At 52.3% G+C, this 57,671-nt stretch carries 51 protein-coding genes (1 of these 51 running past the window's edge); 29 read left to right on the top strand and 22 right to left on the bottom strand.

Features of this window, described 5'->3' with window-relative positions:
• Together J1781_RS09500 and murJ are read left to right on the top strand one after the other, a co-directional pair.
• A protein-coding gene (locus J1781_RS09500) for a Gfo/Idh/MocA family protein (RefSeq protein ID WP_217220453.1) crosses the window boundary here: on the top strand, positions 1-208 show its end. The gene continues 704 nt to the left of window position 1, outside the view; 208 of the gene's 912 nt are visible here — the last part of the coding sequence; the start codon falls outside the window, past its left edge; the stop codon is at positions 206-208.
• 204 nt (positions 209-412) lie between these two features.
• The gene (murJ, locus tag J1781_RS09495) at positions 413-1,948 is read left to right on the top strand and encodes a murein biosynthesis integral membrane protein MurJ (protein WP_129952639.1); all 1,536 of its coding nucleotides are present in this window, start codon (positions 413-415) and stop codon (positions 1,946-1,948) included.
• Between the two features lie 66 nt (positions 1,949-2,014).
• Here the strand turns inward: murJ and argS are convergent, their stop codons facing one another.
• Positions 2,015-3,748: an arginine--tRNA ligase gene (gene argS, locus J1781_RS09490; RefSeq protein ID WP_129952640.1), complete on the bottom strand. Its 1,734-nt coding sequence runs from the start codon at positions 3,746-3,748 to the stop codon at positions 2,015-2,017.
• Positions 3,749-3,964: 216 nt separating this feature from the next.
• Here argS and J1781_RS09485 point away from each other — a divergent pair, with 216 nt between their 5' ends.
• Positions 3,965-4,534, top strand: coding sequence for a VOC family protein (locus J1781_RS09485; RefSeq protein ID WP_217233476.1), 570 nt, complete (start codon positions 3,965-3,967; stop codon positions 4,532-4,534).
• On the opposite strand, the gene J1781_RS09480 is transcribed toward J1781_RS09485, so the two are convergent.
• The gene (locus J1781_RS09480; RefSeq protein ID WP_217233475.1) at positions 4,531-5,679 is read right to left on the bottom strand and encodes a MalY/PatB family protein; all 1,149 of its coding nucleotides are present in this window, start codon (positions 5,677-5,679) and stop codon (positions 4,531-4,533) included. The genes J1781_RS09485 and J1781_RS09480 overlap by 4 nt on opposite strands.
• A gap of 113 nt (positions 5,680-5,792) precedes the next feature.
• Between J1781_RS09480 and cutC the strand changes: the two genes are divergently transcribed.
• Complete coding sequence (cutC, locus tag J1781_RS09475) at positions 5,793-6,551, top strand: copper homeostasis protein CutC (protein ID WP_129952642.1); 759 nt, start codon at positions 5,793-5,795, stop codon at positions 6,549-6,551.
• A gap of 388 nt (positions 6,552-6,939) precedes the next feature.
• Here the strand turns inward: cutC and J1781_RS09470 are convergent, their stop codons facing one another.
• From J1781_RS09470 to J1781_RS09445, 6 genes are all read right to left on the bottom strand, one after another.
• A complete protein-coding gene (locus J1781_RS09470) occupies positions 6,940-7,143 on the bottom strand; it encodes a hypothetical protein (RefSeq protein ID WP_129952643.1) in 204 nt (67 codons plus the stop codon).
• Positions 7,144-7,313: 170 nt separating this feature from the next.
• Positions 7,314-8,285, bottom strand: a complete 972-nt coding sequence (gene cmoB / locus J1781_RS09465) for a tRNA 5-methoxyuridine(34)/uridine 5-oxyacetic acid(34) synthase CmoB (RefSeq protein ID WP_217137719.1) — start codon at positions 8,283-8,285, stop codon at positions 7,314-7,316.
• A complete protein-coding gene (gene cmoA, locus J1781_RS09460) occupies positions 8,282-9,025 on the bottom strand; it encodes a carboxy-S-adenosyl-L-methionine synthase CmoA (RefSeq protein ID WP_129952645.1) in 744 nt (247 codons plus the stop codon). Before cmoA ends, cmoB begins: the two co-directional genes overlap by 4 nt.
• A gap of 136 nt (positions 9,026-9,161) precedes the next feature.
• Positions 9,162-9,557, bottom strand: a complete 396-nt coding sequence (locus tag J1781_RS09455; RefSeq protein WP_095922388.1) for an MAPEG family protein — start codon at positions 9,555-9,557, stop codon at positions 9,162-9,164.
• A gap of 111 nt (positions 9,558-9,668) precedes the next feature.
• Entirely contained in the window at positions 9,669-10,487 is an 819-nt protein-coding gene (locus J1781_RS09450; protein WP_217137722.1) for a DUF72 domain-containing protein, read from the bottom strand.
• A gap of 84 nt (positions 10,488-10,571) precedes the next feature.
• The gene (locus tag J1781_RS09445; protein WP_217137723.1) at positions 10,572-11,147 is read right to left on the bottom strand and encodes a hydrolase; all 576 of its coding nucleotides are present in this window, start codon (positions 11,145-11,147) and stop codon (positions 10,572-10,574) included.
• A 335-nt stretch (positions 11,148-11,482) separates the two neighbouring features.
• Between J1781_RS09445 and aspS the strand changes: the two genes are divergently transcribed.
• The 6 genes from aspS to ruvB all read left to right on the top strand — a co-directional run bounded on the left by aspS (position 11,483) and on the right by ruvB (position 16,842).
• The gene (aspS, locus tag J1781_RS09440) at positions 11,483-13,279 is read left to right on the top strand and encodes an aspartate--tRNA ligase (RefSeq protein WP_129991889.1); all 1,797 of its coding nucleotides are present in this window, start codon (positions 11,483-11,485) and stop codon (positions 13,277-13,279) included.
• Positions 13,279-13,725 carry a dihydroneopterin triphosphate diphosphatase gene (nudB, locus tag J1781_RS09435; protein WP_129952649.1) on the top strand — a complete coding sequence of 149 codons (447 nt, stop codon included), beginning with the start codon at positions 13,279-13,281 and terminating at the stop codon, positions 13,723-13,725. The genes aspS and nudB overlap by 1 nt, the downstream gene beginning before the upstream one ends.
• Positions 13,726-13,750: 25 nt before the next feature.
• Positions 13,751-14,494 (top strand): YebC/PmpR family DNA-binding transcriptional regulator, encoded by a 744-nt coding sequence (locus J1781_RS09430; RefSeq protein WP_013575035.1) that lies wholly within the window; start codon positions 13,751-13,753, stop codon positions 14,492-14,494.
• Positions 14,495-14,602: 108 nt separating this feature from the next.
• Positions 14,603-15,124: a crossover junction endodeoxyribonuclease RuvC gene (ruvC, locus tag J1781_RS09425; RefSeq protein WP_120133488.1), complete on the top strand. Its 522-nt coding sequence runs from the start codon at positions 14,603-14,605 to the stop codon at positions 15,122-15,124.
• A gap of 87 nt (positions 15,125-15,211) precedes the next feature.
• On the top strand, positions 15,212-15,826 hold the full coding sequence (gene ruvA, locus J1781_RS09420; protein ID WP_129952650.1) for a Holliday junction branch migration protein RuvA: 615 nt from the start codon (positions 15,212-15,214) through the stop codon (positions 15,824-15,826).
• Positions 15,827-15,834: 8 nt separating this feature from the next.
• Positions 15,835-16,842, top strand: a complete 1,008-nt coding sequence (ruvB, locus tag J1781_RS09415; RefSeq protein ID WP_217220446.1) for a Holliday junction branch migration DNA helicase RuvB — start codon at positions 15,835-15,837, stop codon at positions 16,840-16,842.
• Between the two features lie 64 nt (positions 16,843-16,906).
• Here ruvB and J1781_RS09410 read toward each other — a convergent pair whose 3' ends face one another.
• From J1781_RS09410 to J1781_RS09400, 3 genes are all read right to left on the bottom strand, one after another.
• Positions 16,907-19,285 carry a glycoside hydrolase family 3 N-terminal domain-containing protein gene (locus J1781_RS09410; protein ID WP_217233474.1) on the bottom strand — a complete coding sequence of 793 codons (2,379 nt, stop codon included), beginning with the start codon at positions 19,283-19,285 and terminating at the stop codon, positions 16,907-16,909.
• Complete coding sequence (locus J1781_RS09405; RefSeq protein WP_129991886.1) at positions 19,282-20,694, bottom strand: MFS transporter; 1,413 nt, start codon at positions 20,692-20,694, stop codon at positions 19,282-19,284. Before J1781_RS09405 ends, J1781_RS09410 begins: the two co-directional genes overlap by 4 nt.
• Positions 20,695-21,001: 307 nt before the next feature.
• Complete coding sequence (locus J1781_RS09400; RefSeq protein WP_129952654.1) at positions 21,002-21,904, bottom strand: LysR family transcriptional regulator; 903 nt, start codon at positions 21,902-21,904, stop codon at positions 21,002-21,004.
• 118 nt (positions 21,905-22,022) lie between these two features.
• Between J1781_RS09400 and J1781_RS09395 the strand changes: the two genes are divergently transcribed.
• From J1781_RS09395 to J1781_RS09360, 8 genes are all read left to right on the top strand, one after another.
• Positions 22,023-22,796: an SDR family NAD(P)-dependent oxidoreductase gene (locus J1781_RS09395; protein WP_129991884.1), complete on the top strand. Its 774-nt coding sequence runs from the start codon at positions 22,023-22,025 to the stop codon at positions 22,794-22,796.
• Positions 22,797-23,101: 305 nt separating this feature from the next.
• Positions 23,102-24,976: a PTS beta-glucoside transporter subunit IIABC gene (bglF, locus tag J1781_RS09390; RefSeq protein ID WP_129952656.1), complete on the top strand. Its 1,875-nt coding sequence runs from the start codon at positions 23,102-23,104 to the stop codon at positions 24,974-24,976.
• A gap of 22 nt (positions 24,977-24,998) precedes the next feature.
• On the top strand, positions 24,999-26,396 hold the full coding sequence (locus tag J1781_RS09385; RefSeq protein ID WP_129991883.1) for a glycoside hydrolase family 1 protein: 1,398 nt from the start codon (positions 24,999-25,001) through the stop codon (positions 26,394-26,396).
• A gap of 293 nt (positions 26,397-26,689) precedes the next feature.
• A complete protein-coding gene (locus tag J1781_RS09380) occupies positions 26,690-27,925 on the top strand; it encodes a carbohydrate porin (protein WP_238483503.1) in 1,236 nt (411 codons plus the stop codon).
• A gap of 124 nt (positions 27,926-28,049) precedes the next feature.
• Complete coding sequence (gene bglG / locus J1781_RS09375; RefSeq protein ID WP_129952658.1) at positions 28,050-28,889, top strand: transcriptional antiterminator BglG; 840 nt, start codon at positions 28,050-28,052, stop codon at positions 28,887-28,889.
• A gap of 239 nt (positions 28,890-29,128) precedes the next feature.
• The gene (gene ansP, locus J1781_RS09370) at positions 29,129-30,610 is read left to right on the top strand and encodes an L-asparagine permease (RefSeq protein WP_129952659.1); all 1,482 of its coding nucleotides are present in this window, start codon (positions 29,129-29,131) and stop codon (positions 30,608-30,610) included.
• Positions 30,611-30,747: 137 nt separating this feature from the next.
• The gene (locus J1781_RS09365) at positions 30,748-30,945 is read left to right on the top strand and encodes a hypothetical protein (protein WP_217233472.1); all 198 of its coding nucleotides are present in this window, start codon (positions 30,748-30,750) and stop codon (positions 30,943-30,945) included.
• A complete protein-coding gene (locus J1781_RS09360; protein ID WP_129952661.1) occupies positions 30,945-31,751 on the top strand; it encodes a hypothetical protein in 807 nt (268 codons plus the stop codon). Before J1781_RS09365 ends, J1781_RS09360 begins: the two co-directional genes overlap by 1 nt.
• 20 nt (positions 31,752-31,771) lie before the next feature.
• Here the strand turns inward: J1781_RS09360 and J1781_RS09355 are convergent, their stop codons facing one another.
• A complete protein-coding gene (locus J1781_RS09355; RefSeq protein ID WP_129952662.1) occupies positions 31,772-32,461 on the bottom strand; it encodes a fumarylacetoacetate hydrolase family protein in 690 nt (229 codons plus the stop codon).
• A gap of 92 nt (positions 32,462-32,553) precedes the next feature.
• The gene (locus tag J1781_RS09350) at positions 32,554-33,348 is read right to left on the bottom strand and encodes an SDR family NAD(P)-dependent oxidoreductase (RefSeq protein WP_129991882.1); all 795 of its coding nucleotides are present in this window, start codon (positions 33,346-33,348) and stop codon (positions 32,554-32,556) included.
• A gap of 112 nt (positions 33,349-33,460) precedes the next feature.
• Between J1781_RS09350 and J1781_RS09345 the strand changes: the two genes are divergently transcribed.
• Positions 33,461-33,907: a winged helix-turn-helix transcriptional regulator gene (locus tag J1781_RS09345; RefSeq protein WP_217233471.1), complete on the top strand. Its 447-nt coding sequence runs from the start codon at positions 33,461-33,463 to the stop codon at positions 33,905-33,907.
• 102 nt (positions 33,908-34,009) lie between these two features.
• On the opposite strand, the gene J1781_RS09340 is transcribed toward J1781_RS09345, so the two are convergent.
• From J1781_RS09340 to J1781_RS09320, 5 genes are read right to left on the bottom strand one after another with little or no spacing between them, the layout of a single operon-like run.
• The gene (locus J1781_RS09340; RefSeq protein WP_217233470.1) at positions 34,010-36,037 is read right to left on the bottom strand and encodes a CocE/NonD family hydrolase; all 2,028 of its coding nucleotides are present in this window, start codon (positions 36,035-36,037) and stop codon (positions 34,010-34,012) included.
• Positions 36,034-37,677, bottom strand: a complete 1,644-nt coding sequence (locus J1781_RS09335; RefSeq protein WP_129952666.1) for an ABC transporter ATP-binding protein — start codon at positions 37,675-37,677, stop codon at positions 36,034-36,036. Before J1781_RS09335 ends, J1781_RS09340 begins: the two co-directional genes overlap by 4 nt.
• Positions 37,674-38,501, bottom strand: coding sequence for an ABC transporter permease (locus J1781_RS09330; protein ID WP_129952667.1), 828 nt, complete (start codon positions 38,499-38,501; stop codon positions 37,674-37,676). Before J1781_RS09330 ends, J1781_RS09335 begins: the two co-directional genes overlap by 4 nt.
• An 11-nt stretch (positions 38,502-38,512) precedes the next feature.
• Positions 38,513-39,460 carry an ABC transporter permease gene (locus J1781_RS09325; RefSeq protein WP_129952794.1) on the bottom strand — a complete coding sequence of 316 codons (948 nt, stop codon included), beginning with the start codon at positions 39,458-39,460 and terminating at the stop codon, positions 38,513-38,515.
• On the bottom strand, positions 39,460-41,043 hold the full coding sequence (locus J1781_RS09320; protein ID WP_129952668.1) for an ABC transporter substrate-binding protein: 1,584 nt from the start codon (positions 41,041-41,043) through the stop codon (positions 39,460-39,462). The genes J1781_RS09325 and J1781_RS09320 overlap by 1 nt, the downstream gene beginning before the upstream one ends.
• 217 nt (positions 41,044-41,260) lie before the next feature.
• Between J1781_RS09320 and J1781_RS09315 the strand changes: the two genes are divergently transcribed.
• Entirely contained in the window at positions 41,261-41,536 is a 276-nt protein-coding gene (locus tag J1781_RS09315) for a CBU_0592 family membrane protein (protein WP_015696885.1), read from the top strand.
• 60 nt (positions 41,537-41,596) lie between these two features.
• Here J1781_RS09315 and J1781_RS09310 read toward each other — a convergent pair whose 3' ends face one another.
• Complete coding sequence (locus J1781_RS09310; RefSeq protein WP_129952669.1) at positions 41,597-42,487, bottom strand: LysR substrate-binding domain-containing protein; 891 nt, start codon at positions 42,485-42,487, stop codon at positions 41,597-41,599.
• Positions 42,488-42,511: 24 nt separating this feature from the next.
• Complete coding sequence (locus J1781_RS09305) at positions 42,512-43,930, bottom strand: aminotransferase-like domain-containing protein (RefSeq protein WP_217233469.1); 1,419 nt, start codon at positions 43,928-43,930, stop codon at positions 42,512-42,514.
• Positions 43,931-44,098: 168 nt separating this feature from the next.
• Here J1781_RS09305 and J1781_RS09300 point away from each other — a divergent pair, with 168 nt between their 5' ends.
• A complete protein-coding gene (locus J1781_RS09300) occupies positions 44,099-44,371 on the top strand; it encodes a DUF1127 domain-containing protein (protein ID WP_129952671.1) in 273 nt (90 codons plus the stop codon).
• Between the two features lie 42 nt (positions 44,372-44,413).
• On the opposite strand, the gene metG is transcribed toward J1781_RS09300, so the two are convergent.
• On the bottom strand, positions 44,414-46,486 hold the full coding sequence (metG, locus tag J1781_RS09295; RefSeq protein WP_255466766.1) for a methionine--tRNA ligase: 2,073 nt from the start codon (positions 46,484-46,486) through the stop codon (positions 44,414-44,416).
• Positions 46,487-46,595: 109 nt separating this feature from the next.
• Here metG and apbC point away from each other — a divergent pair, with 109 nt between their 5' ends.
• From apbC to asmA, 4 genes are all read left to right on the top strand, one after another.
• The gene (gene apbC / locus J1781_RS09290) at positions 46,596-47,708 is read left to right on the top strand and encodes an iron-sulfur cluster carrier protein ApbC (RefSeq protein ID WP_129952673.1); all 1,113 of its coding nucleotides are present in this window, start codon (positions 46,596-46,598) and stop codon (positions 47,706-47,708) included.
• A gap of 146 nt (positions 47,709-47,854) precedes the next feature.
• Positions 47,855-48,496: a uridine kinase gene (udk, locus tag J1781_RS09285; RefSeq protein ID WP_013575064.1), complete on the top strand. Its 642-nt coding sequence runs from the start codon at positions 47,855-47,857 to the stop codon at positions 48,494-48,496.
• 37 nt (positions 48,497-48,533) lie between these two features.
• Entirely contained in the window at positions 48,534-49,115 is a 582-nt protein-coding gene (gene dcd / locus J1781_RS09280; protein WP_120133513.1) for a dCTP deaminase, read from the top strand.
• Positions 49,116-49,158: 43 nt separating this feature from the next.
• The gene (gene asmA, locus J1781_RS09275; RefSeq protein ID WP_129952674.1) at positions 49,159-51,009 is read left to right on the top strand and encodes an outer membrane assembly protein AsmA; all 1,851 of its coding nucleotides are present in this window, start codon (positions 49,159-49,161) and stop codon (positions 51,007-51,009) included.
• Positions 51,010-51,088: 79 nt separating this feature from the next.
• On the opposite strand, the gene J1781_RS09270 is transcribed toward asmA, so the two are convergent.
• On the bottom strand, positions 51,089-52,678 hold the full coding sequence (locus J1781_RS09270) for a TerC family protein (RefSeq protein ID WP_217233468.1): 1,590 nt from the start codon (positions 52,676-52,678) through the stop codon (positions 51,089-51,091).
• 462 nt (positions 52,679-53,140) lie between these two features.
• Between J1781_RS09270 and galU the strand changes: the two genes are divergently transcribed.
• The 4 genes from galU to J1781_RS09250 all read left to right on the top strand — a co-directional run.
• Positions 53,141-54,028, top strand: coding sequence for a UTP--glucose-1-phosphate uridylyltransferase GalU (gene galU, locus J1781_RS09265; protein ID WP_129952676.1), 888 nt, complete (start codon positions 53,141-53,143; stop codon positions 54,026-54,028).
• Between the two features lie 473 nt (positions 54,029-54,501).
• Positions 54,502-55,569 (top strand): dTDP-glucose 4,6-dehydratase, encoded by a 1,068-nt coding sequence (gene rfbB, locus J1781_RS09260; protein WP_217233486.1) that lies wholly within the window; start codon positions 54,502-54,504, stop codon positions 55,567-55,569.
• 20 nt (positions 55,570-55,589) lie between these two features.
• On the top strand, positions 55,590-56,459 hold the full coding sequence (gene rfbA / locus J1781_RS09255) for a glucose-1-phosphate thymidylyltransferase RfbA (protein WP_129952677.1): 870 nt from the start codon (positions 55,590-55,592) through the stop codon (positions 56,457-56,459).
• A 405-nt stretch (positions 56,460-56,864) separates the two neighbouring features.
• On the top strand, positions 56,865-57,671 hold an 807-nt coding region (locus tag J1781_RS09250), incomplete at its 3' end, for an NAD-dependent epimerase/dehydratase family protein (protein ID WP_217233467.1).

Here is a 57,671-nt window from a genome sequence, read left to right as displayed (position 1 = left end):
GGATAATATGCAAATCTGGCGGGAAGAACAGCAGGATACTCTCACACAACTGCCGGTACCGGGCTGGCAAAGTACGCTGGCGCAGCGCGGATTTGTCGGTGCCATTGAACACTTCGTGTCCTGCGTGAGTAACCAGACGGCGCCGGAAACCAGCGGCGAGCAGGCAATTTATGCGCAGGCAATGATCGGCAAAATTCTGGATTCTTAACCTGAATTCTTAACAGGAAAACCGCGCGGGATGGCACGGTTAACACTCTATAACAACATAAAACAACTGCCGGTGGCTATTGTATGGCGGATGCGTAGACTAAGCGCATCTTTGAGCCATGCGGGTTCCTCTTTCACGTTGCTGATGCAGCCGTGATGGTTTAACTATTTGATATACATGTAAACCGGTAAACAAGAAAGCGACATGAATCTACTTAAATCTTTGGCAGCCGTCAGTTCTATGACGATGTTTTCACGTGTATTAGGTTTTGCCCGCGATGCCATTGTGGCTCGTGTATTTGGCGCCGGAATGGTCACCGACGCCTTTTTTGTGGCGTTTAAACTCCCGAATTTATTGCGCCGTATTTTTGCAGAAGGTGCATTCTCACAGGCCTTTGTGCCGATTCTGGCTGAGTACAAAACTCAGCAGGGCGAAGAGGCCACCCGCACCTTTATTGCCTATGTCTCGGGATTACTGACGCTGGTTCTGGCGATTGTCACCGTGTTGGGCATGATCGCAGCCCCTTGGGTAATTTATATTACTGCCCCGGGCTTTGTGGATTCTCCTGACAAATTTGCCCTCACCAGTTCGCTGCTGCGGATCACCTTCCCGTATATCCTGCTGATTTCCCTGGCATCCCTGGTCGGGGCGATACTGAACACCTGGAACCGATTTTCGATCCCGGCTTTTGCGCCGACCTTCCTGAACGTCAGCATGATTGGTTTTGCATTGTTTGCTGCGCCGTATTTCCACCCGCCGGTGCTGGCACTGGCCTGGGCTGTGGTGGCCGGGGGAGTGCTGCAACTGGGTTATCAGCTTCCGCATTTGAAGAAAATCGGCATGCTGGTATTGCCTCGTCTGAATCTGAAAGATGCCGGTGTGTGGCGTGTGATGCGTCAGATGGGGCCTGCTATCTTAGGTGTCTCTGTCAGCCAGATTTCACTGATTATCAATACCATCTTCGCATCGTTTCTGGTCTCCGGTTCTGTGTCATGGATGTATTACGCTGACCGTCTGATGGAGTTTCCTTCCGGTGTACTGGGCGTGGCGCTCGGCACTATTCTGCTGCCTTCACTGGCGCGAAGTTTCTCCAGCGGTAATCATGGTGAATATAATCGCCTGATGGACTGGGGCTTGCGTCTGTGTTTCCTGCTGGCGCTGCCAAGTTCTGTCGCGCTGGGTATTCTGGCTAAACCGCTTACGGTGGCATTATTCCAGTATGGCAAATTCAGCGCATTTGATGCTTCGATGACGCAACGTGCGCTGGTGGCCTATTCCGTCGGACTGATGGGACTGATCGTGGTGAAAGTGTTGGCACCGGGCTTTTATTCGCGTCAGGACATCAAAACACCGGTGAAAATTGCCATCATTACGTTACTGATGACGCAGGTCATGAACCTGGCCTTTATCGGGCCACTCAAACACGCGGGGCTTTCCCTGTCGATCGGGCTGGCCGCCTGTCTGAATGCCTCCCTGCTTTACTGGCAACTGCGTAAGCAGGATATCTTTCAGCCGCAGCCTGGCTGGAGAGTGTTCCTCATCAAGCTTATCGTGGCAGTGGTTGCGATGTCAGCCGCATTGCTCGGCATGATGTGGCTGATGCCTGCATGGGATGTGGGCGGAATGGCGTATCGTCTGGCACGTCTGGCGGCAGTGGTCGCTGTCGGGGTGGTGGCTTACTTTGCGGTGCTTGGCCTGCTGGGCTTTAGGGTGAAAGAGTTTGCCCGCAAGCTGGACTGATTAACGCAGATTTCAGAAACACAAAAGGGCGCCTGAGCGCCCTTTTTTAATATCCACAGCCGTGAGTTACATACGTTCTACGGTTTCGATACCCAGCGTATCCAGACCGGTTTTCAGCGTGCGTTGTGTCAGCAGCGCCAGTTTCAGACGGCTGTTGCGACTGGTTTCATCTTCTGCATTCAGGATCGGGCAATGTTCGTAGAAGCTGGAGAACAGGCCTGCCACATCGTACAGATAGGCACACATGGTGTGCGGTGTGCCTTCACGGGCAACAACCGTCAGCACTTCTTCGAACTGCAACAAACGGGTTGCCAGCGCCGCTTCGCGTTCTTCGCTTAGCACAACCGGCCGGGTCAGGCTGTTTACGTCAATATCGGCACGTTTAAAGACAGACGCCACACGGGTATAAGCATATTGCATGTAAGGTGCCGTGTTGCCTTCAAACGCCAGCATGTTATCCCAGTCGAAGATGTAATCAGTGGTACGGCTTTTTGACAGGTCAGCATATTTGATGGCGCCGATACCGACGGCATTCACCAGTTTTTCCAGTTCAGCGGTGTCTTTCATTTCCGGATTCTTTTCCGTGATCAGCTTACGTGCGCGATCAATGGCTTCATCCAGCAAATCGGACAGCTTCACCGTGCCGCCTGAACGGGTTTTGAACGGCTTGCCGTCTTTACCCAGCATCATGCCGAACATGTGGTGTTCGAGTGCCACGGAATCCGGCACATAACCCGCTTTACGGGCGATGGTCCACGCCTGCATCAGGTGCTGATGTTGACGGGAGTCGATGTAATACAACACGCGATCAGCACCGAGAGTTTCGTAGCGGTATTTCGCGCAGGCGATATCGGTAGTGGTGTAGAGGTAGCCGCCATCTTTTTTACGGATGATGACGCCCATCGGATCGCCTTCTTTATTTTTATATTCATCCAGATAAACGACAACAGCCCCTTCGCTGTCGACGGCCAGACCTTTGGCCTGCAGGTCAGAAACGATGCCCGGCAGCATGCTGTTGTACAGGCTTTCACCCATCACATCGTCTTCGGTCAGGGTGACGTTCAGGCGATTGTAGGTGAGCTGGTTTTGCTTCATGGTTACGTCAACCAGTTTGCGCCACATCTGCAAACAGTATTCATCGCCGCCTTGCAGCTTCACTACATAACCACGTGCGCGCTCAGCGAAGGCTGGGTCTTCATCGTAATTTTTCTTGGCCGCGCGGTAAAATTCTTCCAGATCCGCCAGATTCATATCACCGGCATTTTCGTTTTGCACTTTTTCCAGGTAGGCAATCAGCATGCCGAACTGTGTGCCCCAGTCGCCAACGTGGTTAGCGCGGATCACTTTATGGCCAAGGAATTCATTGGTGCGTACGGCAGCGTCACCGATGATGGTGGAGCGGATATGGCCAACGTGCATTTCTTTCGCTACGTTTGGCGCGGAATAGTCGATAACGATAGTTTGGGGTTCAACCGGTGCGATGCCCAGTTTTTCATCGCTCAGCGCGTGGTCTACCTGCGCGGCAACAAAAGCAGGATCCAGGAAGATATTGATAAAACCCGGTCCGGCAATTTCAACTTTGTTGGCAATCCCGCTCAGATCTAACAGTTCAACGACTTTCTCTGCCAGTTGTCGCGGTGGCATGCCGAGTTTTTTTGCCACGGACATAACACCATTAGCCTGATAGTCGCCAAACTGAGCTTTAGCGGACTGACGGACTTGCGCTTCGCTGTCGGCTGAGGCGCCTGCAGCGATCAGCGCCTGGCTGACTTTATCTGAAAGAAGTGACTGAATATTCACCGAAGTACCTTTATTTAGGAATGTGGTTGTTTGCTGTTCATCCCAATGCGGACGAACCTAAAATAATGCGTGTTTATATCATATTCGCCCTGCGACGTCAGTATCACCGCGCGTCCGGGCTGAGGAAAGCGCGATTGTGCGGCCTGTCTCTGGCAACCGGATGAAAGGCTGTGTAAATTACCGACCCTGAAGATTCGTAAACTGAAACCAGATAGGATGGCCGCCATGAACCATGTGCCGGAGTTACAGGATTTAGCTGATGATTTACCGCGCTTTGTCGGCGTACTGACGGCGTTCGCCGCAAAGTTACATATCAATCTGAGCGAGTTTCACGCGGATCATATTTCAGTGCGTTGTCATCAGAACACCACGGCGGAACGCTGGAAAGCCGGGCTGGAACAGTGTGGCAACCTGCTGAATGAAACCCTGATTAACGGACGGCCAATTTGTCTGTTCTCACTGAACGAACCTGTGCAGGTCGGGCCGCTGAGTATTGATCTGATCGAGTTGCCTTATCCCGGCGATAAACGTTATCCGCACGAAGGTTGGGAACATATTGAAATTGTCCTGCCGGGGGCTGAAGACGAATTATATACACGGGCGCTGGCGCTGATTGCCGATGAAGCGTTGATGACGCCCGGTGTTAAGCTGAAACAAAGTGCGCCAAAAGGGGAAAACGAGCGTTTGCCTAATCCGACGCTGGCAGTCACCGACGGATCTGTGACCATCAAATTTCACCCGCACAGCCTGCGGGCGATTGTCGCCAGCGAAAGGGATGAGGCTTAACGGTGCAGCGCCAGTAAGGCGGCATCCATGCGATCCAGCGCTTTTTCCAGTAATGCGCGCTGGCAGCCCAGATTGATACGTACGTAAGCCGGTGCGCCAAAATCGGCTCCGCCTGAGAAACCAACACCGGCTTCGACAAAGAAACGGTAAGGATCCTGCACCGGCAGTGCGCTGGCATCAATCCAGCCAAGGTAGGTGCCTTCCGGTGCCAGCATGCGTAAGCCCGGCATCGCGTTGATTCTGGTCGTCGCCAGTTCGCGGTTACCCCGCAGATAACTGAGCTGCGCGTTAAGCCATTCTTCGCCATCGCGATAAGCTGCGGTTGCCGCAACATACGCCAGAATGTTGACGTGCGGCATAATGCCTTTACTGGCTTCAAGGAATTTCCGGCGCAGTTCCGGGTCAGGGATAATCGCCATCGACGCGCCCAGACCGGCCAGGTTGAAAGTTTTGGACGGCGACATGAGTGTGATCGAACGCTGCTCAGCATCGGCATTGAGGGAAGCAAACGGGATATGTTTCAGGCCCGGCTCGAGGATCAGATCACAATGAATTTCATCCGAACATACCACCAGATCGTGACGTTGGGCGAAGGCCAGTTGTTCGAGTAATTCCTCGCGACGATACACTGTGCCACCGGGGTTATAGGGGTTGCAGAGCATCAGCAGCTTTTCGCTGCCATCGAGTACGTTTTCGGCACTGGAAAAATCGGCCACCCAGCGCTGTTGCTGTTCAGTTACATTAATGTATTTAAACTGACGGCCTTCAGACTGAGCCGCCTGCATAAATGGCGGATAAATGGGCATTGGCATCAGACTGGAATTTTGCTGTGCCACGGTGGCGCGAACGGCGACGTTTAATCCGCACACCAGACCCGGTAGCCAGACAATCCATTCGGGCTTAATTGTCCATTCGTAGCGATCCACCAGACGTTTTACCACTAAATCAACCAGTTCCGGCGGTGTAAAACCATATCCGAAGACGCCTTCTGCAACGCGTTGCTGCAACTCTTTGATAACCTGTGGTGGAGAAGTAAAGTCGGTATCGGCCACCCAGAGCGGGATCACATCCTGATTATTGTATTTATTCCACTTAACGCTATCACTGTGACTGCGGTCTACCCATAAATCAAAATTGAGTGTCATAGTTAGCTTTCCTAAGCAAGCAGGTTGGGCGGGGATGCTCATCTCAAAGCCTACGCGACATGGCCGGTTACAGACAAGTGTTGTAGCATAATGCCGTAAACAGGAGAGATCACATGACTAAATTAGAAGTGTGTTGTTACAGCGTTGATTGTGCGTTGACAGCAGAACAGGCCGGGGCCGATCGTGTTGAATTGTGCGCCAGTCAGGCTGACGGCGGCATTACGCCGAGTTACGGCACTCTCCTTCTGGCGAGGGAAAAAGTGACCATCCCTGTACACCCGATTGTCCGTCCAAGGGGGGGTGACTTTTGCTACAGCCGAAGTGAATTTGAGGTGTTGAAAAGTGATATTGCCTGTATTCGCGATCTTGGTTATCCGGGGCTGGTTGTCGGCATGCTGGACGCGGAAGGGCACATAGATATGGCGAGAATGTGGGAAGTGATGGCGCTGTGCGGTGATATGGCCGTGACATTCCATCGTGCATTCGACATGTGTCTGAATCCGAAGATTGCACTGGAGCAATTGACTCAGTTAGGGGTGGCGCGCATTCTGACTTCCGGACAACAACAAAATGCCGAAGTCGGTTTACCGATGCTACGGGAACTGAATCAGCTAACGCGTGGTCCAATCATTATGGCTGGCGCGGGTGTGCGCCTGACGAATTTGCAGAAGTTCGTTGATATCGGGCTGAGCGAGTTACACAGCTCAGCGGGACGTCAGGTTAAATCCGCCATGCGCTACCGTAAAGCCGGTGTCACGATGAGCTCTGACACGGACTTTGATGAATTCAGTCGTTATTGCGTGGACGGCGATATTGTTGCCGCAATGAAAAGTACATTGCAGTTTGACGATGAAATATCCCGCACGGCGTGATAAATAAAAATTTAACCGGGTCACACGACCCTTATTGCGTCGCCCTGCGCAAGTACCAGGCCCCGTCATATTGGCGGGGCTTTTTTTATGCTCTTAAAAGCACTTGCAGAGGCGCTTTTTCTGACGGGCAAAACACTTCAGCCCCAGGTCAGCAGCGCCACACCGAACATTCCTGCTTTCACCACCAGGCACATCACAAAAAGACCTAAAACAATAACGGCGCGGTCCATGAGGAATCGAATTCTTCTGCGCATTGATTTCTCCACGAAATACTCGCGTACTGATAAATTGATCTGGACGAACTTATACACGAGATGCCAGGGATCAATCCAATGATAAAGCGTTAAAATGCGAAGCTTTACAAAGGGCTGTGGCAGACAGGGGGAGACTACTTCTCGTAAAAGTTTTTTATTTTTATCGCGACGTCAATATTTGCCCAGTGTAATTCGTTTTCCTGGTGCAGGCTGCTGCTGCCATCTTCCCAGGAAACGTAATACGACACGATGTTGTGCTCTGATTCAAAGGTATTCATCACGGTGCCTTTGATATCACCTGATACGTGTTTAACGATGCTGCCTTTTGGGAACTTCATACTTCCTCCCGTAACGCGAAAGACGATCTTTGTCATCACAACCGATAGCCTTCTGAAAGGTTAGACCTTTTTACTGCAGGATGTACAGCGTAACGCGACTGAAAGTGTGGGTTAAGTGCGGGCAATAACCTCCGGCAGACAGGGGACTGACTGACGGAGGTGAGAGGAAATTACGGCTTGCGGGCGATGAGCAAGGCGCGGCGCGGTGCCGGATAGCCTTCAATGGTTTTGGTCGGATCCTGCGGATCGAGGAATTCAGCCAGAGATTCGCTGGTCATCCAGTCGGTACGGCGTTGTTCTTCACATGTCGTGACGCTGACATCTGCAATACGCACATCGACAAAGCCGCATTTAATCAGCCAGTTTTTCAGGGCTGGTGCGGAAGGGATAAAATAGATATTCCCCATCTGTGCGTAACGGTCACCCGGTACCAGAACCTGTTCACTATCCCCTTCGACAACCAGTGTTTCCAGCACCAGTTCCCCTTCACTGACCAGCTGATTTTTCAGTTGCAGAAGATGATCTAAGGGTGAACGACGATGATACAGCACGCCCATAGAGAAAACGGTGTCAAACGCATTCAGCTCGGGTAATTGTTCGATGCCCAGCGGCAGTAAATGCGCGCGCTGATCGCCGCCCAGTAATTTACGCACCGCCTCGAACTGACACAGGAAAAGCTGCATCGGGTCGATACCCACGGCAAGATGGGCGCCTGCGCCAATCATGCGCCACATATGATAACCGCTGCCGCAGCCGACATCTAAAATCGTCCGCCCGACAAGGGATGAAATATGCGGCAGAACCCGATCCCATTTCCAGTCTGAACGCCATTCGGTATTGATTTCAACGTCGTACAGTGAAAACGGACCTTTACGCCATGGCATCATGTTGCGCAGCAGGTTTTCAATGCCTTCGCGCTGGCCTGCAGGCAACGGCATTTCCATACCTGCGCTGACGCCGTGCAGTAAATCCAGACGCTCGGGTTGCAGCAACGGCAGGCGGTCTACGGAGTTAAACCACAGTTTAAATTTGCCGTGCAGGGATTCTTTCTGCCACGCGGTTAGCTGTGAGGGCAGGGTATTGAGCCACGGACTCAGCGGCCCTTTAGCGATGACGCGATAAAAATCACCAAAATCAATCATTCTGCATCTCCGGCTTTCAGTGCAATCAGTGAGCCGAAATTAAAACACTGGAACCAGACTTCCGTGTGCTGGAAACCGGCCTGATGCAAACGGGCTTTATGGGTTTCAACGGAATCCGTCAGCATAACGTTTTCGAGCATGCTGCGTTTCTGGCTGATTTCCAGCTCGCTGTAGCCGTTTGCACGCTTGAAGTCGTGATGCATATTGAACAACAGTTCGCCGACGTCTTTGTCTTCAAAGCTGAATTTTTCTGACAGCACCAGCGCCGCACCCGGTCGCATTCCCTGATACACCTGATTGAGCAGACGCTGACGGTCTGCCGGTTCGAGGAATTGCAGGGTAAAGTTGAGCACCACCATGGAGGCGTTTTCCAGCCCGATATCCAGAATATCGGATTCAATCACGCTCACCGGCGTATCTGCACGGAAAGCGTCAATGTGGCGGCGGCAGCGTTCCACCATGGCGGGGGAGTTATCGACAGCAATAATTTGGCAGCCCGGCACCTTAATGTTACGACGCATCGACAGCGTGGCAGCACCCAGTGAACAACCCAGATCATAGACATTGGAGTCGGGCTGAACAAAGCGCTCCGCGAGCATGCCAATCATCGAAATAATGTTGGAATAGCCCGGGACAGAGCGTTGGATCATGTCGGGGAAAACTTCCGCGACGCGTTCATCGAACGTCCAGTCGCCAAGCTTATCTATTGGTGCAGAAAACAATCTATCGTGGTTTGCCATAGCGGTGAGTCAGGCCAAAAAGAATGTGGGTAAAAAGTTGAGGGCAGATTTTAGCAGATACTGGCGCAGGCAGATACCTGCGCGCCTGGGAGTTGTTTCAAAAGGACATCAAATTTATCGGGTAATGGCACAGTAATCAGTCAAAGTTCAAAAACTGTGACCATGGCAGATAAATAATATTGACCACGACCATCAGGACCAGCGAAATATAAGTGGCAGCCATGCCATTACGGCGCCAGGCAAATTCGCGGTTTTTGAGCCCGTAATAATGAAATAACCGGCCGAGGATCAGTAACAGGCCGCAGGCATGTACTGTCCAGATTGCCGCGCCGTTCATTTCCATATACAGCAACAGTAAACAGCCGATCGGCAGATATTCTACGGCGTTGCCGTGTACGCGGATGGCCGTTTGTAATTCATAGGATCCGCCGTCACCGGTGGCGATACGGTATTGCATCCGCAAACGGACAACATCGAAAGAGAGTTTGATTAAAAGTATGGCGGCAAGCACGACATATAACGCGCTAATCATGATGACTTCCTTGGTTATTCCCTGTTTTCCGGCGGAACGGCACTGATTTTCCGCTGCGTCACTATGATAACGGGATGACGTAAAACTGTCGTCAGAAAAACATGAATATTCTCAGAACAACGTGTCCTGTTCCGGCCAGTCCGGTGCGGGCTGAACCGAAGGAATATGCTGGCGCAGATCCTGCCACAGGCTGCGTGCCTGCTGGGGGGCGTCGGAACAATCAGGCGTATGAATGAACAGGTACGGCGACAATCCTTGTGATTGCCAGTCGCTGAGTTTGGTGATCCACTGACCGAACAGCGGGCGGTTCGCTTCGAGACTGTCGCCACCGATAAAGCGGACAATTGGCCGGGTGGATGTCGCCAGTGCATGCAGTGGCAAAACGGGTTTTTTACGTTTGGCTTCAAGCACCGCGTGTGTTTCGGATGTAGAGCTATGTACCGGGCGGCTGTCGAGGATCGCACGGTTAATGCCGCGCTGATGTAATCCCTGATTCAGTGCACGTTCCGCCTCGCTTTTTTTGAAGAAATCCGGATGGCGAACTTCGACGCCATAATCGAAACCGGCGGGCAGGGCATCCAGGAACTGCCATAAGCGGTCAAGATGGACAGGCGCGAACGCTGCCGGAAGTTGCAGCCAGAGTTGCCCGGTGCGTCCGCCAAGCGGTTCAAGCGTGCGGTAAAACATACTGACGTCTTCCTGACAATTCGTCAGTGCCGCTTTATGGCTGATGTCGGAAGGAAATTTGAAACAAAAGCGGAAAGATTCAGGTGTCATATCACGCCAGCGCATCACCACTTCCTGTTTGGGCAGGGCGTAAAATGTCGTATTGCCTTCGACACAATTGAAGTACCGCGCGTAATCGGCCAGATCACGCAAACCTATCTTCGCCCAGGCGCTGTGGTGCCATTGCGGTAAACCAATATACATATCGGTGCTCCTTTTTTCCGGGCCGGATCCCAGGTAAAACGCCGCCTCAGCGGGCGGCGTTCAGGCATGGAAATCAGGGTAACGTTACGCTGGCAACGCGGCAAGCACTTCGGCGGTGGAACGGACACGGCTGATACGCGGGAAAATAAACTGCATACTCGACTGATGATGATCATTATTGTGCGCGCTGCACGCATCTTCTGCGATCACCAGTTCATAGCCATGTTCCCAGGCATTACGGGCCGTTGATTCCACGCCGATATTGGTGGAAATACCGGCCAGTACGATGCTTTTAATGCCACGGCGACGCAGTTGTAAATCCAGGTCGGTGCCGTAAAACGCGCCCCATTGACGTTTGATCACCAGCAAATCGCTGTCGGTAACGTTCAGCTGTTCCGGGAATTCCCACCAGCTTGCCGGTAAACCGCCTTCCGGTGCGACAGAAGGCACATCCACCGGTTGCTTCAGCGCTTCGTCAAAGGAGTCAGACCAGCCTACGCGTACCATCACCACTGGCGCACCGAGTTGACGGAAACGGTTGGCCAGTTCAGTCGCGTTGTCCAGCACCTGCTGTGCGGTGTGCGGGCCGCCCGCGAACGGTAAAATCCCTTTCTGTAAGTCGATCAGTACCAGCGCGGTCGTTTTTGGATCAAGTTTCATGCTTAGCTCCTGGTTTTCAAAATAGGTAATAAGAGAAAGGAGTGATTTACTGCGTGTACAAAGGGGATGGCGCGAGTTTATGCTAACGCGGGGGGCAAAAAGATATAATTTTGTTAAATTATGTGTAGCTAGCAACAGGCATAAATTTCCGCGCCAGCGTTGACATGTTCGTACTTATCCTTCGCCGGAAATTCCTTTATAATAGCCGCCTTTTTTCGACCTGAATAAAACCCATTCCGCGCGCTGCTGAGTTTTGCGGCGGGCGACCAGAGTCAATAACCGTTTCTGTGCCTGTGAGCCATGAGGCCGGGTAGTGGGATCAAAAGGATACCGTTATGCGTACTGTATATTGTGGAAAACTGAATGCGTCCAATGTGGGCCAGGAAGTAACATTGTGTGGCTGGGTTAACCGCCGCCGCGATTTGGGTGGTTTAATTTTCATCGATATGCGTGACCGCGAAGGCATCGTCCAGGTTTTCTTCGACCCCGATCAGGCTGAAGCCTACAAGCTGGCGTCTGAACTGCGTAACGAGTTCTGCATCCAGCTAACCGGTATTGTGCGTGCACGCCCGGAAAGCCAGTTCAACAAAGACATGGCGACCGGTGAAGTGGAAGTCTTCGCCAGCAATCTGAACATCATTAACCGTTCAGAATCGCTGCCGCTGGACTCCAACCACGTCAACACTGAAGAAGCGCGTCTGAAATACCGCTATCTTGATTTGCGTCGTCCTGAAATGGCTAACCGTCTGAAAGCACGCGCAAAAATCACCAGTTTTGTGCGCCGTTTCATGGACAGCCATGACTTCCTGGATATCGAAACTCCGATGCTGACCAAAGCCACGCCGGAAGGTGCGCGTGACTATCTGGTGCCAAGCCGTGTGCACAAAGGCAAGTTCTATGCCTTGCCGCAGTCTCCTCAGCTGTTCAAACAGCTGCTGATGATGTCCGGTTTTGACCGTTATTATCAGATCGTAAAATGCTTCCGTGATGAAGATTTACGTGCTGACCGTCAGCCTGAATTCACCCAGATCGATGTGGAAACCTCCTTCATGAGCGCTGAACAAGTGCGTGAAGTGATGGAGAAACTGGCCCGCGAACTGTGGCAGGAAGTGAAAGGCGTGGATCTGGGCGATTTCCCGGTCATGACTTTTGCAGAAGCGATGCGTCGTTACGGTTCTGATAAGCCGGACCTGCGCAACCCGATGGAAATGGTTGACGTTGCGGACCTGATGAAAAACATCGAGTTCAAAGTGTTTGCCGATCCGGCCAACGATCCGAAAGGCCGCGTGGCAGCATTACGTGTCCCTGGCGGTGCCTCCCTGAGCCGTAAACAAATCGACGAATACGCAAAATTCATCGAAATCTACGGTGCCAAAGGCCTGGCTTACATCAAAGTGAATGAGGTCGCGAAAGGCCTGGAAGGCATTCAGAGCCCGGTGGCTAAATTCCTGAATGAAGAATTGCTGTCTGCCCTGATTGAACGTACCGGTGCACAAGATGGCGACATGATCTTCTTCGGCGCAGCCAGCGCTAAGATTGTGACTGACGCCATGGGTGCACTGCGCCTTAAAGTCGGTCGTGACCTGAAAATCACCAAAGAAGACATGTGGGCTCCGCTGTGGGTGATTGACTTCCCGATGTTTGAAGACACCGATGAAGGCGGTCTGAGCGCTATGCACCACCCGTTCACTGCGCCGAAAGACATGACGGCTGAAGAGCTGGCTGCGAACCCGGTTTCTGCTATTGCTAACGCCTACGACATGGTCATCAACGGTTACGAAGTGGGCGGCGGTTCTGTGCGTATTCACCGCAGCGAAATGCAGCAGACGGTGTTCAGTATTCTGGGCATTAACGAGCACGAACAGCGCGAGAAATTCGGCTTCCTGCTCGATGCACTGAAATACGGTACGCCTCCGCACGCAGGCCTGGCATTTGGTCTGGATCGTCTGGTGATGTTGCTGACCGGAACGGATAACATCCGTGACGTAATCGCTTTCCCGAAAACGACCGCAGCGGCGTGTCTGATGACCGAAGCACCAAGTTTTGCCAACCCGGCGTCACTGCTGGAACTGGGCATTGCGGTTGTGGCTAAAAAAGAAGTGACACCCGACACAAATACAGAGAATAACTAATGAGCTATAAGCGTCCTGAGTCGATACTGTGCGTCATCTACGCCAGAAACACCGGCAGGGTGCTGATGCTTCAACGTAAGGATGACCCGGATTTCTGGCAGTCGGTGACCGGCAGTCTGGAAGACGGGGAATCCCCGAATCAAACCGTGCAGCGGGAAGTCATGGAAGAAGTCGGTATCGACATTGCAGGTGAAAACCTGCCGCTTCAGGACTGTAACCGCTGCGAGGATTTTGAAATATTTGCGCATTTGCGCCATCGCTATGCTCCCGGCGTGACCCGTAACAAAGAACATTGGTTCTGTCTGGCGTTACCCGACGAGCGTGATGTGGTTCTGACTGAACATCATGCGTACCGGTGGCTCGATAAACCGGCAGCGGCAGCGCTGACGGTCTCACCGAGCAACCAGCAGGCGATTGAAGAATTTGTAAACTATTCGGTCTGTTAAGACTTTAGACTTTTTGGAGATATTTATGGCAGGTCACAGTAAGTGGGCCAACACCAAGCACCGCAAAGCGGCGCAAGATTCTAAACGCGGCAAAATTTTCACCAAAATCATTCGTGAGCTGGTCACGGCTGCGCGTCTGGGCGGCGGTGATGCGGGTTCAAACCCACGTCTGCGTGCGGCTATCGATAAAGCGCTGTCCAACAACATGACCCGCGATACCCTGAACCGTGCTATCGCACGCGGTGTGGGCGGTGACGAAGACACCAACATGGAAACCATCATTTATGAAGGTTACGGCCCTGGTGGTTCAGCCATCATGGTGGAATGTCTGAGTGACAACCGTAACCGTACCGTGGCAGAAGTGCGTCATGCGTTCACCAAAACCGGGGGCAATCTGGGTACCGACGGTTCCGTGGCGTATCTGTTCTCCAAAAAAGGCGTGATTACTTTCGCACCGGGTCTGGATGAAGACGTGCTGATGGAAGCCGCGCTGGAAGCAGGCGCAGAAGACATCATTTCTTATGATGACGGCGCTATCGATGTATTCACTGCCTGGGAGAATCTGGGCGAAGTGAAAGACGCGCTGGAAGCTGCCGGTTACAAAGCTGATTCCGCCGAAGTCACGATGATCCCATCGACCAAGGCGGACATGGATGCAGAAACTGCACCAAAACTGTTGCGCCTGATTGATATGCTGGAAGATTGTGACGATGTGCAGGAGGTTTACCACAACGGTGAAATCTCCGACGAGATCGCAGAAACGCTGTAATCTCTCTGCCAGCCGGTGGCTACCACCGGCTGGCTATCCTGTTGCCCCTCAGCAGTTTATACTCTCCCCAACTTTGTAAAAAACGACAACACAAGGCGTTAACTGGCTATGGCTATTATTCTGGGGATTGACCCCGGTTCGCGTATTACCGGCTATGGCATTATCCGCCAGACAGGACGTCAGCTCAGTTATCTCGGCAGCGGCTGTATCCGTACTGTCGTGGACGATATGCCGGGGCGTCTGAAACTGATTTACGCCGGTGTGTCGGAAATTATTACGCAATTTCAGCCTGATTTTTTTGCCATCGAATCGGTGTTTATGGCGAAGAATGCCGATTCTGCGTTAAAACTTGGCCAGGCGCGCGGTGCCGCCATTGTGGCCGCCGTTAATCAGGACCTGCCGGTCTTTGAGTATGCCGCGAGGCAGGTCAAACAGACCGTCGTCGGTACCGGTGCCGCAGAAAAAACGCAGGTTCAGCATATGGTGCGTTCAATCCTGAAATTACCGGCGAATCCGCAGGCAGATGCCGCCGATGCGCTGGCAATTGCGATAACACATTGTCATATGAGCCAGAATGCTATCCGGCTCAGCAGTGACAAATTACAAATGGCGCGCGGGCGTATGCGATAGCGGCGGTGCGTTCGTTGGGCTGGATATTCATCCAGCCTTTTTTATGATATAAACATCGCTGCTTTTGACCTGATAAGGAAAATGAACGTGATAGGCAGACTACGAGGCATTATTCTGGAAAAACAGCCCCCTTTGGTGCTGCTTGAAACCCAAGGCGTTGGCTATGAAGTGCATATGCCGATGACCTGTTTTTATGAATTGCCGGAACTGGGCCAGGAAGCTATCATATTCACGCAATTTATCGTCCGTGAAGATGCCCAGCTGCTCTATGGATTTAACGATAAACAAGAGCGCGCGCTGTTCCGTGAACTGATCAAAGTGAACGGAGTCGGACCCAAACTGGCGCTGGCGATCTTGTCAGGTATGTCGGCTCAGCAATTTGTCAGTGCGGTAGAAAAGGAAGAAATCACCGCATTAATTAAGTTACCGGGCGTCGGTAAGAAAACGGCAGAACGCCTGGTTGTCGAAATGAAAGACCGGTTTAAAGGATTAAACGGTGATCTATTTAACAGTCATACTGATATCACGTTACCTGCATCGTCGTCGAAAGCTCAGGAATCTGACGCCGAAGGCGAAGCCGTTGCAGCACTGATTTCCCTCGGATACAAACCCCCAGAAGCCAGCCGTATGATCAGCAAAGTTGCCAAACCGGGCGCCGAATCTGAAACGCTAATTAGAGAAGCGCTGCGCGCGGCGCTGTGAGGTAAACGATGATTGAAGCTGACCGCCTGATATCTTCTGAAGTCTTCAGTGAAGAAGAAGTCATCGACCGTGCAATCCGCCCGAAGCTGCTCAACGAATACGTCGGTCAGCCTCACGTGCGTTCGCAAATGGAAATCTTTATTCAGGCGGCCAAGCAACGCAAAGACGCGCTCGATCACCTGTTGATTTTCGGACCGCCGGGACTGGGTAAAACCACGCTGGCTAATATCGTGGCGAATGAAATGGGCGTGAATTTACGGACCACTTCAGGGCCGGTGCTGGAAAAAGCCGGTGACCTGGCCGCGATGCTGACCAACCTCGAGCCACACGATGTGCTTTTCATTGATGAAATCCACCGTCTCTCACCGGTCGTCGAAGAAATTCTGTATCCGGCGATGGAAGACTATCAACTGGATATCATGATTGGTGAAGGGCCTGCGGCACGTTCCATCAAACTTGATTTACCGCCGTTTACCCTGATTGGTGCGACGACCCGCGCCGGTTCACTGACGTCACCGTTACGTGACCGTTTCGGGATTGTGCAGCGTCTCGAGTTTTATCAGGTGGCGGATTTACAGCACATTGTCGGGCGCAGTGCGTCATGCCTTGGGCTGGAGTTGTCGGAAGAGGGCGCGCATCAGATTGCCCGCCGTTCACGCGGAACGCCGCGTATCGCCAACCGTCTGTTGCGCCGTGTGCGTGACTTTGCCGAAGTTAAAGGCGACGGCACCATCAACGGTGATGTGGCCAACGGCGCGCTGGATATGCTGGATGTCGACGCGGAAGGTTTCGATTACATGGACCGCAAACTGCTGCTGGCGATTATCGACAAGTTCACCGGCGGACCGGTCGGGCTGGATAACTTAGCGGCGGCGATCGGTGAAGAACGCGAGACGATTGAAGACGTGATCGAACCTTTCCTGATCCAGCAGGGGTTTATTCAGCGCACACCGCGCGGACGCATGGCGACCAATCATGCCTATAAGCATTTTGGTATCGTCAGAGAGACTGAGTAACAACGCTTTGTATGCATAAAAAACGGACGCTCAGGGCGTCCGTTTCGCTTTTCATCATCCGTGGTTACTGATTGACGTCGCACCGGCTGACCATCCGCCAGTCGCGGGGCAATTCCCGCACTTCGCCGGCCAGCGTGATTTTGCCACGCGCCTGAATATCCCTGCTCGACGACCCTACCTGTACCTCGACAAAACCCGGTTCGACGATACGCTTACCGGCGTTACTGGTGAAATTGAGCATATCGGTGGGGATGCTGAAACTGAGCGTTGCCGTTTGCCCGGCGTCCAGTTCAACGCGTTCGAAAGCTTTCAGTTCCTGCACCGGACGCACCAGTGATGCCACGCAGTCGCGCAGATAAACCTGCACCACTTCGCTGCCCGCTTGCTTACCGGTATTGGTCACTTGTATCTGCACCTCAATGTCGCCATTTTCGATGGCGACAGGATGCTGACTGAGCTGAAAATCATGATAACGGAACGTGGTGCCGCTCAGTCCGTAACCAAACGGATATTTTGCACCAAAGTGGAATGCAACCGGCGTGCCGCCACTTTTCAGCTTGTGATTGTAATAATAGGGCATTGCACCGGCGCTTTTCGGCACGGAAAGCACCAGCCTTCCGGACGGAGCCTCTTTGCCGCTGAGGATGTCGCTGATGGCGGATCCACCTTCCTGACCGGGGGCAAACGCCATAAGATATCCTGCGACTTTTTCTTCCAGTCCGCCGAGCGAATACGGCCGCCCGCCGGTCATCACCACAACGGTCGGTTTGCCGGTGGCGATGACCTCTTCCAGCAACTGTTGCTGAACGCCAGGCAATTTCAGGCTGTCAGTATCAGAACCTTCTCCTACTGTGCCGCTCTGGAACAATCCGGCCAGATCGCCGACAAATACCAGTGCGACGTCACTCTCCTGCGCCAGTTTAACCGCCTGCGGAATAAGTGCGGTGCTTTGTGAGACCGGTGAGCTTTGCATCGGGGTTCCTGCATCGCCGGGGAATACCGGCGCACCGGCGGTGCGTTTTTCGAGAATATGGCATCCTTTGGCATAACGGATATTTTGTTCACCGTAAGCGTCGTGCAAAGCCTGTAACGGCGTGATGACCTGTTCTGTCTGCGCTTGCATTTCGCTGATGATCAGATGCACCGGGAAGCTGTAACCGCTGAGTAAGGCCAGCGGATCATCTGCCGTCGGGCCTATTACCGCAATTTTCTGGCCAGATGTCGGTTTCAGCGGCAGGATGCCATTATTTTCCAGTAAGGTGATGGATCGCACAGCCGCCTTCCGGGCCAGTGCCCGGGTGGCAGGTTGCTGCAGTTGCGGCTGAAGTTCGCTGACATAAGGTTGTTCAAACAGCCCGAGACGGAATTTTTCGGTCAGTATGCGGGCAACAATTTCGTCAATCTTCACCATATCAATCAGGCCACGTGAAACGGCATCTGCCAGATGCTGCGCGCAGTCTCCTTTCGGTAATTCAATATCCAGACCCGCATTAAACGATAAAGCGGCAGACTCGGCATCGTCATGGCTGACGCCGTGATGCTGATGCAGCAGACTGACGCCGCCGTAATCGGCAACAATCAGGCCGTCGAATCCCCATTGTTCACGCAAAATTTCGGTCAGCAGGAAATGATCGCTGTGGCACGGCTGTCCATCGATATCGTGATAAGCCGGCATGACGGAACCGGCATTTGCCAGTTTCACCGCCATCTCAAAGGGCAGCAGAAACGTGTCATTCAATTCGCGAAACCCCAGATGTACAGGCGCATGGTTACGCGCGCCTTCGCTGAAAGAGTGCCCGACGTAATGTTTCAGCGTTGCCAGCAGGTCACGCTTTTCACCCTGTAAGCCGCGTACATAAGCCGTTGCCATCACGCCGACCAGATACGGGTCTTCACCAAAGGTTTCTTCGGTACGTCCCCAGCGCACATCGCGTGACACATCCAGCACCGGCGCCAGCCCCTGATGACAACCTACGCTTTGCGCTTCCTCACGGATAGCGGCGGCAATCTGCTCCATTAATTGCGGATCCCAGGTTGAGGCATAGCACAGGGATGAGGGAAACAACGTGGCATCTTTACACAGCAGACCCACCAGACATTCCTCGTGGAACATCGCCGGGATGCCCAGCCTCGTTTCTTCCACCAGAGTTTTTTGCAGCCGGTTCAGCGCTTGTCTGCCTTCAGCCGGGCTCACCACGTGGGTGCCAAGCGGGCGGGTAATTTGCCCGGCACCCAGTGCCAGTTGCTGTTCCAGTCCCTGACTCTGTTTATGCCCGGCAAAGTCATCGCTCAGGTCGGTACGTTCTTTGTGATTGCCGTGGCTGTCGAGGATCAGCCAGAACGCATGCATCTGGGCGAATTTTTCCTCCGGCGTCATACGGGCCAGAAGATCGGCGACGCGGCTGGATACGGGTTGGGAAGCATCCTGATAAAGATAAGTCATCTTGCATCTCCTTGATTAATCAAAGGCCGGGAACCGCTGAGCACGGGTTCCTCTGCGCCTGCGAAAGAACGTCGCGTTGCGAGGGAGGAGGCGATAGTTTGCATTGTGCGGTTGTTGAGTTTGTAGATGAAAAGCAGGGCGGCCATCAGCAGGAATAGCGCACACGGCACCAGTGTGAACAGTGAATTAATGGTTAACATTACCGGCGCACTTTGCGTGGCACCGTTCGGCAGGTAACCGACCATACCGAGCACCCAGCCGACAATAGCTCCACCCAGTGCCAGCCCGAATTTAATGGCAAACAGCGCCGTGGAGAATACCAGCCCGTCAAGCCGCCGGCCGGTGCGGGATTCTTCATGATCTACGACGTCTGAGAACATTGTCCATTGCAACGGCGTGGTGAGGTTTTGGATAAAACTGAACACCAGATTGAGGGCGAAAATAAGGCCAATGGACGGCGAAGGAACAAAGAAAATAGCCGCGTTGCAGATCACAAAGGTCAGGATTGTCCATTGATAGGATTTAATCCGGTCGAATTTACCTAATAATTTCTCAGACAGTAAGGCACCCAATAATGAGGCGATCATACCGAAAACAATAAAATTAAATACCAGATCCGGACGGGCCAGCACATATTTCACGTAATACAGCGTGGCGGAACCCCGGATAACCACGGCGCACAGCAGCAAAATATTAAAAATAAAAACAATGCGCCATTGTGAGTTATTCCACAGCAATTTCAGGTCGCTCAGCATTGAACCGGACGTATCATTACGTGGCTGATAACGTTCCCGCGTCAGCCCGAAACAACAGAAAAATAATACGATACCTAGCAGTCCCATCAGGCTCATGGCATAGAAGTAGCCTTTCTGCGGATTACCGGCACCGAGTTTTTCCACCAGTGGCAGGGCGATCACCGTGACCACCAGGCCGCCGATAAATGACAACCCGAAGCGCCACGATTGCAGTGAATGGCGTTCGCGTGGATCGAGCGTTAACGCCCCCGGCATCGCACAATACGGCACATTGATGGCGGAATATACCAGGCTTAGTAAAGTATAAGTCACTGCTGCATAAATAATTTTACCGGTTGGCGATATATCAGGCACATAAAATGTGATCAGGCAACAGACACCAAACGGGATCGCAAACCACAGCAGCCACGGGCGGAATTTCCCGTAGCGCGTCGTGGTGCGGTCAACCAGCGCGCCGATGCAGGGATCGACACAGGCGTCCACGGCACGAACCACTAAAAATAGCGTGCCCATAATCGCGGCGGGTAAACCAAAAACATCCGTATAGAAATAAGCGAGAAACAAGGTCGCTGTTTGCCAGACCAGCGCACTGGCCATATCGCCGAGTCCGTAGCCAATCTTATCTTTCACTGAAAGAACCGGAGTGATCATCATTATTTGTTACCTGCTTTCTGTAGGGAGAGATAACCGACGGAAAATAATTATTAATGTCTTTAACGAAAGAAAGATAAATAACCTGAGGAAGTCAATTGATGCCAAAAGTATTGTGAATAGAACCAAGGTAAACAATTGAGGAAACGAATATACAAATTACGTTTTTTGATTTTGTTTTTTATTTGTGAACGGGATCAAACTGATCATTGCCACCGGAGGCATGAAAGGCGGTATATGTCTGACAAAACCGCCGCAGGACATGATTGTGCCGGAGATTACCGCCGGTGAACGGGCTGAGACGATGGTTTTATAAAGCTTCCCGCCAGCGGAAATAACCGGTTACCGCTTTTAATGCGGCGGATAACTGGCGGTGGCCGGGGTAGTAGAGAAAGAATCCGGGAAAAGTGACCGACCAGTCTTCAAGTACCCGGATCAGCTTACTTTCTGCCACCAGCGCATCATGTTCTGCACTCTGTGCGCTGTAAACCAGCCCGGCGCCGTCGAGTGCAATGCGGGTCATCATGCTGACGCTGTCGACCACCAGTGGCCCCCTGACGGGCACAGCCACCTGTCGCCCGTCTTTTTCAAACTCCCAGCGATAGAGCGAACCGCTGGCAATTTCCCGACGACCAATGCAGGCATGATTTTTCAAATCGGCAGGCGTTCGGGGTTGCGGATGTCGTGCGAAATAATCCGGCGAACCGTACACCGCAGAGTGAAAATCGGCAGTCAGGCGTACAGCATTCATGTCTTGCTGAACATCGCCCCGGATGCGCACTCCCGCATCAAAACCCTCACTGATGATGTCCACAAAACCGTCATTGGTGGCAAGTTCGAGCGTGATATCCGGAAACTGCTGACAAAATTCACGCAACTGTGGCAGGAAAACCATTTCGGCGGCGATGCGCGGCGTATTAATGCGCACCGTGCCTTTCGGTATTTCCCTGAAAGCATTGACATTTTCCACCGCGCCGGAGATGGCCAACAATGCCGGAGCGATGTCCGCCAGCAGGGCGATACCCGCTTCGGTTGGCGACACCTGCCGCGTGGTGCGGTTCAGCAACCGTACACCCAGACGCTCTTCCAGGGACCGTAAGGAATGACTCAGCGTTGAAGCCGTTAAATTCAGCCGCGCCGCAGCTTTGCGGAAACTCTTCTCTTCCGCTATGGCGACAAAAGCGGTCAGTTCTCCAAATTCGCAGGGGCGCATGAGTTTCCTGTTGATGAATGTGAGCCAGTAAAGCATGCGATATAGCATGGCTTATTTACATCAATCAATCCACTTATAGTCAGGTCTCGGTACGGAACATTCATCCACGGGAGAAAACATGTCTCAGATATTACGGTTAAAGGGTCGGGTTGCGCTGGTCACCGGCGGCGGTTCAGGCATCGGGCGGGCGGCTGCACTGGCATTTTCACGCGATGGGGCGAACGTCGTGGTGGCAGGCAGACGGGAAACAGAACTGCAGGAAACGGTGATGATGATCCGCGAACGCGGCGGTGATGCTCTGGCGGTGCCGACCGATGTGTCAGACAGCGCACAGGTCCGGCATCTTATTGCCGCGACGCTGGCACAGTACGGGCGGCTGGACGCCGCGTTTAATAACGCGGGTGTGGAAGGCTTTGCGCCGGTCAGTGACATGACAGAAGCAGAATTTGACCGGGTGATTGCCACTAATCTGAAAGGCGTCTGGCTGTCAGTGAAATATCAGCTGGAAGCCATGACCGCCGCAGGGCGTGGCGGCGCGATTGTGAATACCTCTTCCTGGCTGGCGCACGGAGCAAGTATTGGCTCTGCGGCGTATTCCGCCAGCAAAGGCGGACTTGACGCGATGATCCGCGCTATAGCACTGGAAACCGGTGCGCAGAATATCCGCATCAATAACGTTAATCCCGGCATTATCGATACCCCCATGGCGCGGCGGCTGGGAGCCAATGAAGAAACGCTGATCCCTTTTGTGCGGCTGACCCCGGCGGGGCGCGTGGGCCAACCGGCAGATGTCGGCGACGTGGTGGCGTGGCTGTGCAGCGATGAAGCGAGGTTTGTGACCGGTCAGAATCTGCTGGTGGATGGTGGATTCACGGTGGCGGGGTTGCGCTAGTTAAGACGAAAAGAGACGGAGGCTCAGGGACGGGCGTCTGTCTGCATAAAATCTGAAGCCGATCACAATTTCATCATCCGGCAGATATTACGACTTGTTTCTGTTTACGATTCGCCAGAGAATCCGGTTCAGAAAGCAGGATTGTTACTGTCTGACAGGCAAAACCTAAATTTCTCATTTCTTTGTGTATCGCAAAGAATCGGGAAATTTAGGTTTTTTTTTGGCCTGAATTCAGGGGCCGGCCGCCCCTTTGAAACACAACGGCAATGTCGTGCACGACGCCATTACTCTGATGAGATGACACTATGGAATACAGAACATTAGCCGATGAAATTCTCCGCGGAGTGGGCGGAAAGGACAACGTTAACAGTGTGGTGCATTGCGCCACCCGCTTACGTTTTAAACTCAAAGACACCCGTAAAGCCGATGCAGCCGGGCTGAAAGAAAATCCGGGCGTAATCATGGTGGTCGAGAGCGGCGGTCAGTTTCAGGTGGTGATCGGCAACCACGTCGGTGCGGTGTATGACGCGCTGGTGAAAGGCAGCGCGCTTTCCGACAGCGGTGACGACGACACCGGCGAAAAAGACAGTTTGTTTGCAAGAGCCATCGATGTCATCTCAGGCATCTTCACGCCGTTTATTGGCATTATGGCCGCATCAGGGATCCTGAAAGGTTTTCTGGCACTGGCGCTGGCCTGCGGCTGGATGGTGCCGGAAAGCGGGACCTATAAAGTCTGGTTCGCCGCCAGCGACGCTATGTTCTATTTCTTCCCGCTGGTGATCGGTTATACCGCCGGTAAAAAATTCGGCGGTAACCCGTTTGTGACCATGATGATTGGCGGCGCGATGGTGCATCCGCTGATGATTGCCGCCTTTAATGCACAGCAGCCTGGCGCACAGGGTGAGCATTTCTTCGGCATCCCGCTGGTCTTTATCAATTATACCTCTTCGGTTATCCCGGTGATCCTGGCCGCGTGGGCATCAAGCTGGCTGGAAAAGCGGGCAATGAAAATTTTGCCCGGCGCGCTGCGTAACTTTATTACACCATTGATCTGCCTGATGGTGATTGTGCCGCTGACATTCCTGGTTATCGGTCCGGTGGCGACCTGGGCCAGTCAGCAACTGGCCAATGGCTACCAGTTTGTTTATCACGTCAGCCCGATGGTCGCGGGTGCCTTTATGGGTGCGCTGTGGCAGGTGTGTGTGATCTTCGGTCTGCACTGGGGGCTGGTGCCGCTGATGATCAACAACTTCAGCGTGCTCGGCCATGACACCATGCTTCCGCTGTTACTACCTGCGGTGATGGGGCAGGTCGGTGCGGTCGCTGGTGTGATGCTGCGCACCAAAGATGCCCGTACCAAAGCGCTGGCAGGGTCGGCGATCAGCGCCGGGATTTTCGGTATTACTGAACCGGCGGTCTATGGCATCACCTTGCCGCATCGCCGTCCGTTCATTTTCGGCTGCATCGGCGGGGCGCTGGGCGCGGCGATCCTCGGCTATTTCCAGACGACTGCCTACTCCTTCGGTTTCCCCAGTATTTTCACCTTCACCCAAATTATTCCGCCGGCAGGGTTTAATAACACGGTGACGGCGGCGATTGCCGGCACCCTGATTGCCATACTGTTTGCCGCACTGGCGACTTATTTCTTCGGGATGAAAGAAGAAGCGGTCGCACCGGCAGTCAGCGAAAAGGCCAAAGCGGAAGCCATCCAGGCACCGCGTGGCAAAACGCTGGTCGCCAGCCCGATGAGCGGTCCGTGTATCGCGCTCGATACTGTGAAAGATCCGACATTTGCCAGCGGGTTGCTGGGTAAAGGTGTGGCCATTGTGCCTGTCAGCGGAAGAGTCGTGTCACCGGTGGATGGCACGGTGGTTTCACTGTTCAAAACCCATCACGCCATCGGAATTGAATCGGAAAGCGGCGCAGAAATTTTGATCCACGTCGGCATCGACACCGTGAAACTCGACGGCAAATTCTTTACGCCACACGTTGCTGTCGATGCGGTGGTGAAACAGGGTGATCTGCTTCTGGAATTCGATTTGCAGGGCATTACGGATGCGGGTTATGACCTGACTACCCCAGTGATTGTCACCAACAGCGATGATTATCTTGACGTCATTCCGGCCGGTGTCGGACAGGATGCCCGCGAACAGACCCCTTTACTGACTTTATTACGCTAACGAACAGAGCCTGGAGGTTCATATGAACAAACAATTCCCAAACGGATTCTTATGGGGCGGAGCCGTCGCAGCCAATCAGGTGGAGGGGGCATACCTGACAGACGGTAAAGGTTTATCCACATCAGATCTACAACCGCAAGGGGTTTTCGGCCCGGTGCAGGAACGTACGGAAGGGGATTTCGGCGTGAAAGATGTCGCCATCGACTTCTATCACCGTTATCCGCAGGACATGAAATTGTTCGCCGAAATGGGCTTTACCGTGCTGCGTACCTCAATCGCCTGGACGCGTATCTTCCCGCAGGGTGATGAATCACAGCCGAATGAAGCGGGTCTGGCATTCTACGACCGCCTGTTTGATGAAATGGCAAAATACGGTATTACACCGCTGGTGACGCTTTCTCACTACGAAATGCCGTACGGCCTCGTGAAGAAACATGGTGGCTGGGGCAGTCGCGACACCATCGGTTTCTTTGAAAATTACGCCCGAACCGTGTTCACCCGCTATAAAGATAAAGTGAAGCACTGGCTGACCTTTAACGAGATCAATATGTCGCTGCATGCGCCATTCACCGGCGTGGGACTGCCGGAAGACAGCAGCAAGCAGGAAGTTTATCAGGCCATCCACCATCAGCTGGTTGCCAGTGCCAAAGCGGTTAAAGCCTGTCACGAGATTATTCCTGACGGTAAAATCGGTAATATGTTGCTCGGGGGCATGCTGTATCCGCTGACCTGCAAACCGGCCGATATGATGGAAACGTTGCAGCAAAACCGCGACTGGTTATTCTTCGGCGATGTTCAGGTACGGGGTGCCTATCCGGCTTATATGCAGCGTTTCTTTAAAGATCGTGGCATGGACATTACTATTACGGCGGAAGATAAAGCGGCGTTAAAAGAAACCGTTGATTTTATCTCATTCAGTTATTACATGACCGGTTGTGTCACCACGGATGAAGAGCAAAATATTAAAGCGCGTGCCAATATATTAAATATGGTGCCGAACCCGCATCTGCAAAGTTCCGAATGGGGATGGCAGATTGACCCGGAGGGTTTGCGCTTCTTAATGAACGAGCTTTATGACCGTTATCAGAAACCGTTATTTATTGTCGAGAACGGTTTGGGCGCGCGCGATAAAGTTGAAGCTGACGGCAGCATTCATGATGATTACCGCATTCAGTACATCAATGACCACCTGGTTCAGGTGCGTGAAGCCATTGAAGATGGCGTGGAAGTCATGGGCTATACCAGCTGGGGGCCGATTGATCTGGTCAGTGCCTCGAAAGCGGAATTCTCCAAACGCTACGGTTATATCTATGTTGACCGTGATGATCAGGGTAATGGCACGCTGGAGCGCCGCCGTAAGAAAAGCTTCTTCTGGTATCAGGAAGTGATTAGTTCAAACGGCGCATCTTTAAAATCCTGATCTGATTTTTGCCATTAATAATAGATAACCCTGCGGCTTATAAATTATAAGCCGCCTGTTCGCTCTGTATTAAAAATAACAATAATGATCATTTAAAATAATCAGACGGAAATATAATAATGACACTTTCTCTGACTTCTCCGACACCTCAATATAAAGAAAATAATAAAATAAAGCATCTGCTGAAATATGGATTTTGGGTATTGTGTTTCTCTGCACTACATAATCATGCTGCCCAGGCCGCCGGTAACTGGAACGGTACCGTGCTTGGTTTTGAAGCGCCGGGCGAGGGCATGTTCGGCGATATGCTGGGTATCCGTCCGATCATCGAAGACCACGGTTTCCATTATCAGCTCGGTTATCTGAGTGAATCCTCTTACAACGCTGGTGGCGGTTACAACCATGATAAACATCTGGCGTATATCGATCAGTTCTCGCTGACTTTTACGCAGGATCTGGAAATGTACACCGGCATTCCCGACGCGGCCATCGAAGGGAACATTGTTAACCGTAACCACAACGATAATCTGACCACAGAACGTACACAGGATCCGCGCGTCGGATTTAACGACCTTGCGCAGGAGAGCTGGGGCGGACAGTCCATAACCCGTCTGGGCTGGCTGACCTTTGGCCGTAGTTTCGATGATCGCAAACTGCACTGGCGCATCGGCATGATGAACAAAAATCAGGACTTCGACCAGATAATCACCTGTGATTTTCAGTTGCTGAGCCAGTGCGGCGGTAAATCCGCCAACTCGATGACCTGGTACAACTGGAATAAACATTACTGGGGCACCACGGTTCAGTACAAACTGACATCGGAACTGACGCTGAAAACCGGCATCATGGAACAGAACCCGGACGCGTCGGATCGTAAATACGCCTGGAGCGGCTCCCTGAAAGGCGCCCGCGGTATCCTGCTGCCGATGGAAGCGGAACTGAAAACCAAGGTGAATGGTTTGCCGGGTATTTATAACTTCGGCCTGCTGTATACCAATTCGCCGCAAACCGATTTGTCGCAGGGGAAAACGCAAAGTGTCGGTGCAACGGATCCGCAAGGTTACCGCAAACACAGCAGCACCTGGTTTATGTATACCGGCTTCAACCAGCAGATCACTCAGCGCGGTGATGATCCGAACCGTGGCATGAGCGTGTCATACAGCCTGGGAGTAGGCGACCAGCGCAGTAATACCATTCATTACACGCAGGCAGTTTCCCTGCGCTATCGCGGGTTGTTTGATGCGCGTCCGGAAGACTGGCTGGGCCTGGGTGTGACACATATTCAGATGAGTAACCATTACCGTCAGAATCAGGAAAACCTGAATACTCTTTATCAGGTCGATGATTACGGCAATCCGCTGTATACGCCGCTGTCAGGCCGTTCCGTCAACGCCGATCTGTATTATCAGATCAAAGTGCGTTCATGGCTGATTTTGCAACCGGATTTGCAATACTGGTACCGGCCGGGCGGGGTGAAGGAAACGCAGGATGCCTGGGTGACCGGACTTAAGGCCATCGTCACGTTCTGAGTACAAAATTTACGCCTGACTGCGGATCGGATCTGGTAAAATTAACAGGCAGATCCGCAGACTGCGGCAGACAAAACCTGATCATCCGTACGGACGATTGGGTTTTTCTTTTCAGGGAGTCACAATGAAAATCGCCAAAATACTCAATAATAATGTGGTGGTTGTCGTCAACGAACAGCAGCGCGAACAGGTCGTTATGGGACGCGGGCTGGCGTTTATGAAGAAAGCCGGGGATGAACTGGATGACAGCAAAATCGAGAAAGTCTTCGCCCTGCAGAATGACGAACTGGTCGCACATCTGACGGAGCTGTTGTCGCATATTCCGATGGAAGTGATGACGACCTGCGATCAGATTATTTCACTGGCTCGCGGGCGGCTGGGGAAACTTCAGGAAAACCTGTATATCGCACTCACCGACCATTGCAATTTTGCCATTGAACGGCAGAAGAAGGGAGTGCCTATCAGTAATGCCTTATTATGGGAAACCCGCCGTCTCTACCCGAAAGAATATGCCCTCGGGCTGGAAGCGCTGGAGATCATCGACACCCGTCTCGGCGTACGGCTGCCAGTAGATGAAGCGGGTTTTATTGCCCTGCATCTGGTCAACGCACAACTTAACGGTGAAATGCCGGAAGTGGCGCAGATCACCCGTGTGATGCAGGAAATCCTCAATCTGGTGAAATACCAGCTGCGTATCGAATATGACGAAGAAGCACTGAGCTACCAGCGTTTCGTCACCCATCTTAAATTCTTCGCCCAGCGCATGCTCAGCCGCACGGTGGTGGCCGACGACGACATGACCCTGCATGTGGCGGTGAAAGAGAATTATCCGCAGGCGTGGTTGTGCGCGGAAAAAATCGCCGATTACCTGGCCGCGCAATATCAGCGCGAACTGACCACGGAAGAAATTATGTATCTCTCCATTAATATCGAACGGGTGAGAAAAGAGAGTCTGCCGAAATAATCGTCCTGACCGCACGCAGACGCAAAATTTGCATCGCGAAATATGACTGTTCACAATTTTTTATGACGGTTTTTTTTGCCACGGTTAGTGAGAACAGGTAGCATCCTTCGCCGTTATTGCACCAAAACAGTTCCGGCTAAAAAAACTACAGTGGGTAAACCCCATAAACGGCGAGGCTTGCAATCGTTTGCTTGCAGCACCCGGCGTCAGGTGAAGGTTATTTTGGAGAACAACTCATAATGAAGTCTCATAAGAAAACGGCAGAGGCGAAGCACGCGGCTAAACGGCGCTGGCTGGATTCCCACGATCACGGTTATCACAAGAGTATGGGCAACCGTCAGGTTCAGATGATTGCCATTGGTGGTTCTATCGGTACCGGTCTGTTTCTCGGCGCGGGGGCGCGTTTACAGATGGCAGGCCCGGCACTCGCTATCGTGTATGCGGTGTGTGGTATTTTTTCATTCTTTATTTTGCGTGCACTGGGCGAACTGGTTTTACACCGTCCGACCAGCGGCAGCTTCGTATCCTATGCCCGTGAGTTTCTGGGTGAAAAAGCTTCTTATGTAGCAGGCTGGATGTACTTCCTGAACTGGGCGATGACCGGCATTGTCGACATCACCGCAGTGGCTCTGTACATGCACTACTGGGGAACCTTCGGTGATGTTCCGCAATGGATGTTTGCGTTGGGCGCACTGGCGATTGTCGCCACCATGAACATGATTGGCGTGAAATGGTTTGCTGAGATGGAATTCTGGTTTGCGCTGATCAAAGTGGCCGCGATCGCTATCTTCCTGGTGGTTGGTGTGGTGTTCCTCGGCACCGGCAAACAACTGGACGGTAACGCCACCGGCCTGCATCTGATCACCGACAACGGCGGTATTTTCCCGCACGGGCTGTTGCCGGCGCTGGTTCTGGTGCAGGGCGTGGTCTTTGCATTCGCAGCCATCGAACTGGTCGGTACCGCGGCGGGCGAAACTAAAGATCCTGAGAAAGTGCTGCCGAAAGCCATTAACAGCGTTATCTGGCGTATTGCCTTGTTCTACGTCGGCTCCGTGGTGCTGCTGGTTCTGCTGCTGCCATGGAATGCGTATCAGGCGGGGCAAAGTCCGTTTGTTACCTTCTTTAGTAAGCTGGGCGTGCCTTACATCGGTACTATCATGAATATCGTGGTGCTGACGGCGGCGCTTTCGAGCCTGAACTCCGGACTGTATTCCACCGGTCGTATTCTGCGTTCCCTGTCGATGGGCGGCTCAGCACCGAAATTCATGTCTAAGATGAGTGCGCAGCAGGTGCCGTACGCCGGTATTCTGGTGACTGTCGGCATCTACATTGTTGGTGTTATTCTCAACTACTACGTGCCTTCACAGGTGTTTGAGATCGTCCTGAACGTCGCCTCACTCGGCATCCTCAGTTCATGGGCTTTCATCATTGTCTGTCAGATGAAACTGCGTACTGCCATCAAAGAAGGCCGTGCAAAAGACGTGTCTTTCAAGATGCCGTGGGCACCGGTAACCTCATGGCTGACGCTGGCGTTCCTGGCGGGCGTGCTGATCCTGATGGCCTTTGACTACCCGAACGGCACCTACACGGTGGCGACCATCCCGGTGCTGATCCTCCTGCTGGTCCTGGGCTGGATTGGTCTGCGCAAACGTGCGGCTGAAGTGCATGCCGAACAGGCTGAGCAGGAAGAAGCGCATCAGGCAAGTCTTAACGCGAAATAATTCGTTTCGCAGATTTTCAGCAAAGGGCTGCCGTGAAGGTGGCCCTTTTTCATTCGTGCCCGGTAAAAAAATCCGAAACAGCCATAGTGCCTCTCTCCTTTGACTAGGCTTATTCTTTTATGATGAGAGGGGAGCAAATGTTGAAGATTTTTTTACACATATTCTCCAGCCCGGAAAAATTCCTCGGGCTGCTAAGTACCGCAGACAGGGAAAACACGCTGGAAGAAGGTGAGCGTATTCTGATTGATGAAAACGGTACGGCGTCAGTCAACCTGGCTAATCAGGAGATGCAGAAAGACTTTGCCCGTCACGTCAAACGTATGAGCGTACTGTAATGGCGACAGCGGTTTTCATGGTCTTAATGGTCTGCGGCTACTGGTACACCACCCGCGACATTTCATCGCGTTTCAAACTTAAACGCACCTTCGGCTGGGACGTCTATTTTTTGGTGGCTCTGTATGGCTGTATTTTTGTCCTGCAGGGGGTGCTGGTCATCGCGCTGGTGTATCTGGTGCTGTGGGGGATTTCTGACGTCATCAACTGGCTGCCCGCTTTGGCGCATCAGCAACAGGATGTGCACTACCATCGTGATTTCATCAACTGGAGCTTTTTAGGCATTCAGGCACCGGTGGTGATTATGCTTGCCGTTTCCGTGATGCTGTGCCTGGTGCGCACCACCTGGTCGCCGGGCTTACGCCTCAATACTGCCGGACGCAAACAACTGTACAAACAACTCACCCGCGCCAACGGCGTGGAAGGGCTGTTGTATCAGTGTATGGAAGAGGGCGATATGGTGTTTATCACGTTACAGTCGCGGCGCGTATATATCGGCATGGTACATACCGCAAAATGTGAAACGAGTTCATCAGACAACGTTGTGGTGATCCCGATGGTCAGCGGCTATCGCGATAAAGATACGCTGGAGCTGCGCGTCGAGCACAATTATGCCCGCTATTATCAGGAACATGGCATCACACCTGTGTCAGAACCGGTGAGTGTATTGAAATTTCGAAAGGTGATTTTACTGAGCCAGATAGAAACCCTGTCGCTGTTTGATCCCTCAAGCGCCTGCGCGTTTAAGAAACTTATTCCGCTGATTGAGGAAGAAATGGCCCGGAAAATTGGCGAGAAGGACGCCTGAAATAAGGCGTCCCGCAGGTATTACACGATAGTGAAGCTGAAATCACTCAGACCTTCGATGCCGCCGGTGATCACGTCACCGCGCACGACCGGTCCCACACCGGCTGGTGTACCGGTATAGATCAGATCACCAGGTTTGAGTTCCACCGCCTGAGACAGATAGCTGATAACGTCCGCCACCTGCCAGATCTGGTCGCTCAAATCACCGCGCTGACGTTTCTCACCGTTCACGTCGAGCCAGATTTTACCGGCCGCCGGATGACCTGTCTCACTCACCGGCAGCAGCGGATTCGCCGGTGCGGAAGCATCAAACCCTTTGGCGAAATCCCACGGACGCCCCAGTTTCTTGGCCTGTGCCTGAATATCGCGACGGGTCAAATCCACACCCACGGTGTAACCCCAGACGTGTGACAGTGCGTCTTCAGCGGCAATATTTTTACCGCCTTTTGCCATCGCGACGACCAGCTCCACTTCATAGTGCAGGTCTTCGGTCAGGGTCGGATAGGGCACATTGCCGCTGGCGGGAACCACGGCATCAGCCGGTTTGCCAAAGAAGAAAGGGGGTTCGCGATCAGGATCATGGCCCATTTCGCGGGCGTGCTCGGAATAGTTGCGCCCAACGCAATACACGCGGCGCAACGGGAAACGGGCGCTCTGGCCTTCGACGGCGAGAGACGGAACTTCAGGTGCAGCAATTACATATTCAGTCATCGCATTCACTTCACAAAGTTATCGAATTAACATATTTGCAAAGCGAATCCACATTGACCAGTAAATTTATGTTACTGGTCAATGTCTCACTGTCAGGCTTTGTAACGCGGTGCGGCATGAGCCTGCAGGAAGTTTGGCACCATCGCACCGCGCAGGGCATCAAAATCGTTCCACTGTTTTTCGTCCTGTAGTGGTGGAATGGTGATTTTTTCTTTGCGGTCAAAGCCCAGTAAGGCGGCATCCACCAGTTCACCCACTTCCATCACGCCCGGGACTTCATCGATATTTTTGCCAGAACGTTCCCAGATTTCTGTACGCGTTGCGGCAGGCAGCACCGCCTGAACGTACAGACCGCGTCCGGCCATTTCAAATTGCAGCGTCTGGCTGAAGGTCAGTACAAAGGCTTTGGTGGCGGAATACACCGCAGACTGTAATTCCGGTGCCAGCGCCATGACAGATGCAATATTGATAATTGCCCCGTCTTTGTGGCTGATCAGGCCGTCGAAGGCCACGCGGGAAAGACGTGCGACGGAGGTAACGTTCAGGGCGATCAGATTTTCGATGGCATTGGCGTCGCTGTTTTCAAAACCGGCTTTCAGCGAAGCGCCGGCATTATTCACCAGCAGGGAAATCTGCGGTGTAGCGCGGATAAATTCCTCAACGCGGGTTAAATCTTCGCTGCGGGTTAAATCGGCAGGCAGCACAGTGACGCTGACGCCGGTTTCCTGTTGCAGGCGGTCCGACAGCGCGTTCAGGCGTTGAACGTCACGGGCAACGAGGATTAAATCGTAACCACGTTTCGCCAGGCGATCGGCATAGGTTGCGCCAATGCCGGTGGATGCGCCGGTGATTAAGGCCAGGGGCTGAGAGCGAGTTGTATCTGACATGGTATAACCTCGGTGTTGAGTAATTGGTTTAATAATAAAACCAGATGATTTTTAGCACTAGTGGTTTTATAATGCAACCAGATTTTCTTAAATGCATTAAGCAGGAAGTGCCATGAAACGAACCCGTCTGGAAAACACGCCTTGTCCGGCTGGCCGTGCGCTGGATTTAATCGGCGACTGGTGGACATTGCTGATTGTCCGCGACGCGATGTACGGCATCTCGCGATTCAGCGAATTCCAGCGCAGTCTGGGGGCGGCGAAAAACATTCTCAGCACCCGGCTTAAGGCGCTGGTGGCAGAAGGCATTTTAAAGATTGAACCCGCTGCCGACGGCTCGGTGTATCAGGATTACGTACTGACCGAAAAAGGGCGGGCGCTGCAACCGGTGCTGGTCGCGCTGGGGCAGTGGGGAAGTGAATATTTGTTTGAAGAAGGCGAAGCCTGTACGCAACTGGTGGATATCGAAAACCGCCAGCCGCTGCGTAAGCTGGAAATCCATGCGCAGGACGGGCGGGTACTTGAGAGCCGGGATATTACGGCGATTATTCCTGAGATTTAAAATTTGAATTCGATCAGCTCCTCCCCTGTGAAGGGGAGGAGCTAAAAGCGAAACCCGCAATGACGCGATCGGCTCCCGCGCCTGAGAAAGGGAGGAGCAAGTTTACCGCGCAATCCTCTCATGCCAGTATTTCGTAAACTCTTCCTCACCATTGAGGCTGACGACCATATCACCGCTGACGATGAAATGCGTCAGGTCGCTGCGCAGTTCAAGCGTAATTTCCGCCTCCATCCACCAGCCTTCACGTCCCATTTTCATGGTCTGTGTGAGCAGATAACGGGCGGAAAGCGGATCGCTGTTACTGACCGTCAGTTCACGACGCAGACTGTGGTCGACGGTGGTGTCGATATCATCAAAGCGGTAAACGCCTTCGCCGAATACGCCCCCCACGCCATGCGTGACGCTGGTCCAGCTGTCCGTGAGGAAATCGTAAGTGATGTTACGGTCAACGCGGCCGGGGGACAGTACAGTTTGCGGCGTCAGCGGTGCGCTTTGTGGTTCCCTGATCGGGCCATCAACTGACACCGGTTGCCCGCACACCGGCAGGCTGAGTTGCGCGCTGTGCAAATCTAACGTCAGCGTCGCGGCTTCAGGCATCGGCCAGATCATCGGCCAGAAGGTGGTGGCCAGCGAGAGCCGCATCCGGTGGCCGGTGGCAAAACGGTGTGCGATACCGTCCAGTTGTACCGGCACTTTGACTTTCTGGCCGGGAATAAGAGGCACAGATTGGTCATGGCCGTGCAGATGCGACAAATTCAGCCACCCGTGCGTGACACGGTTTACCGAACCGTCCGGCGCGACGTCAGAAAGCCGGACATACAACATGGCGGCCGGTTTATCGCTGCTCAGTTCGACGGTAAATTCCGGGAAGCCGAAAATGGTCAGCGGTTCAGCCAGCGGTTCGCCGTCGAAGATTTCCGCCATGCCGTCATCGACACGCTGATCCGGCGGCATTTCGCCGGGCACGCCTGCGCCCATCCATTCACCGGCCATCAGCCCATGATTTTGCGGCGAACAGATATTGAGCACCCCGGCATCAACGTCCGGTTGGGTATTGAGCTGGCCGCGTGTCAGCCATCGCGGGCTGTGACTGATATTGCTGGCGGTGCCGCGATCAAATCCCACCCATTCGCCACGGCTGACCGGACGCATCGCCGATGGCGGCTGACTGTCCTGCAACCAGGTTTGGATCATCGGGCCTTCCATCGCGCCATTGTCTTCACCTTTCAGCCAGTGATCCCACCAGCGCACGGCTTCCTGTAAGAAACCAATCGCCGGCTCCGGTGTGCCGTCCTGCGGATAAATATGTGCCCACGGGCCGAGAATGGCGCGGCGCGGCACTTTCAGATTATCCATCAGGCGGAACACCGCATTGCTGTAGGCGTCGGCCCAGCCGCCGATGGCCATGACCGGACACTGGATCGCCGGCCAGTCTTCGCATACGGAACCGTGCTGCCAGTATTCATCGCGCAGCGGATGTTCCATCCATAATGCCGGGAAGAACGGCATATTTTCCAGACGGTTCAGCCAGTCTTTGTACCAGCTTTCACCGACCAGCGCCGGATCCGACGGGCGGCTCTGATACGCCAGCATAATGCCGCCCCACCAGAGATTGTCGTTGAGCAGACAGCCGCCTTTGTAGTGAATATCGTCGCGGTAACGGTCGTCTGTGGAGCAGACAGTGATGATGGCTTTCAGGGCGGCAGGGCGGCGGGCAGCGACCTGCAGACCGTTAAAGCCCCCCCAGGATTTGCCCATCATGCCCACATTGCCGCTGCACCAGCGTTGTGCGGTGATCCACTCAATGACTTCCAGTGCGTCGTCCTGCTCCTGAAGCAGGTATTCATCGGCCAGCAATCCGTCGGATTCGCCGCTGCCACGCATATCCACCCGCACCACGGCGTAGCCGTTGCCGGCGAAGAAACCGTGCATCGGTTCGTCGCGGGTGCGGGTCCCGTCGCGTTTGCGGTAAGGGATGTATTCGAGGATCGCAGGAACCGGCTGCTGTTCAGCGTCGTCCGGCAGCCACAGGCGCGCAGCGAGACGCGTGCCATCACGGAGCGGGATCCACAGATGTTCAGTCACGGTGACGGCGTGCGGGAATTCAGTCACGATGCGTTTGGTGTTCATAAGACTCCTGTCGGGGAAATCGCTGCCGCAGGTAGCGCCGTGCCACGCTGGACGAGAACGTCATCCAGCCAGCTGGTGCGCATTTCCGGTACGGAGGTCAGCAGTTTTTCGGTATAGCTGTGCATGGGCGCGCTGAAGACCACGTCAGTATCGCCGCTGGCGACCACCTGACCCTGATACATCACGGCCACCTGATGGGCGATACGTTTCACCGTACCTAAATCATGGGTGATAAACAGGTACGACAGCCCGAGTTGTTCCTGTAAGCGGCGCAACAGATTCAGCACTTCTTCCGCCACCAGCGGATCTAGCGCTGACGTCGCCTCATCACAGATAATCAGTTCCGGCTGCGCAGCCAGCGCACGGGCGATGCAGACGCGCTGTTTTTGCCCGCCGGAAAGCTCGCCGGGGCGACGGTCGATCAGTTTGACCGGCAGTTCGGTGAGTCGCAGTAATTCTTCCACACGCTCACGTACCTGCTTTTTGTTCATGCCGAAATAGAATGTCAGCGGGCGGCCGATGATATCCAGCAGTGTCTGGCGCGGATTCAGCGCCACGTCAGGCAACTGATAAATCATCTGCATGCGGCGCAGCGTTTCTTTATCGCGCTGATGGAAATGATGTGAAAGCGAAATGCCGTCGAAATCCACCGAGCCTTCGGTATCCGTCAGTAAACCCACCAGCGCCCGTGCCAGCGTACTTTTTCCGCTGCCGGATTCGCCGATAATCGCCAGCGTTTTGCCGCGCGGCAGTTGCAGGCTGACGTCATGCACTACCTGCTTACCGTTGTAGCCGGTGCTCAGTTTGCGCATCGTCAGCAACGGCTGACCGGCGGTTTCATGGCCGCCGGTCAGTGGTGTCAGGGCGTGTTCGCGTTCCGCCACCAGTCTGCGGGTATATTCCTGCTGCGGATTTTCCAGAATGGTCTGCGTGCTGCCAGTTTCCACTTCTTTACCGTGCCGCAGCACCATAATCCGGTCAGCAAGCTGGGCGACAACGGCCAGGTCGTGCGTGATATACAGCGCCGCCGTGTTGAACTCGCGCACCAGTTTGCGCAGCATCACCAGCACTTCAATCTGCGTGGTGACGTCCAGCGCGGTGGTAGGCTCATCCATAATCAGTAAATCAGGCTTACAGGACATGGCCATGGCGGCCATTGCACGCTGAAGCTGGCCACCGGACAACTGATGCGGGTAACGTTTGCCAATGTTTTCAGGGTCCGGTAAATCCAGCGAGCGGAACAGCGAAATCGCCCACTGGCGGCTCTCTTCCTGGCTCATCAGACCGTGGCGGATCGGGCCTTCGCAGACCTGTTTTTCGATGGTCAGCGCCGGATTAAACGAGGCTGCTGCGCTTTGCGCCACATACGCCACGCGCTTGCCGCGCCATTGACGTTTGATATGCGAAGGCTGAGAAACGATATCCGTGCCGTCCAGCAAGACTTCGCCACCGGCAATCCGGCAACCCTGACGTGCATAGCCGAGCGCCGCCAGTCCGATGGTCGATTTCCCTGCGCCGGATTCGCCAATCAGGCCGAGCACTTCACCGGCTGCCAGTTTCAGACAGATATCCTGCACCAGCGGCGAACCGTCGAGGGTCTCGATGCGCAGGCCGCGCATTTCTAAAATCGTGCGTGTCATGCTTCGTCTCCATGCGGCAGGCTGTTACGTGCCAGCAGCCAGTCGACCACCAGATTGACGCCAATCGTCAGCAAGGCAATCGCTGCCGCCGGATATAGCGGGGCGAACTGACCAAAGTTAATCGCCTGAGCATTGTCACGCACCATGCTGCCCCAGTCGGCATACGGCGGCTGAATGCCCAGCCCTAAGAAGCTTAAGCCCGCGATAAACAGGAAGGTAAAGCAGAAGCGCATGCCAAACTCCGCCAGCAGCGGCGGCAGGGCGTTAGGCAGGATTTCCCGGAACAGCACCCAGCGCAGCCCCTCGCCACGCAAACGCGCCGCTTCAACATATTCCTGACAGACAATTGCCTGCGCTACCAGCCGTGCCAGACGAAACACACGGGTGGCATCAAGCAGTGCGATGGTCAGCACCAGCACGGGAACAGAGGTGCCCATCACGGACAATACGATCAGCGCAAAAATCAGCACCGGAATCGACATCACGGTATCGACGATGCGCGACAGCACCATATCCACCCATTTACCGTAAATCGCCGCCGTAAAGCCGGTGACGATGCCGATGATGAAAGAACTGAAGGTGATAGTCAGCGCGATAGCAATGGTGGTGCGGGCACCAAACAGGATGCGTGACAGCATGTCGCGACCGAGACTGTCGGTGCCAAATGGCGTGGCGGCGGAGGGCAGCAACCAAATGTCACCGACCTGTTCAGTTTCACTGTGCGGCGCGAGCCATGGCGCAAAAATAGCGGCCAGCAGGTTCACCGCAATGATCACAATACCAATCCAGGCCGACAGCGGGATGTTAATGAAATATCGGTTCATGCGTTCCCTCTTCAGCGCGCATGGCGCAGGCGTGGATTGCACCAGATCGCCAGTAAATCGGCGGTGGTGTTGAGAAAAATATAGGTGCCGCCAAACAGCAGGCCGCAGGCCTGAACCACCGGCAGGTCGCGTTTGGTGACCGCATCCACCATGTATTGCCCGATGCCCGGATAGACAAACACCACTTCCACCAGGATGACACCCACCACCAGATACGCCAGATTGAACGCGACGACATTAATGATTGGCGCAAGGGCGTTGGGCAGGGCGTGAGATACTACAATCCGCCATCGCGGAATGCCTTTCAGCACCGCGCTTTCAATGTACGGGCTGGCCATCACTGCGGTGACTGATGCACGCGTCATGCGCAGCATATGCGCCAGCACGACCAGCGTCAGGGTAACCATCGGCAGCGTACAGACGTAAAGACGGTCGATGAACGAGGAACTGCTGTCCACCATTGCCAGACTCGGGAACCATGTCAGCCGGATAGCGAAAGCGATGACCAGAATGTAGCCGACAAAAAATTCCGGAACCGAAATACTGATTAGCGTCAGGGTATTCGCCAGCCGGTCAAAAACGGAACCGCGCCAGATGGCGGATGCGATGCCTAAACCGACGGCAAGCGGTATCGCGATCACCGCCGCATATCCGGCAAGGAACAGGGTGTTTGCCAGACGTGGCAGTAATTCATCGCTGATGGCACGCCCGTTCGCCAGCGACTGTCCTAAGTCACCATGCATAATGCCCGCCAGCCAGTGCAGATAACGTAGCACTGACGGCTCATCCAGCCCGAGTTGCAGACGCAACGCGGCCACGGTTTCAGGCGTGGCACTCTGGCCTAAAATGGCCGTCGCGACGTCGCCGGGCAGCATTTCCGTGCCGATAAAAATCAGCACAGAAACCAGCCACAGCGTGACAATGCCTGACAGGATCCGCTGTAAAATCCTTTTCTTCATCATGCCTCCAGCCAGACGCGCTCGGCCAGACGACCACCCATGAAGTTGAACATCGGGTGGGGTTTGATACCGCCGACTTTTTTGCTGGCCGCATCAAGATAATCGCCGAACAGCGGGATCATCGCGCCACCGTTATCGCGCACGATACTTTGCAGCTCGCCATAAATTTCGGCCCGTTTGCCCTCATCGAGCAGTGAACGGGCCTGCAACAGCAAGGCGTCAAACTTCTCATCTTTCCAGTGGGTGTCATTCCATTTCGCCGTCGACTGATAGGCGGTGGAGAACATCTGGTCAGCGGTCGGACGCCCGCCCCAGTAACCCATGCTGAACGGTGCTTTCATCCATACATCGTCCCAGTAGCTGTCGGCGGGCTGGCGTTTAATGTTGACCTGAATACCGCCTTTCTGTGCCTGCCCCTGGAACAGAGCCGCGGCGTCGAGCGCACCGGCAAAAGCGGCGTCAGAGGAGGACAGTTCGATTTTAAGATCCGTCAGACCGGCTTTTTTCAGATAGAACTTCGATTTGTCCGGATCGTAAACGCGCTGTTCCAGACTGTGATTGAAGAAGCGATCGGTCTTAGGGATCGGGTGGTCATTGCCCAGCGAGCCGTAGCCACGCAGCACGGTGTCGAGGATTTTCTGACGGTCTATGCCGTGTTTAATTGCCATGCGCACATCGTTGTTGTTATACGGCGCAACGCTGCAGTCCATCAGGAAGGTGAAATGCTGGCCGCCGGAAGAACGAATAATGTTCAGTGCCGGGCTGCGTTTAAGGAAGTCGACGGTTTTGAAATCAACGCGGTTAATGGCGTGAACCTGACCGGAAATCAGGGCGTTGGTGCGGGCGGTCGGGTCGTTGATGACCAGCACTTCCACGGCATCGACAAAGGCGCGATCCGGTTTCCAGTAATTCGGGTTGCGTTTAAACAGCGATCGTACACCCGGTTCGTACTGATCAAAGATAAAACCGCCGGTGCCAATCGGGTGAGACCAGTCGGTGAAGCCTGCCGGTACCACCACCAGATGGTAATCCGCCAGCAGATAGGGCAGGTCGGCGTTGCCGCTTTCAAGCGTGATCAGGATCTGCTTATCGCCCTGTTTAGTCAGACCGGTAATCGGGGCCAGCTGGGACTTGATCGCGCTTTTGGATTTGTCGCCGCGATGCAGGTTGATGGAGTAAAGAATGTCATCGGCATCCAGCGTCTTACCGTTATGGAAAGTCACGCCCTCGCGCAGGGTAAACACCCATTCAGCAGCACCGGGTTTGGCCTCCCACGCGGAGAATAATTCAGGTGTGGCTTTGTTATTTTCGTCAATTTCAATCAGGCCGTTCATCAGCATATATGCCTGATTTAGCGGGACCCAGTCGCTAAATAATGTCGGGTCCAGCGTATCACTGGTATTTCCCCCTGACATACCCAATTTTAATATGCCGCCTTTTTTCGGTTCAGCAGCAAAAGCAGAGAACGGTGAAAAGCCCATGGCACTCGTAATACCCACAGCGGAAGCGCTGGTAATAAAGCCGCGACGGCTAAGTTGTGCATCCTGCATTAATTTCGTCAAAGGGGAATTATTATCTTTCATTAATTTTCTCCATAGTACGTGCTGGAATTTTTTAGGTGCAGGTGAAATATCCCGGGTGGATCAATGGGCGCAATGGTTTGCCTTGATGATTTATATCAAAACCCCCTGTTGAACTTGCATGAGAATTTATCATGAGGGTATGCGAAAAATGCGCGGCAGAACACCCTGAAAAGCTTTATTTTTCTGATCTACCAACGTCTGGAAAGGGAAGTGACCGGTGGAACTGCATACGGTTGTCGGCTTAATTGGCGTGTTTTGCTATCTTCTGGCTTATGCGCTGGTTCAAATGCGCAGGCTAGCGGTTGATGCTAACAGTTACGCCTATCTTAATATAATCGGCGGTGTGTTTGGTCTGTATTCATTAAGTCATGATTTTAACCTTGCATCCTGTATTTCACAGTCATGCTGGCTATTATTTACATTAATTGGCATGAATTCGGCGAGAAAACGCAGATACCTTGAAAGGAATAAAATCCCGCCGACGGATATATAATTAACATATAAGATTCTTATTAATCTCCATCTCCCCTTCGCAGGGGAGGAAGCAAACTATTTAAGGCTGTTTCAGCCAGTTAATAACTTTGTGTACCATGGGTTTGAGGAACCGATCCTGCGGCGTCAGCATGTAGCATTTTCCTGCCGCCGCCAGTTTGCCGGGATGCGCGGCGACAAGCTGGCCGTTATTGATATAATCCTGCACCAGTCCTTCCCAGCCGAGCAATATCCCGTCGCCCAGCACTGCCGATTGCACCAGGAACGGATAATTATTGGCGCGCCACGTTCTGCGCGGCGTCACGAAGCTGACACCCTGTGAGGCAAACCAGTCGCGCCAGCCTGTCCATTCACGCTGTGGATCATCCTGAATCAGCAGGGTTTGTTCCAGAAGATCGGCGGCGCTGGCCTCCGGCGGAAGACGAGCCAGAAATTGCGGTGAGCACATCGGATAACATACTTCGTCAAACAACGCCTGAACGTGGTATCCGGGCGGCGGCTCACGCAGATAGAAGATAGCCAGATCAAATTCTGATGACTTAAGGTCTGAAAAGCTGTCGGAAATTTTCATGCGGATTTGCAAATCGGGCAAAAGCTGGCGCAATAACGACAGGCGGGACGACAACCACAGGCCGCTCATGGCGCTGGTACAGGCCAGTGTGACCTGCGGCAAACCATTCCAGCCCATGACTTCCGCCGTGGATTGCGAAATATCGCCCAGTAATTTACGCACCTGATGCGCATAGGTTTCACCGCGTGGCGTCAGGGTCGTTTTACGCTGAGCGCGCTGGAAAAGTTTACATCCGAGCATTTCCTCCAGCTGGATGATCTGGCGGCTGATGGCACTTTGAGTAAGATTCAGCTCATCGGCTGCCCGGGAAAAACTGCAATAACGCGCCACGCATTCAAAAGCCACCAGCGTGTTCAGTGGCGGTAACGGTTCTATCTGCACGGTAAAGTCTCCCCGCATGGGCGTTTAGCTGTTTTCCAGCATCAGCGAAATCGTCAGACCGACCTGCTGGATGGCGCGTTCAGTTTTTGCAGTCAGGGGCTGGGCATAGTTGATGCGCAGGCAATTACGGTATTTGCCTGAAGCAGAGAATATCGAACCGATGGCAATTTGCACGAGATGTTCTTCGAGCAGCCGGTTCAGGCGCTGTGTATCCACGCGTTCATCGAGTTCAATCCACAACAAAAAACCGCCCTGCGGACGGCTGACACGCGTACCACACGGAAAATATTTCATCACCCAGTCGGTCATGATGCACAGATTGCGCTGGTACTGATTACGCATCCGGCGCATATGCTGCAGGTAATGTCCCTGTCTGATGAAATCGGCGATTGCGATTTGTGGCAGCGTCGCCGACGCGCCGGTAGTGATGTATTTCATGTGCAATGCGCGGTCATGGTAGCGACCCGGCGCGATCCAGCCGACCCGTAAACCGGGCGCCAGCGTTTTTGAAAACGAGCTGCACAGCAATACGCGGCCATCTTCATCGAAAGAAGTGATGGTAGCAGGGCGCGGATACTGATACGCCAGTTCACCATAAACATCATCTTCGATAATGGCGATATCGTAGCGTTGTGCCAGTCGCAGCAGACTTTTTTTCCGGTCATCTGGCATGTTGTAACCGAGCGGATTATTGCAGTTTGGTGTCAGTTGTATGGCCTTGACCGGCCACTGCTCGAGTGCCATTTCCAGCGCTTCGAGGCTGATGCCAGTCACCGGGTCAGTCGGGATTTCCAGCGCTTTCATGCCGAAACCTTTCAGGGTTTGCATGGCTCCGTGAAAACTCGGCGAATCCACCGCCACAATATCACCTTGTTCGCAGACCGAACGGATAGCGATAGACAGGGCTTCATGGCAACCGGTGGTGATCAGAATATTGCTGGCATCCATGTGGCTGCCGCTGTCAATCATCAGGCGGGCGATTTGTTCGCGCAATTCTTCCGAGCCGTAAATGCTGTCGTAATGAAATGCATTGAGATTCTGATGCTGTCCGGCCCGGCCCATCAGACGGCTGAGTGGCCTGAGCGTGGCTGCCGTGACGTCCGGCGAGCCCCGCCCGAGTTGAACCACACCGGGACGATGCGGCGAAGTGATCAATTCAAGTACCTGATCCCACTGGGAAATATCCACAGGACGTTGTGTCGGGCGGCAAATCGCCGGCAATGCTGCCTGCAGACGCGCATCTTTCACGAAGTAGCCGGATTTGGGCCGCGCTTCCACCAGCTGTTTTTCTTCCAGCACCCGGTAGGCCTGCTGAACCGTACTGACGCTGACGCCATGTTCGCTGCTTAACACCCGCACCGAAGGCAGGCGGATCCCCGCCGGATACAGGCCCTGTTCAATACGGTCACTCAAGACATTTGCCAGATTTTCGTAACGGTTCATTTTCTTTTCCTCAACGCCTGCGCAAAGAAAGCAGTACAGATGGACACAATCTAACGCTTAATCTGTCATCAGATCCAGATCTGTATGGTCGAAATACAAAAAAACTGAATCTGTAATGTTTTCACCGTTTGTTAGATCCTGATGTCAGGTCGTCAACGGGAGCAGAATATGAAAAAAATCATTGAAGATCGGCAGTTTGCCGGATGTGACACGCGTGTCTGTGCAGAGATCGCAACACCTGAGCGGGCAGTACAGATGCCGCAGAAAAAAGCCGGATGGGTAAAACAGTTATTTGCCGTCGTGCACGACTGGAATGAGCGGCGCGTCAGCCGCAAGATTTTGCATTCACTGAACGCGGATCAGCTGAAGGATATTGGTCTGGCGAAATCGGATATTGACAAAGAATATCCTAAAGCCATCTGGCCGAACTGGCCGAAGTGATTTTGCGCCCTCCCCTGCGAAGGGGAGGAGCGGTCATGAGTTTTACTTCACCTGCATACCCGGCTGTGCGCCGGAATCCGGGCTGAGCAGGAAGATGTCTTTTCCGCCAGGGCCCGCCGCCATCACCATCCCTTCAGAGATGCCGAAGCGCATTTTACGCGGTGCGAGGTTCGCGACCATGATGGTCAGACGACCTTCCAGTGCTTTCGGATCAGGATAGGCAGAACGGATACCGGAGAAAATCTGACGCGTTTCGCCGCCCAGATCCAGCTTCAGACGCAGCAGTTTGTCTGAACCTTCGACGAAATCAGCGCTTACGATCAGCGCGATACGCATATCCACTTTGGCAAAATCATCAAACGTGATGGTTTCCTGAATCGGGTCATCGGCCAGCGGTCCGGTTGCCGGAGTTTTGGCTGCAGCGATATCCTCTTTTGAGGCATCAACCATCGCGGTCACTTTATCCATCTCGATACGGCTGAACAGCGCTTTGAACGGATTCACCTGATGCGACAGCAGCGGCTGGGCAATCGCGTCCCAGTCAAGGCGGGTATTCAGGAAAGCTTCTGTGCGCTCTGACAATGCAGGCAGAACCGGTTTCAGATAGGTCATCAGTACACGGAACAGGTTAATTCCCATTGAGCAGATGGCCTGCAGGTCGGCATCACGGCCTTCCTGTTTCGCCACCACCCACGGAGCCTGTTCGTCGACATAACGGTTGGCCAGATCAGCAAGTGCCATGATTTCACGGATGGCGCGACCTGACTCACGGCTGTCGTAAGCCTGAGCGATGCTTTCCGCGGCATCGGTGAAGGTTTTGTACAACGCTTCATCGGCCAGCTTATCAGCCAGTTTGCCGTCAAAACGTTTGGCAATAAAACCGGCATTACGTGACGCCAGATTGACGACTTTATTGACGATATCGGCGTTAACACGCTGCACGAAATCTTCCAGATTCAGGTCAATATCGTCGATGCGTGAAGACAGTTTTGCCGCGTAGTAGTAACGCAGGCAGTCTGCATCCAGATGGTTAAGATACGTGCTGGCTTTGATGAACGTGCCACGGGACTTGGACATTTTCGCACCGTTGACGGTGACATAGCCGTGCACGAACAGATTAGTCGGCTTGCGGAAACCGCTGCCTTCCAGCATTGCCGGCCAGAACAGGCTGTGGAAGTAAACGATGTCTTTACCGATGAAATGGTACAGTTCGGTCGTGGAGTCTTTTTTCCAGAACTCGTCGAAATTCAGATCGCTGCGGCGGTCACACAGGTTTTTGAATGAGCCCATATAGCCGATGGGCGCGTCCAGCCAGACGTAGAAATATTTGCCCGGGGCATCCGGAATTTCAAAACCGAAATACGGGGCATCGCGGGAGATATCCCATTGCTGCAAACCATGTTCAAACCATTCCTGCATTTTGTTCGCCACTTGTTCCTGCAGTGCGCCGGAACGGGTCCAGGCTTGCAACATCGCGCTGAACTCAGGCAAATCAAAGAAGTAATGTTCGGAATCACGCAGCACCGGCGTCGCGCCCGACACCACAGATTTCGGCTCGATCAGTTCAGTCGGGCTGTAGGTGGCGCCACATACCTCGCAGTTATCGCCATACTGGTCAGGCGATTTACATTTCGGGCAGGTACCTTTAACGAAACGGTCAGGCAGGAACATGCCTTTCTCCGGATCGTACAACTGAGAAATAGTGCGATTCTTGATAAAACCGTTTTCTTTCAGACGACCGTAAATCAGCTCTGACAGCACACGGTTTTCATCACTGTGGGTGGAGTGATAGTTGTCGTAACTGATGCCGAAGCCGGCGAAATCTTTCTGATGCTCCTGGCTCATTTCGGCAATCATCTCTTCCGGCCTGATCCCGAGTTGCTGTGCTTTCAGCATGATCGGAGTGCCGTGTGCATCGTCCGCACAGATGAAATGCACTTCATTGCCGCGCATTCGCTGGTAACGAACCCAGACGTCAGCCTGGATGTGCTCGAGCATGTGACCGAGATGGATGGATCCGTTGGCGTACGGAAGTGCACAGGTTACCAAAATTTTTTTCGCGACTTGAGCCATAGTAAGAGCTTGCTTTCTGTAGTTGAAATCAGGGGCATTGATGTTAACCGAAAGCGCCGCCCCGCGTAAACAAACGGGGGGATCTCCTTGCGTGTGTTCTGTTATGCTTAAGGCAGATACCTCGTCTGATAACCCCTTTCAAGGAGCCGGGATGACATCTCAATCCCCACAGCAGACCACACCCGCAGGGCTGCGCGCACTCGTGACCGGCGTACTGGCCACCTTCCGCCATTCCACACTGCAAAAAGATTTGCCCGCGATGAAAGCGTTGCATCACTGCGTGTTAATGGATGAAGTTTTACATATTGATCTGACCCTGCCGTTCGCCTGGAACAGCGGTTTTGATGCGTTAAAGGAAGAAACCAGCAGCGAATTGTTGCGGGTGACGGGGGCGTCTGCGATTCAGTGGAATCTGCGCCACGACATTGCCACCATCAAACGGGCAAACGAACAGCCGGGTATCAAGGGTGTTCGCAATATTCTGGCAGTCAGTTCAGGCAAAGGCGGGGTAGGGAAGTCTACCACGGCGGTTAACCTGGCGCTGGCGCTGGCGGCGGAAGGTGCCAAAGTCGGTATTCTGGATGCGGATATTTATGGGCCTTCTGTCCCGAATATGCTGGGTACTGAAGAAGAACGCCCGACCTCGCCGGATGGCGTGCACATGTCGCCGATTATGGCGCACGGCCTGGCGACCAACTCGATTGGCTATCTGGTGACAGATGAAAACGCCATGGTGTGGCGCGGGCCGATGGCCAGCAAAGCGCTGATGCAGATGCTGCAGGATACGCTGTGGCCAGATCTGGATTATCTGGTCATCGACCTGCCACCGGGTACCGGTGATATTCAGCTTACGCTGTCGCAAAATATTCCGGTGACCGCCGCCTTAGTGGTCACGACGCCGCAGGATATTGCGCTGCTTGATGCGATGAAGGGCATCGTGATGTTTGAGAAAGTCCATGTGCCGGTGCTGGGAATTGTCGAGAACATGAGCATGCATGTGTGCAGCAACTGCGGGCACCACGAACCGATTTTCGGTACCGGTGGCGCGCAACGTCTGGCCGAGAAATACCGCTGCGAATTGCTGGCGCAATTGCCGCTGCATATTTCACTGCGTGAGGATTTAGATCGTGGCGAGCCGACAGTGGTTTCTAATCCGGAAAGCGAATTCACAGTGATTTACCGCGAACTGGCGGCAAAAATTGCGTCACAACTGTTCTGGAAAGGCGACGCCATCCCGACAGAAATTGCCTTCAGAGCCGTTTAATCCCCCAACTCTGCGAATTATTGCCTGATGTCAGCGATTACACCGCCTTAACGCTGGCATCGGGCAGTGTGTTGTACTTATAATTGGCGCGTTCAAAGCATATGTCTGTGCTTGCCTTCCAACTTCCAAATCAGGTCTTTAATTTTATGTCTGACAAATTCCATCAGTGTGTCATCGTGGGTATCGCTGGCGCATCTGCTTCGGGAAAAAGCCTCATCGCCAGTACGTTATACCGTGAACTTCGTGATCAGGTCGGTGATGAGCATATCGGGGTCATCCCGGAAGATTGCTACTATAAAGACCAGAGTCACATGACCATGGAAGAGCGGGTCAAAACCAACTACGACCATCCAAGTGCGATGGACCACAATTTACTGTTCCAGCATTTACAGGCTATGAAGTCTGGTCAGGCAATTGAATTACCGAGCTACAGCTTCATTGAGCATACCCGTCTGCCAGAGACCGTCACTCTTAAACCGAAGAAAGTGATTATTCTGGAAGGGATCCTGCTCCTGACCGACGCGCGTTTACGTGACGAAATGAATTTCTCCATCTTCGTCGACACCCCGCTGGATATATGCCTGATGCGCCGCATGAAACGTGACGTCAACGAACGTGGTCGTTCAATGGATTCCGTGATGGCGCAGTATCAGAAAACGGTACGTCCAATGTTCCTGCAATTTATCGAGCCTTCAAAACAATACGCAGACATCATTGTACCGCGCGGCGGCAAAAACCGGATTGCGATTGATATCCTCAAGGCTAAAATCAGCCAGTTCTTCAATTAATCGCGGAACAATCCGTTAACACCACACCGGAGATACGATGAGACTTTGCGACCGAGATATAGAAGCCTGGCTGGACAGCGGCAAATTAGGCATTTCACCCCGTCCGCCGGTTGAACGGATTAATGGTGCAACGGTAGATGTGCGTCTGGGAAACGGATTTCGCGTTTTCCTCGGGCATAACGCGGGTTATATCGATCTGAGTGGCCCGAAAGACGAAGTCAGTGCTGCGCTCGATAAAGTGATGAGTGATGAAATTGTGTTGCCGGAAGGTGAAGCATTCTTCCTGCATCCGGGGGAACTGGCGCTGGCAGTGACCTATGAGTCGGTCACTATTCCTGACGATCTGGTGGGCTGGCTGGACGGACGCTCCTCACTGGCGCGTCTCGGGCTGATGGTGCACGTAACCGCACACCGTATTGATCCGGGCTGGAAGGGACGTATCGTTCTGGAGTTCTATAATTCAGGTAAGCTCCCGCTGGCGCTTCGCCCGGGAATGTTGATTGGCGCGCTGAGTTTTGAGCCGTTATCGGGTTCTGCTGCAAGGCCGTACAATAGTCGTCAGGACGCGAAATACCGCGACCAGCAAAGCGCTATTGCCAGTCGTATTGATAAAGACTGATTCTGTTTTTCATCCGTTTTACGGATAAAAACGTGAGGAAGGCATGAGAAGACTACTGACAACACTGGTGATCTTACTGGTGGTTATCATTGCCGGCATGACTTCGCTGGTATTCCTGATTAACCCGAACGATTTCCGCCAGTACATGGTGGAAAGGGTCGAGATGAAAAGCGGCTATCAGCTGGCCATCAACGGTTCACTGCGGTGGCATGTCTGGCCGCAGCTTAGCATCATTGCCGGTCAGACATCAGTGACCGCACCGGGTGCTAAAGTCCCGGTGGTCAGTGCGGAAAATATGCGGCTGGATGTCAAACTCTGGCCTCTTCTTTCTCATCAGCTTGCGGTGAAGCAGGTTCTGCTGAAAAACGCTGTTATTCGTTTAACACCGGAAACGGAAGAAAATCAACCTGATGCGCCGGTGGCACCTTCTACGCCAACGCCTGTTGCCCCAGCGGCCTCTGAACTGGAAGCAGGCTGGAAATTTGATCTCGATAAAATCAGTGTGGCTGACAGTTTACTCATCTGGCAGCGTGGTGATGACGAGCAGATCAACGTGCGCGATATCAATCTGGAAATGGAAAAGAATGACAACCGTCAGGCTACCATCCAGCTTTCAAGCCGCATAAACCGCGATCAGCGCGATCTGTCTTTCACGATGAAGGCTGAACTGGATATGCAGCACTATCCGCAGGCTGTCTCTGCCAACATCAGCAAATTCACTTATCAGCTCAGCGGTGCCGATATTCCGGTGAAAGGTCTTCAGGGAAACGGCTCGATGCAGGCCAGCTACCAGCGGGATAATAATTTGGTGACGCTGAATCAGCTGGCACTGACCGCCAATGATAATCAGATTTCCGGTACGGCCACCGCGAAGCTGGGTGAACGGGCGGATTACCAACTGAATTTAAACGCCAATAAACTTGATCTTGATGCACTGACAGGCTGGCAGCCTAAGACTGATGAGCCCGCATCGCAAACGGCGCAGTCTGTTACCTCCGCCCCCGTTATTGCCCGTGATGTGGATGAACAACCCAACGGACTGAATAATTTGCAAACCTTCAATGCCACGCTGGCGCTGAAGGTGGCGGATCTCACCTATCGCGGGATGAAAATCCAGAACCTTGCACTGAATGCGGTCAATCAGCAGGGCAAGATTTCTTTGCCAGCATTAAGCGGCAACATGGGGGCCGGGCACTTTTCTCTGCCTGGCACTGTGGATGTCACCGGGAATAAAATTCATGTTCATCTGACACCGGATGTGAATAGCATTGAACTGGGCGATTTTCTGGCGGCTTACGGGTTACCGAAAGTCCTGACCGGCAGCTTCTCGATGCAGGGCGATGTGAGCGGAGAGGGGCTATCGGCCGCCGATTTCGCACGCCGCTGGCAAGGCGACGGGCAACTTTCCATGGATAATGCGCGTCTGAACGGCCTTAATATTCAGCAGCTTATCCAACAGGCCGTCAGCCGTAATACCAGTAATGTTCAGGGGCTGGAAAAGTATGAACACTATAGCCAGATCGATACGCTGAAAGCACAGGGACATCTGGCCGGAGGGACACTGACCCTGAGTAACCTTGAAGGCCAGTCGCCCATGGTGTCCGGGAAAGGTGACGGAACAATCGATATGTCGAATCAAAAGGTGGATATGAACTTGCTGATTCGTGTTACCGGTGGCTGGAAAGGTGACAGCAATTTGATCAATACCCTGAAAACGACAGATATCCCGTTGCGGGTTTACGGACCCTGGGCTCAGATGGGATATCAGTTACAGGTGGATCAGATACTGAGGCGTACGCTTGAACAAAGCGCTCGCAGCGCCATTCAAAACTGGGCCGATAAACGCAAGGACAGTAAAGAAAAAGGCGATGTTGAGAAATTATTAAACAAATAATCTCTTCCTCTAAGCGTATTCTGAGTATAAAAAAACGGGGTGCCTGTGCCGGCACCCCGTTTTTTATAGGGTAGGGTTTTCAGACTTCATAATCGTCTTCCGAGGCGGTTTCAGGCGGCGTAATCTTTACTTTTAGAATGCGGTGACTACTGACTTCTAAAGGTTCAAACAGATAGCCATTAATGTGTATCTGTGCGCCCACCTGCGGGATGCTTTGGGTATATTCCATCAGCAAGCCAGCCAGCGTGTGATATTCCCTTTTTTCATCCACCGGCAGGGAGATATACATCACCAGATCGTCAAGCGACATGTAGCCGTTGGCTATCCAGCTTCCGTCCTGCTGCTGCCGGATATCATGTCGTGCATCAGGCGTTTCGTCAGACTCAGGCAGGTTACCGGCAATAGTTTCCATCACATCCGTCAGGGTCACGATCCCTTCGACAGAACCGAATTCATCGACGACGAAAGCAAAATGTGTTTTTGCCTTGCGGAATTGTTCGAGGGCCATCAGCAGAGAAAGTTGCTCCGGGAAGATCAGGGGCTGGCGGATCAGTGCCTTAAGATCCAGTTCATTTTGCAGTAACTGTTGCCTGAGCAGATCAACCACGTGTACAACGCCCAGCGGTTCATCGGTCGAACTGTCTTCGGTAACCAGCATACGGGTGTGCTGGTTAGCAGCGATTTGCAGTGTCAGCACGTCAACCGGGTCATTAAGTTCAAGATTATCAACATCATGACGAGAGGTCATCACGCTGCTGACGGTGCGCTGACCCAGCCCCAGCACACGTTCAATCATGTGACGTTCCTGCTGGTTAAAAATCGCATCCTCATCATCAGCGCTGTCAGCAATCATGTTCGAAGAGTGTGTATCAAGTTCAGCTTCTTCATGTTTACCACGCAAGACGCGCAGTACGGTTTCTGCGGTACGTTCACGCAGCGAACGCCGTGAGGATAAAAAGCGTTTGCGGTTAAACTGTGCGAGCTGGTTCAGCCCTTCAATGATCACGGAGAAACCGATCGCGGCATACAAATAGCCTTTCGGAATAACATAGCCAAAACCTTCGGCAACCAGGCTGAAGCCGATCATCAGCAGGAAGCTGAGACATAAGATGACGATAGTCGGGTGCGCATTGACGAAACGTGTCAGTGGCTTACTGGCTAACAGCATCAGGCCAATAGAAATACACACCGCCGCCATCATGACCGCCAGATGTTCAACCATTCCGACGGCGGTAATCACCGAATCGAGTGAAAAAACCGCATCCAGTACCACAATTTGAGCCACGACCGGCCAGAATTTAGCGCCACGTCGCTGATGGCTTTGTTCCTCATCTTTGCCTTCGAGCCGCTCATTAAGCTCCATTGTTGCCTTGAACAACAGGAATATACCCCCCGCGAGCATAATCATATCGCGGGCGCTGAAAGGATGTCCGAGCACGCTGAGAAGAGGGCGGGTCAGTGTAGATAACCAGGATATTGAAGCCAGCAGCAGAAGCCGCATGATGAGCGCCAGTAAAAGGCCCGTAATGCGAGCTTTATCACGTTGATGACGCGGAAGTTTATCGGCCAGGATGGCAATGAAAATGAGATTGTCTATCCCCAGGACAATTTCGAGAACTACCAGGGTTGCAAGCCCGGCCCAAATCGAGGGATCGGCGATCCATTCCATATTGCGTTTTTCACCTTTGGTTACACGACGGCTGTCGCACGTTGAATAATGGGCGTCAGTGCCATAAATTTCAAATTTAAAACAGGGAGCTAGGCCAGTCTGTAAGGATCAGGAGGGATGAAGAATAAGAGGTGAGAAAAAAGTCGGCAGGACTGTTTTGGAAAGCAGCAAGATATGATTACTAAATCGCCGAACAGGTACAACATTCCTAAAAATAAGTGTTTAGCTTACCGTTTGGTGCGGCTTACTGGTATTGTAATCGAATTAACATAATCGTGTTTGAGTCCTAAAATCATGAGTATGGTCTCCCTAAACCAAATAACAGAGACTATACTTGTGAAAGAATTAACGGATTGGAAATTTAAATCAATTTAACTATTTCAGTTCAGAGAAATCCCTGACGCGTTTGGATGCTGACTGACTGAATTTACATACCATAGGTTTCAAGGAGTATCCTTTACAATGTTAAAAGCTGTTATCCCTGTTGCCGGTCTGGGCACACGTATGTTGCCAGCGACGAAAGCTATCCCAAAAGAAATGCTGCCTATCGTCGATAAGCCTTTGATCCAGTACATCGTTAATGAATGTGCTGCGGCGGGCATCAAAGAAATCATTCTGGTCACGCACTCTTCGAAAAACGCGATCGAAAACCACTTCGATACCTCTTTCGAACTGGAAAGCATGCTTGAATCTCGTGTAAAACGTCAGCTTCTGGAAGAAGTGCAGTCTATCTGCCCTAAAGGCGTGACAATCATGAACGTACGTCAGGGGCAATCAAAAGGCCTCGGGCACGCGGTTTTGTGTGCAAAACCTCTGATTGGTAATTCTCCTTTCGCGGTTATTCTGCCGGACGTGCTGATGGATGATTCCACCAGTGATCTGCGTAAAGACAACCTTGCTGCGATGCTTCGCCGTTTCCAGGAAACAGGTAACAGCCAGGTCATGGTTGAAGAAGTCCCGGAAAAAGACGTTTCCAAGTACGGTATTGTCAACTGCAATGGCGTAGAAGTAGAGCCGGGCGAAAGTGCGCCGATGACGGCCATCGTTGAAAAACCTGATCTGAAAGACGCGCCATCAAACCTCGCGGTGGTGGGGCGCTATGTGCTGTCGGAAGCTATCTGGCCACTGCTGGCAGTTACCCCGTACGGTGCAGGTAATGAAATCCAGCTGACGGATGCTATCGCCATGCTGATGAAAAAACATACTGTTGAAGCCTTCTCAATGACCGGTCGTTCACATGACTGTGGTGATAAACTCGGTTATATGAAGGCGTTTGTTGAGTACGGTATTCGCCACAACACGCAGGGCGAAGCGTTCAACACATGGTTGAAAGAATTTACCGAAAAATAGTTAACAGGCTTATAAAAGCACCGATTAATTCGGTGCTTTTTTTTTTGTTAAGAGAAAGCTACCAGACCTGTCTTAGTGCACGAAAGTGAGACTAATCCGCTGTAGTCCTCATATCTGACCCCTTATATTAATTGATTACCAAAGTTACGTTGGATTTTCAAAAGATAAAGTCGCCCTTACGGTGATTTTTAGATCACGGGCGGTATTAATTTTGATTAAAAAATGAGTCATTGCTCGGGTAAGTCAGGCGGAAGGCTAAACTTAGAGGTTTATACCCTAAAGCGTATGATATTATAGGGAGTTGAATGTCGGCTCTTATGGCTATTTACACAGTATTAAATGTTTAGTGGAAGCCTGGCCTTTATTACGATTTCCATAAAATTTAACATTCTATTGTGAAAGCACGAAGACCTTCAGATTGGTCATGCAAAAATTGCTGGTGCAAGTGTAAAATTAATCACGTGAGACCTTTTATAATGAATATACTGATAACTGGCGGCGCGGGTTTCATCGGTTCTGCGGTAGTACGTCACATCATTTCTGAAACAAACGACAATGTGCTCGTGGTTGATAGTCTGACGTATGCAGGCAATTTAGAGTCCCTGAAGCTCGTCGAAAATGACCCTCGCTACCGTTTTTCTCTTACGAACATTTGTGATCGTTCTTCTCTTGATGACATCTTTGCTGAGTTTAAGCCAGATGCTGTTATGCATCTGGCTGCAGAAAGCCATGTCGATCGCTCAATTGACGGGCCTTCAGCTTTCATTGATACCAATATCATCGGTACTTACACTCTCTTAGAAGCCTCCCGACACTATTGGGCGGGATTAGATGATGAGAAGAAATGTCTGTTCCGGTTTCATCATATTTCTACCGATGAAGTTTATGGTGATCTGCATGGAACGGATGAGCTTTTCACAGAGACCACGGCCTATGCGCCAAGCAGCCCGTACTCAGCATCAAAAGCAGCAAGTGATCATCTTGTCCGTGCATGGAACCGAACCTATGGTCTCCCGACCCTGGTAACAAATTGCTCAAATAACTACGGACCATTTCATTTTCCTGAGAAACTGATCCCGCTCGTTATTCTTAATGCACTCGCGGGTAAACCTCTTCCTGTTTACGGTGACGGTGCTCAAATCCGTGACTGGTTATATGTCGAAGATCATGCACGGGCGCTTTATCGGGTTGTTACGCAAGGTGTTATTGGAGAGACGTATAACATTGGCGGGCACAATGAACGCAAAAATATCGATGTCGTCACGACCATTTGCGAGATCCTTGACCATTTGTTACCTAATAAGCCTGCAGGGATAACTCATTTCAAGCAGTTGATCACCTTTGTCAAAGACCGCCCAGGTCATGACATGCGTTATGCTATCGATGCCAGTAAAATTGAACGTGAACTTGGCTGGAAACCTGTTGAGACTTTCGAAAGTGGAATTTTGAAAACAGTGAAATGGTATCTTGAAAACGAAACGTGGTGGAAACGTGTTCAGGATGGATCTTATGCAGGTGAGCGGTTAGGTTTGAAAGACTAAATAGAAGAGGTTGTGAGTTAATGAAAGGTATTGTTCTGGCTGGTGGTTCAGGTACAAGGCTTCACCCAATCACTCTAGGGGTATCTAAACAGTTACTGCCTGTTTATGATAAGCCGATGATTTATTATCCGTTATCCGTACTGATGCTGGCAGGCATTAATGAAATTTTGCTCATCTCCACACCGGAAGATCTGCCTTCATTTAAGCGATTACTGGGTGATGGTTCTCAGTTTGGCATCAAGTTAGAATATGCAGAACAGCCCTCACCAGACGGCTTGGCGCAGGCATTCATTATCGGTGAGGATTTCATTGATGGTGAAAGGTGCGCATTGGTATTAGGTGATAATATCTATTTCGGACAAGGTTTCGGCAAGAAATTAGAAGATGTTGCTGCAAGAGAAAGCGGTGCAACTGTTTTTGGTTATCAGGTTTTAGATCCAGAGCGTTTCGGTGTTGTTCAATTTGATAAGGATTTCAATGCGTTATCTATCGAAGAAAAACCGGCTAAACCTAAATCACAATGGGCGGTAACCGGGCTTTATTTTTATGATAACGATATCGTTGAAATGGCTAAACAGGTCAAACCTTCAGAACGCGGCGAACTGGAAATTACCACATTAAATGAGATGTATCTGAAGAACGGCAAACTAAAAGTGGAATTACTCGGTCGCGGCTTTGCATGGTTAGATACCGGGACTCACGATAGCCTGATCGAAGCTTCTCAGTTCATCCATACCATCGAAAAACGTCAGGGATTGAAAGTTGCGTGTCTGGAAGAAATTGCCTACCGGAAAGGATGGATAACACGAGACCAGGTTGAATCGCAAGCAAAATCCATGAGTAAAACCCCGTATGGTCAGTACCTTGCTAATCTTTTAATCGAGGACTGAGTCGTCAGTTTTTTATTAGGAGTTATTCTCAATTTAAGCGTAACTCCTAACTCTTTGTTTAAAAAGACTGCCAGTAATTTGGACTGAAATTCAAGTTGAGACAGAGTTTCACTCCACGCTGTTCATATAGTCCGCAGTGTCGCTTAACATTTACATAAGAAACCATAATGAATGATTTTTTAGGTAAATGTTAAAATAAAAAATATTGTCCAGTGCATTGGTAGCTGTTGAGCCAAGGGCGGTAGCGTGCGTAAAGGGTATAAATTTTTACCCTGAAACTACGATGACATTTTTATCACCATACTCGCAGATATGAATATTTTTTAGATCGAAGCATGATTAGGCGATAATTGATAAGCAATAAAATTTGATTAGTTGAGTAACTAAATTTCAAACGAGTAATATATGAAAACAATTTTAATTGTAGGCGGCTCAGGTTTTATTGGTACTAATTTGAGCGAATACTTTTGTGAGAGAGATTTTAAAGTTATTAACTTTAGCCGTTCTCCATCACAGATCAGTCATCCAAATCTGATTAATATATGTGGTGACTGCAAAAATACAACCATATTAAATGAAATATTTACTGATTATAAAATAGATATGGTTGTACATTCATTAACAAGTTTTACAGCAATGGACAAATTAGGATCATCACAAGAGGTATTAGCCACTAATCTCTCTGCATTTATTGACCTGATAAGCGTTATGAAAACGCACGCTGTTAAAAAACTTATCTATATATCCTCGGGTGGTTCTATTTATGGCGTAGCCGATGCCCCGATTAAAGAAACGCATGATATATCCCCTGTCAGTTTCTACGGCTGGATGAAAGAATCATGTGAGCATTACCTGGAGTTCGCTTCAAGACTGGATCCGGAATTTAAATTCCTTATCTTACGCCCGGCAAATGTTTACGGTAAATATCAGAAAATTGAGAGAATTATTGGTGTTGCATTAAGAAATGCCATTATTGGTCAATCTATGGATATCTATGGGAACACCAGCACGTGTAAAGATTATATCCATATAGATGATTTTTGCGAAGTAGTCGATAAGTTGATGCACTGTCAAAACTGGAATGAAATTTATAATGTAGGTTCCGGTATAGGAACAAGTATTGAAGATATTCTGAAATATGCTCAGATAATAGCAAAAAATAAAATTGAAATAAATTATCACGAGAGAAAGTCAGGGGATGTTCCTTATAAT

This window comes from Rahnella perminowiae (assembly GCF_019049695.1).
Lineage (GTDB): Bacteria > Pseudomonadota > Gammaproteobacteria > Enterobacterales > Enterobacteriaceae > Rahnella > Rahnella perminowiae.
Note: the sequence above shows the minus strand (reverse complement) of the source record. Positions and strands in the feature narration are given on the sequence as shown.

What these genes read in the sequence shown, in the direction of transcription:
- murJ (WP_129952639.1), top strand. Translation starts at nt 413, where the DNA reads ATGAATCTACTTAAATCTTTGGCAGCCGTCAGTTCTATGACGATGTTT.
- J1781_RS09485 (WP_217233476.1), top strand. Translation starts at nt 3,965, where the DNA reads ATGGCCGCCATGAACCATGTGCCGGAGTTACAGGATTTAGCTGATGAT.
- J1781_RS09480 (WP_217233475.1), bottom strand. Translation starts at nt 5,679, where the DNA reads ATGACACTCAATTTTGATTTATGGGTAGACCGCAGTCACAGTGATAGC.
- cutC (WP_129952642.1), top strand. Translation starts at nt 5,793, where the DNA reads ATGACTAAATTAGAAGTGTGTTGTTACAGCGTTGATTGTGCGTTGACA.
- J1781_RS09470 (WP_129952643.1), bottom strand. Translation starts at nt 7,143, where the DNA reads ATGAAGTTCCCAAAAGGCAGCATCGTTAAACACGTATCAGGTGATATC.
- cmoB (WP_217137719.1), bottom strand. Translation starts at nt 8,285, where the DNA reads ATGATTGATTTTGGTGATTTTTATCGCGTCATCGCTAAAGGGCCGCTG.
- cmoA (WP_129952645.1), bottom strand. Translation starts at nt 9,025, where the DNA reads ATGGCAAACCACGATAGATTGTTTTCTGCACCAATAGATAAGCTTGGC.
- J1781_RS09455 (WP_095922388.1), bottom strand. Translation starts at nt 9,557, where the DNA reads ATGATTAGCGCGTTATATGTCGTGCTTGCCGCCATACTTTTAATCAAA.
- J1781_RS09450 (WP_217137722.1), bottom strand. Translation starts at nt 10,487, where the DNA reads ATGTATATTGGTTTACCGCAATGGCACCACAGCGCCTGGGCGAAGATA.
- J1781_RS09445 (WP_217137723.1), bottom strand. Translation starts at nt 11,147, where the DNA reads ATGAAACTTGATCCAAAAACGACCGCGCTGGTACTGATCGACTTACAG.
- aspS (WP_129991889.1), top strand. Translation starts at nt 11,483, where the DNA reads ATGCGTACTGTATATTGTGGAAAACTGAATGCGTCCAATGTGGGCCAG.
- nudB (WP_129952649.1), top strand. Translation starts at nt 13,279, where the DNA reads ATGAGCTATAAGCGTCCTGAGTCGATACTGTGCGTCATCTACGCCAGA.
- J1781_RS09430 (WP_013575035.1), top strand. Translation starts at nt 13,751, where the DNA reads ATGGCAGGTCACAGTAAGTGGGCCAACACCAAGCACCGCAAAGCGGCG.
- ruvC (WP_120133488.1), top strand. Translation starts at nt 14,603, where the DNA reads ATGGCTATTATTCTGGGGATTGACCCCGGTTCGCGTATTACCGGCTAT.
- ruvB (WP_217220446.1), top strand. Translation starts at nt 15,835, where the DNA reads ATGATTGAAGCTGACCGCCTGATATCTTCTGAAGTCTTCAGTGAAGAA.
- J1781_RS09410 (WP_217233474.1), bottom strand. Translation starts at nt 19,285, where the DNA reads ATGACTTATCTTTATCAGGATGCTTCCCAACCCGTATCCAGCCGCGTC.
- J1781_RS09405 (WP_129991886.1), bottom strand. Translation starts at nt 20,694, where the DNA reads ATGATGATCACTCCGGTTCTTTCAGTGAAAGATAAGATTGGCTACGGA.
- J1781_RS09400 (WP_129952654.1), bottom strand. Translation starts at nt 21,904, where the DNA reads ATGCGCCCCTGCGAATTTGGAGAACTGACCGCTTTTGTCGCCATAGCG.
- J1781_RS09395 (WP_129991884.1), top strand. Translation starts at nt 22,023, where the DNA reads ATGTCTCAGATATTACGGTTAAAGGGTCGGGTTGCGCTGGTCACCGGC.
- bglF (WP_129952656.1), top strand. Translation starts at nt 23,102, where the DNA reads ATGGAATACAGAACATTAGCCGATGAAATTCTCCGCGGAGTGGGCGGA.
- J1781_RS09385 (WP_129991883.1), top strand. Translation starts at nt 24,999, where the DNA reads ATGAACAAACAATTCCCAAACGGATTCTTATGGGGCGGAGCCGTCGCA.
- J1781_RS09380 (WP_238483503.1), top strand. Translation starts at nt 26,690, where the DNA reads ATGTTCGGCGATATGCTGGGTATCCGTCCGATCATCGAAGACCACGGT.
- bglG (WP_129952658.1), top strand. Translation starts at nt 28,050, where the DNA reads ATGAAAATCGCCAAAATACTCAATAATAATGTGGTGGTTGTCGTCAAC.
- ansP (WP_129952659.1), top strand. Translation starts at nt 29,129, where the DNA reads ATGAAGTCTCATAAGAAAACGGCAGAGGCGAAGCACGCGGCTAAACGG.
- J1781_RS09365 (WP_217233472.1), top strand. Translation starts at nt 30,748, where the DNA reads ATGTTGAAGATTTTTTTACACATATTCTCCAGCCCGGAAAAATTCCTC.
- J1781_RS09360 (WP_129952661.1), top strand. Translation starts at nt 30,945, where the DNA reads ATGGCGACAGCGGTTTTCATGGTCTTAATGGTCTGCGGCTACTGGTAC.
- J1781_RS09355 (WP_129952662.1), bottom strand. Translation starts at nt 32,461, where the DNA reads ATGACTGAATATGTAATTGCTGCACCTGAAGTTCCGTCTCTCGCCGTC.
- J1781_RS09350 (WP_129991882.1), bottom strand. Translation starts at nt 33,348, where the DNA reads ATGTCAGATACAACTCGCTCTCAGCCCCTGGCCTTAATCACCGGCGCA.
- J1781_RS09345 (WP_217233471.1), top strand. Translation starts at nt 33,461, where the DNA reads ATGAAACGAACCCGTCTGGAAAACACGCCTTGTCCGGCTGGCCGTGCG.
- J1781_RS09340 (WP_217233470.1), bottom strand. Translation starts at nt 36,037, where the DNA reads ATGAACACCAAACGCATCGTGACTGAATTCCCGCACGCCGTCACCGTG.
- J1781_RS09335 (WP_129952666.1), bottom strand. Translation starts at nt 37,677, where the DNA reads ATGACACGCACGATTTTAGAAATGCGCGGCCTGCGCATCGAGACCCTC.
- J1781_RS09330 (WP_129952667.1), bottom strand. Translation starts at nt 38,501, where the DNA reads ATGAACCGATATTTCATTAACATCCCGCTGTCGGCCTGGATTGGTATT.
- J1781_RS09325 (WP_129952794.1), bottom strand. Translation starts at nt 39,460, where the DNA reads ATGAAGAAAAGGATTTTACAGCGGATCCTGTCAGGCATTGTCACGCTG.
- J1781_RS09320 (WP_129952668.1), bottom strand. Translation starts at nt 41,043, where the DNA reads ATGAAAGATAATAATTCCCCTTTGACGAAATTAATGCAGGATGCACAA.
- J1781_RS09305 (WP_217233469.1), bottom strand. Translation starts at nt 43,930, where the DNA reads ATGAACCGTTACGAAAATCTGGCAAATGTCTTGAGTGACCGTATTGAA.
- J1781_RS09300 (WP_129952671.1), top strand. Translation starts at nt 44,099, where the DNA reads ATGAAAAAAATCATTGAAGATCGGCAGTTTGCCGGATGTGACACGCGT.
- apbC (WP_129952673.1), top strand. Translation starts at nt 46,596, where the DNA reads ATGACATCTCAATCCCCACAGCAGACCACACCCGCAGGGCTGCGCGCA.
- udk (WP_013575064.1), top strand. Translation starts at nt 47,855, where the DNA reads ATGTCTGACAAATTCCATCAGTGTGTCATCGTGGGTATCGCTGGCGCA.
- dcd (WP_120133513.1), top strand. Translation starts at nt 48,534, where the DNA reads ATGAGACTTTGCGACCGAGATATAGAAGCCTGGCTGGACAGCGGCAAA.
- asmA (WP_129952674.1), top strand. Translation starts at nt 49,159, where the DNA reads ATGAGAAGACTACTGACAACACTGGTGATCTTACTGGTGGTTATCATT.
- J1781_RS09270 (WP_217233468.1), bottom strand. Translation starts at nt 52,678, where the DNA reads ATGGAATGGATCGCCGATCCCTCGATTTGGGCCGGGCTTGCAACCCTG.
- galU (WP_129952676.1), top strand. Translation starts at nt 53,141, where the DNA reads ATGTTAAAAGCTGTTATCCCTGTTGCCGGTCTGGGCACACGTATGTTG.
- rfbA (WP_129952677.1), top strand. Translation starts at nt 55,590, where the DNA reads ATGAAAGGTATTGTTCTGGCTGGTGGTTCAGGTACAAGGCTTCACCCA.